The following is a 55451-nucleotide window of genomic DNA, read 5'->3' on the forward strand; positions in this document are numbered from 1 at the left end:
GCCCCACCCCGCCCCGCGAGTCCAGCCTTCCGGCCGCGCGAGTTGAGGTTTCCGGTCGCGTGAGTCGGGGCTTCCGGTCGTGCGAGTGCAGGCTTCCGGTCTGCGGTCGCGGGAGTTGAGGTTTGCGCTCATGCGAGTGCAGGCTTCTCGTCGCGCGGGTTGAGGTTTCCGGTCGTGCGAGTTGAGGCTTGTGGTCGCGTGAGTTGGGGTTTCTGGTCGCGTGAGTCGGGGCTTCCGGCCGCCCGAGACGTCCCGTCCCGCGAGTCCAAGCTTCGCGTCGGCAGAGTCTGGGCTTCCCGGCCTCCGAGTCCAGGTTTCCCGTGGCGCGAGTGCAGACTTCCGGACTTCCGAGACCCAGGTTTCCCAGCGCCCGAATGCATACTTCGCGTCGGCCGAGTCCAGCCTTGCGTCCCGCGAGTCCGGGTTTCTGGTCGTGCGAGTCCAGACTTCCCGGCGCCCCGAGTCCAGGTCGCGCGAGTGCCGGACTTCCCCTCGCGGCGAGTCCAGACTTCGTGGCGCGCGAGTCCGGACTTCGCGGCGCCCAGGGTTCCAGCGCGTCCCGCGAATCCACCCCTCCCGGCGTCCGCCTCGTTACGCCATTAGAGTGGTATTGCGCTGAGTGATGTCCGATGTGGCACAGTGTCAGCTGTGAGTGCGATTCCAGTCGCTGATGACGTGCTCGGCCCCGACGTCGCCGTGCTCTCGCTCGGCGAGGTGAGTAAGGAACTGGGGCTTTCGGCCAACAAGGTGCGGCAGATGCTTCGGGATGGCCAGTTGCTGGCCGTCCGCCGGGACAAGGAGCTGTACGTTCCCGCGGATTTCCTTGCCGGGACAACACTCGTCAAAGGTCTTGCCGGGCTGCTGACGGTGCTCGCCGACGCCGGTTTCGACCGCACCGAGATGTTGCGCTGGCTCTACACCGAGGACGAGTCCCTTCCCGGTGTAACGCCGATCAACGCCCTGCGCACCAACCACGGCACCGAGGTCAAGCGGCGCGCGCAGGCAATGGCCTTCTGACGACACACCCCCCATGCGGGTTATGCACCGTCGTGCCGTGGAGGACCCCGAGAACGATGCGGGATCCCCCACGGCCTCGCTCAGGAGTTCTGGGCGTCGCGCCAGGCGATCCACTTCGACAGCGCCGACAGGTCGTAGTCGGGGCCACCGGTGCCGACGGTGAACGTCGAGACGCCCAGCTCGCGCAGCTTCGGGCCGACCTCGTCCGGCTCGCCCTGCACGCCGACGGACAGCTCGATCTCGGCCGGGTCACGCCCGACGTCGGCGCAGTGCGCGCGCAGGATGCCGATCTTGCGCTCGGCCACCTCGGGGTCGGCGAAACCGTGCCAGATGTCGGCGTGCTTGGCGACCAGCTTCAGCGTCTTCTTCTCGCCGCCGCCGCCGATCAGCACCGGGATCTTGCGCTGCGGCTGCGGGTTGAGCTTGTCCAGCCGCGATTCGATGCGCGGCAGCGCGTCCGCGAGATCGTCCAGGCGTCCGCCCGCCGTGCCGAACTCGTAGCCGTACTCGTCGTAATCCTTCTGGAACCAGCCGGAACCGATGCCGAGGATCAGCCGCCCGCCGCTGATGTTGTCGACCGTGCGCGCCATGTCCGCGAGCAACTCCGGGTTGCGGTAGCTGTTGCACGTGACGAGCGCACCGATCTCCACCCGCGACGTCGACTCGGCCCAGGCGCCCAGCATCGTCCAGCACTCGTAGTGCAGCCCGTCCGGATCGCCGTACAAGGGATAGAAGTGATCCCAGTTGAAGATGATGTCCACGCCGAGGTCCTCGGCTTCGGAGGCGGTGGCGCGGATCTTGGCGTAGTCGGCGTGCTGCGGCTGTAGCTGCAGACCGATCCGGACGGGCCGTGCGGCAGAAGTGGTCATGATCGCAAGCCTAAACCCGCCCCGGCGGCATACGCAGCGGCGGTGATCAGGCGCCGCCCCCTGCCGACGGCGACACGGCGCGCGAGCACGTCGTAGTCGCGCCGGACGATTTCATCCAGAATGCCGCGGTAGAGCACCAGCGCGGTCCGCACGCACGGCCGGGACTCCTTGCGCAGCAACGAAATCCCGGACTCGGCGCGCCGGTAGATCGCGCGCGCGTGCGCCACCAGCGCGGCCATCGCGCGGCGGATCCTCGGATCGCGGCGCCCGTGTGCGCGGCACCACACCAGCAGATCACGGTCCACACCGAACGCCGCGAGTTCGGCGACCGGCAGGTACAGCCTGCCCCGGTCGAGGTCCTCGCCGATGTCGCGCAGGAAGTTCGTGAGCTGGAACGCCTCGCCGAGTGCGGCCGCGCTCGGGGCCGCTTCCCGTTGCGGCACCACGGTTCCCAGTATCGGCAGCATCAGCAGACCGATGACGCTCGCGGAACCGTAGGTGTACTCGGCGAGGTCGTCGAAGGTTTCGTACTCGGCGACGGTCAGGTCCATCCGCATCGACCTGAGGAACGCGTCGAAGAGTTCGCGATCCAGGCCGTAGCGCCGGATCGTGTCGGCGAGCGCGACGAGCACCGGATCGTTCTGCGGATTGCCCGCGAAAAGCTTGTCCAGCCGCTGTTCCAGCTCGGCCAGCCCGATGTCCGGATCGCTGCCCGGCTCCGGATTGTCGACCACCTCGTCGGCGATCCTCGCGAAGCCGTACAGCGCGTGCGTCGCGGGCCGGGCGCCGGCGGGCAGCAGGCGGGTGGCGAGGAAGAACGTCTTGCCGTGCTGGGCGTTGATCCGGCGGCAGTCGCGGTAGGCGTTCTCCAGATCGGTCATCGTCCAGTGATCCTCGCGGCTGCCAGTCGTCCGGATATCAGCACCGGAGGTATACCCACGCCCGGTGTGGTTCCACACCCCGCGAGCACGACGTTGTCGACCCCGCGCACGACGTTGCGCGGCCGGAACGGGCCGGTCTGGGCGAACGTGTGCGCCAGCGAGAACGGGGTGCCCGCCGCGAGCCCGCGTTCGGCCCAGTCCCGCGGCGTGACCACCTCGTGCACGTCGTAGTCCTCGCCGAACCCGCTCAGCCCGCGCGCGGCGAGCGTGCGCACGAGTTCGTCACGGTAGGCGGGACCCACGCGGGCCCAGTCGATCCGGCCGGCCCTCAGGTTCGGCGCCGGGGCCAGTACCGAGATCACCTGGCCGTTCGAGGACAGCGTGGGATCGGTCGCGGTCGGCCGGGTCACCAGCAGCGAAGGATCACTCATTAGCGAGCCGTGGCGGATGATCTCGGCGAACGTGCGTTCCCACGCGTCGCCGAAGAAGATCGTGTGGTGGTCCAGCTCGTCCCAGCTCCGGCGCGCGCGGCCGTGCAGCACGACCGCTGACGGCGAGAACTTCAGCGGCAGCACGCGCCGCGGCCGGATCCCGAGCAGGCGGTAGGACGTGGTGAGTTCGGTGGCCAGCACCACCGCGTCGCATTCGATACGCTCGCCCGCGCGCGTGCGGACGGCGCGCACGCGTGAGGAAACCCTTTCCAGCCAAGCGGCCTCGGTCTTGAAGCGCAGGCTCGCGCCCGCGCCCTCGGCGGCGTCGGCGAGCATCTGCCCGACCCGGCCCATCCCGCCGAGCGGGTAGTACACGCCCGCGACCGTGTCCATGTAGGGAATGACGCCGTAGGCGGCCAAAGCGTTTCGCGGATCCAGTCCGGCGTACAACGCCTGAAAGGAAAAAAGCTTGCGCAGGCGGGGATCGTGCAAGAACCGGCCGATGCGCGGACCGAGCCGCCCGAAACCGCCCAGTGTCAGCAACTTCACCAGTTCCGGCCGGGCGAGATCGAGCGGAGAATCGAAGTTACCGCCGATGAAATGGTCCTTCTCCGCGGCGTACAGCTCGGTGAGCCAGCGCCGCAGCCGCCGGTAGCCGTCGGCCTCGCGCGGACCGGCGAATGCGCGGACCTCCTCTTCCATCGCCTCGCCGTCGGTGCGCACGGCGATCGAGCTGCCGTCGGCGAAGCGCGCCCGGTAGGCCGGATCCAGCCGGATCAGCCGCAGCCTGCTGGTCTCGCCGACCGCCGCGAGCGCCTCGTCCAGCAGCTCCGGCATGGTCAGCACGGTCGCGCCGGTGTCGACGGAGTAGCCGTCGAACTCGCGCTGGCTGACCCGCCCGCCCGGCCGGTCGTCCTGTTCCAGCACCGTCACCTCGCGGCCCGCGCCCAGCAGGTGCAGCGCGGCGGACAGGCCCGCGAGCCCGGCGCCGATCACGACGACGTGCATGTCAGTAGGTCCTCTGCGTCGCTTTGCCCGCGAGGTCGGCCAGATGCGTCGCGGCGGGTTCGGTGAGATGCGCGCGGTCGAGCGCGGCCAGTGCGGTGTAGGTCAGCTCGTCGATCCGCTGTTCGACCGCGGCGACCGCGCCCACCTCGGTGAGCGTCTTGCGCACCACGTCCACGTCGGACTCGGTCAGCGACGGCTCGCCCAGTGCCTCGGTGATGGCCGCGGCCTGCTCGTCGCGGGCCAGCCGCAGGCCGAGCGCGATGAGCAGGGTCCGCTTGCCCTCGCGCAGATCGTCGCCGGCGGGTTTGCCGGTGACCGAGGGATCGCCGAACACGCCGAGCAGATCGTCGCGCAGCTGGAAGGCCACCCCGAGGTCGCGGCCGAACTCGCGCAGGGTCGCGATCTGCGACTGCGCGGCCCCGGCGAGTGCGGCACCGAGGTGCAGCGGGCGTTCCACGGTGTAGGCGGCGGTTTTGAGGCGGTTGACCCGCAGTGCCGCTTCCGGTGTGGTGTCGCCGCTGGCCTGCGTGCGGACGTCGAGGAACTGCCCGGCGAGCACCTCGGTGCGCATCGCCCGCCACGCGGGCCGCGCGCGCTCCAGCGTCGGCGCGGGCAGCGGGGCGGCGGAGAACATGTCGTCGGCCCACGCGAGCGCCAGGTCGCCGATGAGGATCGCGGTGGCCAGCCCGAAGGCGGCCGGGGGGCCGAGCCAGCGTTCCGCGGTGTGCATGTCGGCGAACGCGACGTGCACCGTCGGCCTGCCGCGACGCGAGTCCGACGAGTCGATCAGATCGTCGTGGATCAGCGCGCAGGCCTGCACGAGTTCGAGGCTGGCCACGGCCCGCAGCACGCCGTCGGCGTCCGCGGGCTCGCCTCCGGTGCCGCGCCAGCCCCACCAGGCGAACGTGGGCCGCAGCCGTTTCCCGCCGCGCAGCACGAACTCGGTGAGCGCGTCGACGCCGGAGGAGAAGCCGGGCTCGGTGTGCTGAATCGCGGCACCAGCCTCACGCAGGAAGCGGGTCAGCTCCCGTTCCACGTGGCCCGGCAGGTCGGCGTCATAGTCCATGCCTCTATCGTCGGGGCTACCTCGCGTTCGCGCGATCCCAGGGTGGTCGCGATGTGACGAACAGCCGTAGTGTTGCTCCGTGGCCACACTTGTGACTTTTCATGCCCATCCCGACGACGAGTGCATCACCTGCGGCGGTGTCATGCGCAAGGCCTACGAGGACGGCCATCGCGTCGTCCTGGTGGTGGCGACCCGCGGCGAGCAGGGCGAGGTCCCCGAGGGCTTTCTCGGCGACGGCGAGCAGCTGTGGGAGCGCCGCGTGCGCGAGACCCACGCGGCGGCGGAGATCCTCGGCGCCGAACGCGTCGAATTCCTCGGCTATACCGACTCGGGGATGATGGGCGAGCCGACCAACGACGCGCCCGGTTCGTTCTGGCGCGCTCCGGTGGAGGAGGCGGCCGGGAAACTGGCCGCGATCCTGCGCGAGGAGAACGCGGAAGTCCTGACGTGCTATGACGATTTCGGCGGCTACGGGCATCCGGACCACATCCAGGTGCACCGGGTCGGCATGCGCGCGGCGGAACTGGCCGGCACACCCCGCGTCTACCAGGCGACGCAGAACCGCGACGAGATGATCAAGGGCATGAGCGAGCACGCGGACCGGGCCGCGGAGCTGGGTTTCACGGTGCCCGACGCGGCGGCCATGGCGCAGATCGGCAAACCGGAGTCCGAGATCACCGCGGCGGTGGACGTCACCGCTTACCTCGACTACAAGCGCAAGGCCATGCGCGCGCACGCCAGCCAGATCGCCGAGGACTCGTTTTTCCTTGCCACGCCTGACGAATTCTTCGTGGGCGCGTTCGGCACGGAATGGTTCATCCGGGCAGGCCAGGGGCCGGGGGTCACCGAGACGAATCTGCTGTGAGCGGTTTCGCCTGGTCGAAGATCACGTCGGCCACGGCGGGGGAGCGCAGGTAGGCCCCCGCCGTCTGGAACTCCCAGATTCCCGTCGTGATGGGGATGTCGCGATCCACCCCCGCGATGCGCGTGCCGAGCCCGCCGGCCGGGACCGCCACGATGTCGGCGACGTCGGCGAGGTTCACCCACCGCTTCACGCCCGGCGGCCGTCCGGCGTCGCCGCCGGGCCGTAGCCGGTCGAGCACGCTCGGCATGGCCAGCGGGCTGCCGAGGGTGACGAGCAAGTCCACCTCGTGCTCCTCGTGCGCCCACAGCGTCTCGTAGGCGACGACGCTGCCGAGCGAGTGCGCGACGATGACGTCCGGCCGGTGGGCGGCGACGGCGTCCGCGACGGCCGCGATGCTCGCCTCGCGCCGTTCCGCGGCACCGAGGTAGGTGTGCAGTTCCCTGGCGAAGGCCAGCCCGAACAGCCGCGTGCCCGGGCCGTAGCTCTGCCCGAGCCAGTCGGCCGCGCCCGGCGGGTCGAGGCCGGGACCGAACTGTCCGACCCAGCTCGCGAGCATCTCGCGTTCGCCGGGCAGCAGCTGTGCCGCGTCCTCCTCGAAACCGGAGTACACGTGGTGCCCGTAGTAGGCGACATGCAGGTCCACGGCCGAATCCGGGGGCATCGCCGTGCCGAGGTGACGGAACCAGTCCGTGGCGAGCGCGACGGCCGCGTCTCCCGGGGAACCGGCCTGCCGCAGATAGCGGTACGTGCCGACACCGTGCACACCAAGCACCCGGAGCATCGGTGCCCTCTCTCCTCGCCGGACCGCGGTTCACCGCTGTAGTCGCTCCAGCGCGTTCCGTCGTTACCTCCCCGAGACCGCTACGCTGAAATCCATGTACCGGGAGCGGCCGGGCCGGGGCGTCGTGCACTGCTGGTGGGAGCAGCGCGTGGGCGACGCGGGCCGGATGCAGCGGGTCGTGCCGGACGTGTGCTCGGACATCATCGTCACCGCCGACGGGACCGCGGTCCTGGTCGGCCCGACCACCGAGGTCGCACTGCACGACCTCGCACCGGGCACCGACTTCCGTGGGCTGCGGTTCCGCACCGAGGCGCTGGGCACGACGCTGCGGCTGCGGGCGCACGAACTACGTGACGCGACGCTGCCACTGTCGGCGCTCCTGCCCGACGACGTGGCCCGGCGCGTGGCCGAGGAGGTGTGGCTGGGCCGGTTCCCGGCGGGGCTGCGTCCCGATCCGGTCGAGCCGAGGCTGGCGTACGCGGTGCGGCGGCTGTGGCAGGGAGTGACCGGGGTGGCCGCGGTCGCCGAGGAGGTCAACGTCGCCGAGCGGCATCTGCGGCGGCTGTTTCTCGACCACACCGGGGTCGGCCCGAAGGCGGTCCAGCGCGTCGGCCGCTTCCAGCGGTTCCTGCGCGCCGGGGAGTCGGGCGAGCTGAACCTGGCCGGTCTCGCCGCGCTCGCCGGGTACGCCGACCAGGCGCATCTCACCCGCGAGGTGCGTGCGCTGACCGGGCTGAGCCCGGGCGCCCTGCTGCGGGAGCGCCGGTCCCCGGGCTAGGGTCGCGATCATGCTCAGACTCGGAATTCCGGTCATCGGGGTGACCGACGTCCAGCGTGCCGAGGATTTCTGGTGCGCGGCGCTGAACCTGGTGTCCGGCCAGGAGTGGAAGAGCGAGCGGTGGCGCACCCTGGTGCACGCGGACGGGACGGGCTCCGCGCTCGGGCTCATGTACAGCGAATCCCCGGTCGAGACCAAGCCCCGCATCCATCTCGACCTGTTCGTCGACAGCACCGGCGAGCAACAGGCCGAGATCGAGCGCCTGATCGGCCTCGGCGCCCGCCGCGTCGCGTGGGACTATCCGCCGCGACCGGATTTCGTCGTCCTCGCCGATCCGGACGGCAACGTCTTCTGCGTCGTCGACCTGAGCATCGCGCCCTCGGGCTGAGGTCACGGGGTGCCGTGCAGGCGGCTGGCCTCGGCGCGGATCACATCCGACAGCGCCGCCGTGGGGCCGCGCATGGCCTGGCGGCGGGCGTTGAGGATGAACTCGACCTCGCCGGGATCGGGCAGCCCGTGCTTCGCGGGCAGTTCGGCCAGGCCGGTGGGCACGAGGCTGCGGGCGAACACGGCCACCCCGAGATCGGCCAGCGCCGCGGCGCGCAGCCCGTTCAGGCTGCCGCTCGTGCATGTGACGCGCCACTGATTTCCGTTGCGCTGCAAGGCTTCCAGCGCCCGCGCGCGGGTGATGCTCGGCGGCGGGTAGGCGATCAGCGGCACCAGCTGCTCCGGATCGAGGTCGATGCCCTCGCGGCCGACCCACACCAGCTTGTCCGTCCACAGCAGACCGGTCGCGTCCTGTTCCGGCCGTCGTTTGGCGAGCACCAGGTCGAGTTCACCGGCGCGCAGCTTCTCGTGCAGCACCCCGGACAACGCGACGGTGAGTTCCAGATCGACCCGTGGATGGGAACGGCGGAACTCGCGCAGGATCTCCGGCAGCGGCCCGGCGACGAAGTCCTCGGAAGCCCCGAAACGGACCCGGCCCCGCAGCTCCGTACCCGTGAAGTAGCTCATAGCCCGGTCCATGGTTTCCACCACGCTGCTGGCGAACCCGATCATCGCCTCGCCATCCGACGTGAGCTCGACCGAATGCGTGTCGCGCAGCAGCAGCTGCTGCGTCGCGGCCTGCTCCAGCTTGCGAATGTGCTGGCTGACGGTCGATTGCCGCAGGCCGAGACGCTCCGCCGCGCGCGTGAAACTACGGGTCTCGGTGACCACCAGAAAGGTCTTCAACCACACCGGATCGAGCACAACACCACCGTATATCACGATGTGCGATAGCAGTTATGGAAGTAATCATACTTCACAATTGCGCCGGCCGAACGGAGAATCGAGGCACGAACCGCACGGGGAAGGGACCAGTTCATGCGTGGCGCCGCGCTGCTCGCGAAGACCCGGATCGACCCGTTCATCCTGGGGATCCTCGCCGCCGTAGGCATCGCCGCGCTGCTGCCCGCCCGTGGCTCCGGTGCCCACGTGGCCTCCGCGGTCAGCGCGATCGGCGTCGGCGCACTGTTCTTCCTCTACGGTGCCCGGCTGTCCACGGCGGAAGCGCTCGCCGGGCTCAAGCACTGGCGGCTGCACGTGACGATCCTCGTCTCCACGTTCGTGTTGTTCCCGCTGCTGGGGCTGGCGGCCAAGCTGCTGGTGCCCTGGGTGCTCACCCCGACGCTGGCGGCGGGCGTGATCTTTCTGTGTGCGCTGCCGTCCACGGTGAACTCCTCGATCGCGTTCACCTCGATCGCCCACGGCAACGTCGCGGCCGCCATCTGCGCCGCCACGTTCTCCAGCCTTGTCGGCATCATCATCACGCCGCTGGTCGTGGGGCTGCTGCTCAACACCACCGGCAACGGGTTCTCGCTCGACTCGATCACCTCGATCGTGCTGCAGCTGCTGGTGCCGTTCATCGCCGGCCAGCTCGCGCGGCGCTGGATCGGCGGCTTCATCACCCGGCACAAGAAGGTCCTCGGCCGTGCCGACCGCACGGTCATCCTCATCGTCGTCTACACCGCGTTCAGCGAAGGCGTGGTCGCCGGGATCTGGCACCAGCTGAGCTGGTTCGTCCTCGTCGGGCTGCTCGTGGTGAACCTGCTGCTGTTCTTCGCGGTGCTCGGGGTGCTGCGGCTGCTCACCCCGCGGCTCGGGTTCTCCCGCGAGGACCGGGTGGCGATCATCTTCTGTGGCTCCAAGAAGAGCCTCGCCAGCGGATTGCCGATGGCGACGGTGCTGTTCCCGGCGCACGCCGTGGGGCTCGTCGTGCTGCCGCTGATGTTGTTCCACCAGGCGCAGCTGATGATCTGCGCCTTCCTCGCCCGCCGCTGGGGCGCACAGGCCGCCGCCGAACCGGAGCTCGCTACTGTGAGTTAAGTCTTCCGCGTGGCGGAAGAGCTGTGGATACCATGGTTTTCATGAAAACGGTGATCGAGCGGTTGCGGGGCGACGCCCCGGTGTTCTCGGTGGAGTTCTTCCCGCCCCGCGACGACGCCGACGAAGCGGTGCTGTGGCGCTCGATCCGCGAGCTGGAACCGTACGACCCCGCCTACATGTCGATCACCTACGGCGCCGGCGGGTCGAACAGGGACGGCACGATCCGCAGCATCGCGCGCGTCGCCACCGAGACCACCTTGGTCCCGATGGCGCACCTGACCGCGGTGAACCATTCGGTCGCCGAACTGCGCAACGTCATCGGCTGGTACGCGGCCGTCGGCGTGCGCAACATCCTCGCGCTGCGCGGCGACCCGCCGGGTGACCCGTACGGCGAGTGGGTGCCGCATCCGCAGGGACTCAACTACGCCGAGGAACTCGTCACGCTGGTGCGCTCGCTCGGCGACTTCTGCGTCGGCGTGTCCGTGTTCCCCTACGGCCACCCCCGTTCGGTGGACCTGGACACCGACACCCGCTACGTCGTGCGGAAGTTCAAGGCCGGTGCGGACTTCGGCATCGCGCAGCTGTTCTTCGAGGCCGAGGACTTCCTGCGGCTGCGCGACCGGGTCGCGGCCGCGGGGTGCGACGCCCCGCTGATTCCCGGGATCATGCCGCTGACCACGCCGCGCACGCTGCGCAAGACGATCGAGCTGTCCGGCGCCTCGTGCCCCCGGCGGCTGCTGGACCGGCTCGAGCCGCTGGAAGGCGACGCCAAAGCGTTCCGTGCCGAGGGCCTGGACGTGGTCACCGAACTGTGTGAGCGGCTGCTCGCCGAGGGCGTGCCGGATCTGCACTTCTACACGTTCAACAGGTCCAAGGCCACGCGCGAGGTCGTCGGCAGGCTCGGACTGGTGCCCGCGCGCGCGTAAACCCGGTTGCCCTCCGAGGTAAGTTGCGTCCATGGCTTCCGTGCACGAAATCTGTGACCAGTTCGTCGAGGACTTCGCCGCGTCCCATCCCGTCCTCGCGACCGCGATCGGCATCCCGGGCTACGACGACCAGGTCACCGACTACTCCCCGGAAGGCCACGCCGCGCGCGCCGCGATGCAGAAGCGCGCGCTGGAGGCGGTGCAGGCCGCCGAACCCGCCGACGCGAGCGAGCGGTCGGCCAAGGCGGTGTTCACCGAACGCACCGGTCTCGAGCTGGAGATCCACGAGGCCGGGCTGGACATCGCGTCGCTGAACGTCATCGCGAGCCCGGTGCAGGAGCTGCGCCAGGTGTTCGACCTGATGCCCACCGGCACGCCCGAGCAGTGGGCCACCATCGCCGCCCGGCTCGGCAAGGTCGCGGGCGCCCTCGACGGGGTGCGCGCCTCGCTGCTGGTCGCGGCCGACGCCGGCAACGCGCCCGCGCTGCGCCAGGTCACCAAGGTCGCCGAGCAGGCCGAGACGTGGGCCGGGCTCGGCGGGGACAAGGGATTCTTCGATGCGCTGGTCGAGGGCGCCGAAGGCGTGTCCGACGCGTTGCGCGCCGAGCTGGCGCACGGTGCGCGGTCGGCGCAGGAGGCCTACGCCGAGCTGGCCGGGTTCCTGCGCGCCGAGCTGGCGCCGAAGGCCCGCGCCAAGGACGCGGTCGGCGAGGACGCCTATCGCCTGTGGTCGCGCTACTTCGTCGGCGCGAACCTCGACCCGCGCGAGGCCTACGAATGGGGCTGGGGCGAGTTCTCGCGGCTGGAAGCCGAGATGAAGGAAGTCGCCGCGCGCATCAAGCCGGGCGCGACGCTGGCCGAGACGGCCGCGGCGCTGGACGAGGACCCGCGTTACCGCGTGCGCGGCAAGAAGGCCTTCGAAGAGTGGATGCAGCAGCTGTCCGACACCGCGCTGAACGAGTTGCGCGGCAAGCACTTCGAGATCCCCGACCCGATCATGGCGCTCGACTGCCGGATCGCCCCGCCGGGCGGCGGTGCCGGCGCGTACTACACCGGCCCGAGCGAGGACTTCTCCCGGCCCGGCACGATGTGGTGGTCGCTGCCCTCCGGCCGTGACGAGTTCTCCACGTGGCGTGAGGTCAGCACCGTCTACCACGAGGGCGTTCCCGGGCATCACCTGCAGATCGCGACGGCCGTGTACGAGCGCTCGCTGAACCGCTTCCAGCGGATGTTCGCGTTCACCTCCGGTCACGGCGAGGGCTGGGCGCTCTACGCCGAGCGGCTGATGCAGGACCTCGGCTACCTCTCCGACGACGGCGAGCTGTTCGGGATGCTGTCCGAGCAGCTGTTCCGCGCCGGCCGCGTGCTCGTCGACTTCGGCATGCATCTGGAGCTGGAGATTCCGCGCGGCACCGGATTCCACGAAGGCGAGCGGTGGAGCCCGGACCTGGGCCTGGAGTTCATGCTGACCCGCACCATCACCGACCCGCCGCTCGTGCACGACGAGATCGACCGCTACCTCGGCTGGCCCGGCCAGGCGCCCTCGTACAAGCTGGGCGAGCGGCTGTGGCTCGAGGCGCGTGAGGACGCGCGCCGCAGGCAAGGCGATTCCTTCGACATCAAGGACTTCCACACCCGCGCGCTCCGGCTCGGCGGGATGGGACTGGACACCCTCCGCGAACAACTGGCCGAATTGGACTGAGTTTGACCATGCATCGCCTCTTCTGCATCACCCCACCGCCCCGCGCCTAGCGGGGCGAGCCTTCCTTTCGAAATAACCGCTTCGCCCCCAGTGTCCGTGCGGGACATCCGCACCCGACCGGTCCTCCGCCGCGAACGGCGTGTGGTCCTCGGTCATCTCTCATTTCGACGACGCTGGAGCGATCCTTCATGTCCACATTCGTTGCCGCGCCCGCGCGCGGCCGTTCGGCGACCGCGCTGATCCTCGCCGGTGTCCTGTGGGGCACCGGCGGCCTTTCCGGAAATCTCCTTGCCGCGCAAGGACATCTGCATCCGTTGTCGGTCGCGTGCTACCGGCTGCTGCTGGGTGGCGCGTGCACCGTGCTGTTCGTCTGGGCCACCGGCCGGTTGCGCGAGCTGGTCTGGACCAAGCCCGTGGTGCGGCGCCTGCTGATGTCCGGCGCGCTGCTCGGGCAGTTCCAGGCCTGCTACTTCGTGTCGGTGTCGCTGACCTCGGTGAGCGTCTCGACGATGATCACGATCGGCAGCGTGCCCGTGTTCGCCACGCTGGGCACGGCCGTCCGTGACCGGCGCCTGCCCGCCACCACCACGCTCGGGGCGACCGCCGCCGCGATCGCCGGGCTCGTGCTGCTCACCTGGTCGCCGGTCGCTGGCAGCTGGAAACTCGCCGGCGGCGTGGCGTTCGCGCTGCTCGCCGGGGCCGGTTTCGCGATGCTCACCCTGGCCACCCGCAAACCGGTCGAGGGCCTGGATTCCTTCTGCGCCACGGCATTCGGGTTGCTCCTCGGCGGTGTGGCGCTGACTCCCGTCGCACTGTGGTTCGGGATGGCGCTGCCGCTTCGGCCCGAGGTGCTGGCGATCGCGCTGTATCTGGGCGTCGTGCCGACCGCCATCGCGTACGCGGCGTACTTCCTGGCGTTGCGCACCGCTCATCCGGTGCTGGCGGCGCTGTCGGCGCTGCTGGAACCGCTGACCGCCGTGGTGGCATCGGCGGTCCTGTTCGGCGATCGGCTCGGCGTGACCGGCTGGTGCGGCGCGGCGTTGCTGGTGACCGCGCTGGCGGTGAGCTACACGCGCTGAACCGGTGGTTCGAGGGGAAGCCCGCGGCCGAGGATCGCGAACGGCCGCGGGTCTCCCGCGAAGTGGTAGTTGCGCAGCACGTCCTCGAAACCGACGCGGCGGTACAGCTTCCACGCCCGGCTCGGACCTTCCGGCGTGGACAGCAGCACCTGCCGGTCGGGCACGCCGTCGAGCAGGCGGCGCAACAACGTCTCGCCGATTCCGCCGCCCTGGCTGGTCGGCTTGACGTGGATCTCGGTCAGTTCGAAGTAGTCGGTGAGCCAGCGATCGGCGCTGGCCTCGTCCTGGCTCTTCACCAGCCCGCGCCGCACCTGCTCGTGCCACCACTGGCCGGGACTGCCCTTGTAGCCGTACGCGATCCCGATCATGGTGCCCTCGGCGTCGAACGCCCCGACGCACCGCCAGCCCTCGCGCAGTGCGTGCGTCAGCCACATCGGGGCGCGCTGCTCCGACGTGCCGGGCGGGTAGCGCATGGCCTCGACGTAGATGGCCAGCGCCTCACGCAGCCGCGTACGGAAATCGTCGGGCGAGAGTCGCACGAATTCGGTGGACACCGTGGTCACGCTTCCGCTCCCGCCACATCCGCGGCCCGCCCGCCCGTCAGCGCCAGCAGCCCGGCGTAGGTGGTCGGGAAGACCGACTTCGCGTGCCCGGCGGCGGCCCAGACGACGTCGTAGCGCTCCAGCGCCGTGTCGACCAGCGTCAGCAGCTTGCCGGGATGCCCGACCGGTGCCACTCCACCGATCACCTGGCCGGTGTGTTCCTTGACGAACGCCAGATCGGCCTTCTCGACCGCGGTGGCACCGGCCAGTGCCGCGAGCGTCGCGGTGTTCGCCCGGTGTGCGCCCGAGGTCAGCGAGAGCAGCGGAACGTCCTTGCCGTCCACCACCGCGCGGAAGACGAGGCTGTTCGCGATCGCGCCGACCCCGACGCCGAGCGCTTCGGCGGCCTGCGCCGCGGTGCGTACCTCGGCGGGCAGGATGCGGATGCCCTGTGCCGCGTCGTGCTGACCCGCTTCGGCGAGTGCCGCGGCGACCTTGGCGACGGCCGGGTGGTCGAGGCTGCTCATGCTGATATGAGATCACGGACGGCCCTGATGGGCGACGCCATATCCCCCTTGGGTCAGCTGGAGCGCCGGGCACGGGCCGCGAAAAGCCCACCGATCGCGGCGACCACGACGACGGCGATCACGACCCAGCCCCACACCGGGAATCCGGCGGAGTCTTCGGCGGGCCGGCTCGCCGCCGCGGCCGATGGCGCGGGTGCGGAGGACGGCGCCGCCGAGGTCGTGCTCGGCGCGGTGCCGGTGGTGAGGCTGAAGTGCAGGTTCCCGGTGACCTGATCGCCGTCGTCGGAGACCACCTTGTAGGTGAGCACGTACGCACCCGCCGGACCGCTCGCCCGCACCGGCGCGGTGATCGTGGCACCCGCGATCGTGGCCTGGCCGACCGTCCATTTCGCGCCGTCCGGCCCGGTGATCTGGATCGGATCCGCCGGCAGCGTGACGGCCTCGGCGAACTTGAGCTGCACCTGCGAAGGCGCCGTCGCCAGTGACGCGCCTTCGGACGGGTCGCTGCTTTCCAGTTCGGTGTGGGCGAGCGCGGGCGGCGCCGCGACCAGCATGGCCGCGGCGGCCGGCACGAGCAGAGCGAGCAAACGCCTGAAAGTCATGATCTCCAGGTCGTGCGCGCCGGTGGAAAAGTTCCCGCGTCAGGCCGCGGTCGGTTCGAACAGCTTGTCCAGCACCCCGGTCTTGATGTCGTCGACGAGCACGCGCAGCTGCTCGACGCTCATCTGGATCCGCTGGCCGAAGTCGTCGGTGATGACGACGCGCTTCTCCTCGGGCGCCTCGTGGTCGAGGTAGAGCTCGGGGCAGCCGCAGTTGCAGTTGCCGCAGAACGTGGCGATGTGATGCATGGCGTGCCTTCCTGTTCGGGATCGCTGACGGTGTCCACGTCGCCGTCCGCTCCGGCAAGGTTCCGGTGCTCACTCGAACGTGTGCCCAGTCCGCCGGCCAGCCCCGCGATCACGGCGGCCATGCCCAGCCACACCAGCGGTCCCGGCGCGGTCCCGGTCAGTGCCGTTCCGGTCAGCGCGGCCGAAATCGGCGCGATCCCGGTGAGCAGGCCGACCCGTCCGGCGCCCAGCGACGCGACGGCGGTGTACCAGAGCAGGAACGCGACGGCCGTGACCATGACCGCGAGATAGGCGATCGCACCCCATTCCGCCGCGGTGAGCCCGGCCGCCGCGGTAGGGCCTTCGGTCGCGAAACCCAGCGCCAGCAACACGACGGCGGCGATCCAGACCGAATGCACGGACACGCCCCACGGCCCGTGCCGCTCCAGCACGGGAACGGCCAGCAGCGTGAACCCGGCCTCGCAGGCCAGCGCGAGCACCGCCCAGCCCACGCCCGCCGCGTCGGTGCGGCCGGTGCCCTCGACGAGCACGCCGCCGACGGTGACCACGACGGCGGCCAGCACGATGCGGCCACGCGGCGTGCGGCGCTCCAGTACCGGCCCGAGCACGCCGAGCAGCACCGGCGTGCACGCGACCGCGACCGCGATGACGGCGGGTTCGGCATGTGCGACACCACGCACCACCGCGACGTTGAACAGCACCAGCCCGCTCAGTGCGACCCCGGTCAGCCACAGCCATTCCCGGCCGCGCGGCAGCAGGATCCGCACGCGCGAAAACCTGGCCAGGGCGAGCAGGATGAGAAACGCGGCGGCATAACGCACGCCCTGCGCGGTGAACAGCGGCGCGCCGGTCAGCGCGTGCGAGACGCCGACGCTGCCGCCGACCAGCACCATCCCGCACGCCGCCATCACGATGTTTCGCATGACCCCACCCTCGCGCCACAATGGTCCAATGGGTAGAGCCAAAGGCGCCGCTTCGGAGGGGTCCATAACGGGTGCGGACTTCCTGCAGCTGGACATCGGCGAGGCCCCGCCGGGCGGGCTCGCCGACTGGCTGACCGACCGGCTGCGGCTCGCGATCGCCGACGGCCGCCTGCCCGTCGGCGCCCGGCTTCCGGCGACCCGGGTGCTGGCCGGGAACTGCGTGTCTCGCGTGGGGTGGTCACCGAGGCCTACCGGCGCCTGATCGAGGACGGGCAGGCCGCCGGGCGTGGCCGGGGTGGCACCGTCGTGCTCGCCGCACCGGTTTCCGCGCCGCCGCCCGCCGCGGCCGCCCCATCACCGGTGGGCGCGGTGTTCACCGACGACCCGGGCCCCGGCGTCTTCGACTCGCTGCGCACGATCCCCGCCCGCGTCGATCTCACGCCGGGAGTGCCGGATCTCGCGGCGTTTCCCCGCACCGCGTGGTTGCGTGCCGAGCGCAAGGTGCTCGACCGCCTGTCGCCGACGGCGTTCGGCTACGGCGATCCGCGCGGCGCGCCCGCGTTCCGCGACGCGGTGGCCAACTGGCTCGCGCGCAACCGTGCGATCAGGGTGAGCCCGGACGAGGTGGTCATCGTCGCGGGCGTCGCACAGGCACTCGGACTGCTCGCACAAGTGTTGCGGCACAACGGAATCAGCGAGGTCGCGGTGGAGGACCCCGGTTCGCTCGGGGCGCGGCGGCAACTGCAGGGCTGGGGGATGACCACCCCGCCCGTCCCGGTCGATGGCGGCGGTGTCGTCGTCGACCGCGTGCGCGCGCCCGCCGTGCTGCTCACCCCCGCACATCAGTTTCCCACCGGCGTCGTGCTGGACGGTCGCCGCCGGCGCGAGCTGATGAGCTGGGCCGAGGCGGGCGGGCTGATCGTCGAGGACGACTACGACGCCGAGCACCGCTACGACCAGCCGCCCGTGCCCGCGCTGCGTTCCATGCTGGCGGAACACGTCTGTTACGCGGGAAGCGTGTCGAAGCTGCTCGCGCCCGCGCTGCGCGTCGGCTGGCTCGTGGTGCCACAGCGGTACTTCCACGAGACGGTCGCGGCCAAACGGGAGGCCGATCTCGGCAACGCCGTGCTGCCGCAACTCGTGCTGGCCGAGCTGATGACCTCGGGTGAGCTGGAGCGGCAGCTCCGGTTGCTGCGCCGGCGGCACCGGCGCCGCCGGGACGCGATGATCGCCGCGCTGCGCCGATATCTGCCCGGAGCCACGGTGCACGGCGCGGCGGCGGGCCTGCACCTGATGGTCACGTTCGGGCCCGAGGTGTCCGATGTGGACCTTGCCGCCGCGGCGTTGTCGCGTGGGGTGAAGGTGCAGCCGTTGTCCTGGCACCGGCAGTTGCCGGGGCCGCCGGGACTCGTACTCGGCTACGCGGCGGCGTCGCCGGGCGAGATCGAGACGGGAATCGAGGCGCTGGCGGGGCTCATGCCGTGAGTGCCATGGCCCGCAAGCCCTCGCGCGCACTCGGATAGCCCGGCGCCCAGCCGGTCGCGTCCTTGAAGCGCCCGTTGCTCACCCGCAACGACCGCGTCAGCGACGTGAGCCGGTCCCCGAACAGCAGGCCCGCCCGGCCAGGTACGCGCAGCCACGCGGTTTTTCCGGCCGCGTCGGCGAGCGCGTCGGCGAATTCGCGTTTCGTGAGCGGCTCGTCGTCGACGATGTTGTACGTGCCGGCGGGTGCGGTGAGCGCTCTGGCGACGGCCTCGCCCGCGTCGGCCAAGTGGATCGAGGACACGTACGTGTGCGCCGGTCCCATCATCGCGACGACGTGGCGCCGTGCCAGCGCCAGCAGTTGTTCGCTGTGCGCCGCGCCGGGGCCGTAGAACCAGCCGAAGCGCAAAACCACCGTGTCGTCGCCGAAACCGTTCGCATTCGCCTCGGCGGCGTGGTTTCCCCGCGTGATCGGGTAGTGGTCGACCGGTGCGTTTTCGTCCACCCAGCGCGGGCCGTGGTCGCGGTAGATCATGCTCACCGATTCCTGCACGAACCGGCCGACCCCGGCGGCGCGCGCGGCGTCCGCGACCGTCGCGGAACCCTCGACGCGCACCTTGTTGTTGGCCTGCCACGCTTTCGCGCTCATGAACCTGGCCATCGACGGAAGCGCGCTGGCCAGGTTCACCACCGCGTCCTGTCCCGCGCACACGTCTTTCAGCGCGTCGCGGTCGAACAGCGAAACCTGGACGGGCGAGGCGCCCTGTGCGGTGAGGGTGGCGGCTTTGGCGTCGCTGCGGGCGAGTGCGGTCACGGCATGCCCGGCGCGGACGAGAGCGGGAACCGCGTGACCACCGAGCGCCCCGGTTCCGCCCGTGATGAACACCTTCATGTGGTCACGGTAGTGCCGTTGGCAAGGTCACCGGAGTCTCACCGGATCGAGACTTGAACGAACACGTGTTCGAAGTTAGAGTTGAACTCAGTCGAACAAGAGTTCGACATCCGGGTAGAGCGCTCGGGCCGTGAGGGACCGGTGCCGGGGTGGGGGAAGCGCCTCGGCACCGGATCCCACACCATGATCTGACCAGGGAGGGGCAATGTCCGTTGCCGTCACGTCGCGCGCCGGGGGTGCTCAGCCGGCGCTGCCGCTGCCGGTGCGCGCGCCCGTGGCGCCCGCTGCCGTGAGCCTGCTCAAGGAAGCCCTGCACGGTCTGGCGGAGGCCGGCCATGCGCACGACCCGGTGCCGAGGTTCATCGCCTCGTACCTGGCCGCGTTGCGTGGCGGTGCCGCGATTCTCGCCGCGCGCGGCAGGCCCCATCGCGGGCGCGCCCGTCCGGCCAGCGTGTGGGTACTGCTGGAAACGGCGGCGCCCGAACTGCGGGAGTGGGCCGCGTTCTTCGCGGCGAACTCGGCGGCGCACGCGTCCGCGCAGGCCGGAATCACGCGCCGCATCACCGCCCGCTCCGCCGACGATCTGTACCGCCAGGCCGGTCAGTTCCTCGAACTCGCCGACCGTGTCGTGCACGGACGGCGGGCCAGCGACGGTGCGCCGGTGCGGCAGTGTGCCGCGCCGCTGCGCCAGAAGGTCAAGCGCGGGTCATGGCCGGACAAGCCCTGATCGAACCGGGCCGTTTCCTGGACGCGCTGGGCATCGAGGTGGAGCTGCTGCTGGACGCCGCGCACCGCAACGCGCCGACGGCGCGGGTGGTCACCGCTCCCGGGTTCACGGTGGGCGAGGTCGTGCGGCATCTCGGTGGCACCTACCGGACCGCGCGGTTGTGGATACTCCAGGGCGGCAGTCCCCGGCGGTATCAGCAGTATCCCGAGCCAGGACAGTCCACTGAGGACTATCTACGGACCGGTCTGGCCGAACTACTGACCCTGCTGCGGGCAAATGGTGCGGACAGCGCGGCCGCGACGTGGTGGCCCGCCGACCGCACCATTGGCTTCTGGTGCCGCCGGATGGCCCACGAGACCACGATCCACCGCATCGATCTTCAGGAAACGGCGGCGCTGGCCGGGGAAAGGCCGGTGGCGCCGGAGCCTCGTTCGGGCGAAAGCCCCGCCCCCATCGACGGGCCGATCACGCCGGTGTCCGACGACTACGCCGTGGACGGTGTGGACGAGGTGTTGACCCTGTGGTTCGTCCAGCGCCTGGCGATGCTGGGTGTCTCGGGGACCGCGCCGTGGTCGGTCGGGATCCGGACCGGCGGGCATCACTGGATCGCCCGCGCGGGCCCGGGATTCACGGAAGCATGGCGGTGCTCTCCACAGGAGGCGAGGCGGGCGGACGTCCTGGTCTCGGGCACGCCGATGCGGGTGTACCTGTGGCTGTGGGGCCGTCGCGACCACCGTGCGGTCACGTGGAACGGAAACGCCGACGCCGCCGCCCGGCTCTGGGCACTGATGCGACTGGCCACGAAGTAGTTCAGCACGTGGGGAAGCGATGCTGGACCACTCAGCCGGTCGTCTCCGTGGCAGGGAGATAGGCCGGCAACGGCGGGCTCGTCCCGGCCTGCCAGTGCAGGTCCCGGAGTGTGTCACCTGCGACGGCAGGTCCGGGCGCGACAGGGAGCGGCGGACGACGGCGATCCCGGCCGCCGGACCTCGGGTGTCGGCTGGGGTTGCGGATGACGGCGATCCCGGCCGCCGGACCTGAGGTGGCGGCCGGGGTGGCGGACGAGGGCGATCCCCGCCGCCAGGCCTGGGGTGTCGGCCGGGATCGCGGATCACGAGGATCCGCGCCCGGACCCCGGGCCGGGGCGCTGGGCATGCCGCTGCCGCGCACTGCCATGTTCGGCGCGCGGGATCGTGCCTGCCGAGGTCCTGTGAGTGTCACCTGCGACGGCCGGCCCGCGGTGCGGCCGGGATGGCGGACCACGGCGATCCCGGTCGCCAAGCCTGGGGCCGGGGTGCCGGCCGTGCCGCTGCCGCGCACAGCCATGTTCGGCTCGCCGCTCGCGGGATCGTCGGTGGTCTGTACGAGGGTCTCGATCTGTGTGTGGGGCAGCGATGCCGAATCGCTCAGCCGGCTGCCTCCGGGAGGTAGGCCAGCACGACGGGTTCGTCCTGACCTTCCCAGGTTCCGGTGAGTGTCAGCCGCGACGGCAGATCCGGGGTGCGGCCCGGGTAGCGGACGACGACGGGTCCGGCAGCCGGGTCCGGGGTGCCGGCCGTGCCGCTGCCGCGCACAGTCATGTTCGGCTCGCGGCGCACGGGACCGTCGGGAGTCTGCACGAACATCTCGACCTGCGTGCCCGCTTCGAGGATCACGCGGGTCAGTTCGGCGCGGAACACGGGGTCCGCCGGCCCGTCGTAGACCCACCGTGTGCCGAGCACGGAGTGCTCCATCGTGCCGACCAGCGCGTCCTGGGCGCCCTCCAGGGCAGCGGCGCGGTAGGTCAGCGGAACGTGCACCTGGCGGTCGCCGACCTCGAACAGGTGCGCCTCGATGCCGACCTCGCCCGCGGGGTCGTCGAAGCGGTAGGCGCCGACCGGCCGTGGTTCCGCCGCCGGCCCGTCGTACCAGGGCTGGTCCGGGAGCCACGCCGCGACGAGCTCTGCCTTGGTCGGGGTGATGCTCGCCTGGTGGATGATCGCCATACGAACAACTTAGCCATTCAGGCGCACCGAGCGTCCCGTCGCGAATAGTGTTGCGCCGTGTTCCTCGGTCTGACGGTCGAAGCCCCCGAACCCGCGAAGCTGGCCGCGTTCTGGGCAGCGTTGCTCGGCTGGGAGATGACGGACACGACGGTGCGTGGCCCGGAAGGCCGCCTCGTCTTCGTGCCTGCGTCCGGGCCGAAGACGCGCAAGAACCGGCTGCACCCGGACCTCGCCAGCTACTCGCCCGAGGAGCAGCGCGCGAAAGTCGAGCGCGCCCTCGCGCTGGGTGCCTCGCCATGCGACATCGGCCAGGGTGACGTGCCGTGGGTGGTGCTGGCCGACCCGGCGGGCAACGAGTTCTGTGGGCTGGAGCCACGCCGCGGCTACACGACGACGGAATCGCTCGCGGCGGTTGTCGTGGATTCGCTGGACCCGGCCGCGCAGGCTCGGTTCTGGTCGGAGCTCACGGGCTGGCCGGTCGGCTCGGAGAAGCCGGGTGTGATCGTCGGGTTGCGGGCGCCGGACGGGCGCGGCCCATGGCTGGAGTTCTTGCGGACCGCCGAGCCCAAGCGCCACCCGAACCGTCTCCGCCCGATCGTGAACGCCCGGTCGGGTGATCCGGCGGATCAGGAAGGGAACGAGTTTTCGCAGGTCGACAGCGTTTGAGCGGGGTTGTTTCGGCCGCGTTGCGAGTGCGCGTGAGGCCCTGACATAGGCGAAACACTCGCGTCCTCGGTCGGCAACAACGAGCGGCGATCGTTATTGAATGGAAATTGGTCGCGCCCCGAGAAGTCAGACTGTGGAGATGCCGGACAGCTGGCCGCTGGCCGCCGACGAGGAGGCCACCTCGGCGACGTGGCGGCTGCGGATCCGCATGGACGACCGGCCCGGCATGCTCGCCCGTATCGCGATCCGGATGGCCGACCTGGAGTGCAACATCCTCGGCCTGGCCGTGTTGCCGGTGCCGGGTGGCGTGCTCGACGAAGTGGTGATCCGGCCGGCGTCCGGGCTCACCAAACCACAGTTGATCAAAGCCATCGAGGAGGAGGGCTGCGAGTGTTCCGCCGTCGCCGACGCGGACATTCGAGAGCTGGTGGACGCCTCCGCCGCGAACCTGGCCTCGGCACGCCGCGCGATCGACGACCCGTCCCGCTGCGCGGACGTGCTGCGTGACGTGCTCGCGGCCGACTTGGTGACCGTGGTCCCGCTCGCGGAGGCGAACGTCGCCCGCACCGAAGGCGGCCACCGTGCGGCATTCGCGGTGGATGCCGGAACCGCGCTGGTGGCGCGGCGTCGCTGGGCGCCGTTCGTGCAGCTGGAACTGGCGCGCGCCGAGGCCTTGCTCGGCCTGCTGGACAGCGTGCGGGTGAACGTCGCCGGGCCGGTGGTGGCGACTTCGTCCGATGGCGCCGCGATCGTGCTGCGGCTGGGACAGCCCGGTGACGCCGACGCCGTGTCGGCGCTGCATGACCGTTGTTCCAAGGGCACGCTTTTCCAGCGGTATCAGATGGGGATGAGCACGATGCCGCGCCGCTGGCTGCACCGGTTGCTGATGCCGCCGCGCGGGGAAAGCCTGCTCGCCGTGTGCGGACGCGAGGTGATCGCCGTCGGGCAGTTGGTGTCGAGCAGCGGGCGGCCGGCATCGGGTGGCCGGGGAATCGCCGAAATCTCGCTACTGGTCGAGGACGCGTGGCAGCGCAAGGGGATCGGCACCGCGCTGCTGGCCCGCCTGGCCGCCATCGCCGCGATGCGCGGGCACCGCAAGCTGATGGCCGTCACCCTCCCTGGCCGCGACGCGACGTACCGCACGGCACTACGGGCCGGCCTGGCCGCGGACGCTCCAGAGGAAGAAGGCCTGCTCCGAATCACGATCCCGCCCGTCCTCACACCACGCGAACTGGGGGTGCGCTGATCATCTCTGGCCCATAGCCGTCCGGAGGCCTGGCGCATCGAGGGAGGTCGGCGGCTTCGGTTCCCCGCGTTCGCCCGGTGACATTGCCTTGGCATGCGCGGCTCTGTCGTCCCGGTCGGCGTCTCACCGCGCCGACCGGAGCGCCACCCCGCAACGTCCGTCACGTTCGCCACTGCAGTCAGTTCTCCTGCGGGGCCGTGGGTCCCGCTGCCGTCGTTGTGATCCCGGCACGGCGATCGGCCCTCGGCCGGTCAGCGGCGCCAGAACCAGTCCTTGTGCCGCGCCTGCCGCAATGCCTCGCGTTTGGTGTCCTTGCCCAGGCGGTCGAGGTAGAGGATCCCGTCGAGGTGGTCCGTCTCGTGCTGGAGGCACTGCGCCAGCACGTCAATGCCCTCCACATGAATTGGCTCGTTCTTCAGGTCCACGCCCCGCACCACCGCGCGCTTGGCCCGCACGACGTCGAATCGCAGCTCGGGGACCGACAGGCAGCCCTCGCTGATCGCGTGCGTCTCCTCGGAGAGTTCCGCGATCTCGGGGTTGATCACGTAGCCGGTGAGTCCATCGACGTTGTAGCTGAACACCCGCAGCCCGACCCCGATCTGTGGCGCGGCCAGGCCCGCGCGCCCGGGGAGCTTCACCGAGTCGAGCAGGTCCGTCACCAGCTGCTCGACCGCCTTGTCGAAGGTCGTCACCGGCTCGCACGCGGTCTTGAGCACCGGATCCCCGAAGTACCGCAGTTCCCGAATCGCCATTGGTCGCACGTCCTCCTCTGCCGCGCGGCATTCTAAGCGGCGCTCAGGCGCGCAGTCGCAATCCCTTCGGAGTGGCCCGGAAGCCCGCCTCGCGCAGCACCTCCGCCAGCGCGGACGTCAACGCGTGTTCGCCGTCCGCACGCTGCACCGCCAGCTGGCCCAGCCAGCCCTCCCGCACCGCCCGCGACAGCGCATGCGCCGCCGACTTCAGGGCGTCCTCGGTCTCGGTGAACGACAGCAGCGAACGCCCGCCGCGCTCGACGTACAACGCGGGCACCCCGTCCACGAGCACGACCAGCGCACCCGCCTTACGCGCCGGACGGTGCTTGGTCTCACCGACCGGCGGGGGCCAGGCCAGCGCCGCACCATACGGCTGGGCGGGATCGGTGGCCGCCAGCACGATCGACTCGGCCGTGCGCCGCGCACCGGACGAGTCGGACAGCGCGCGCAGCCGGTCGACGGCACCCCTGGCCGCGAACTGAGCCGCCCCCAAGCCCTCGATGACATATCCGCGGATGACCTGCCCCGAATCTTCCATCCCGCGCAGGACCTTGTAGATCCCGGAGAACCCGCCCGTGACGCGCTCGGTCTCCAGCGCACCTCTGGTCAGCACGCCGTGCCGTTCGAGGAACGCCTCGGTGCGCGCGTACGTGCGGCGGGTCGGGTCGTGCTCGCGTGGTGGCGTGAGCGCCCACCTGCCTGCCACCGTCGGCGGGCCGGTGCGCGAGGGCATCGCCGGCCGGGCCGCCCGCATGCGCGCATACCGTCCGCGGGGCGTGGACCGCCGGGGCTTGTGCGCCGCACCCCGGCCGGAGACCAGCGCACGCAACGGACCCAGCGTGTCGCCGGTGACCTGCCCCGCCCACACGAGGTCCCACAGCGCCGTGACCACGTCGGCATCGTTCGGCGGGGTGTCCACCAGCACGGAGGCGCGATCGACGAGCTGCCGGAAGAACAGCGCGCCACCCTCCAAAGTGGACACGATCGCGTTGTGGAGCGGGCTGCCGGGTGCGTTTTCCTCGACTTCGGGTAGCAGCAGGTCCGCCACGTCGGCCGGGGCCAGCGCGAGCCAGCCGTCCCCGCCCGCGAGCGAACCGCAGCCGGCCCATGTGACCTCGCCCGCTGTGGTCAGCTCGTCCAGCAAAGCCGGGTAGTAGCCGGGCAACCGGCTCGGCAGGATCAGCGACTCGACCGCGCTCGCCGGAAGCGGCGCCCCGGCCAGTTGCTCGATCACGGACAACACGTCGTCCGCCGTCGGCGCCGCCCGCATCCTGGCCCCGATGCCGTGCCAGGACGGCAAAAACCGTCCGAGCGCTGCCGGTTCGACCGGTTCCACCTCGGCCCGGAGCCGCGCCAGCGAAGCACGCCGCAGACGTCGCAGCACCGCGGCGTCGCAGTACTCCACGCCGGCGCCGTGCGAATCGGGATGCCCCACCGGGCTCAGCTCGCCGCGAACGAGCCGCCCTTGCGCGGTGAGCCGGTCCAGCACCCCGGACACCACCGCCGAACCGAGTCCGAAGCGCTCCGCGACCTGCCGCGCCGGGAAAGGACCGTGTGTTCGCGCATAGCGAGCGAGCAGATCGCCGAGTGGATCGTCGACGGGTTCGGTGAACGCCTCCGGGATTCCGATCGGCAGCGCCACCCCGAGCGCGTCCCGGACACGCCCCGCGTCCTCGATCGCGAGATTGCGTTCCTCGCCCGCGATCCGCACCTTGATCACACGGCGTTGCCCGGCCAGATCGTCCAGCCACTCCGGCTCGACACCCCGCGCCGCCGCCTCCTCATCGGACAGGTCACCGAGGAACCGCAACAGGTCCGCCGCGTCCTCGGCGTTCCTGGCCTGCCGATCCGGCTCCAGCCGTTGCAGTGAACGCTCGACCTCCGCGACGACCTCGGGATCGAGCAGTTCACGGATCGCTTCCGTGCCAAGGAGTTCCGCGAGCAGCGCCGAGTCCAGCGACAGCGCCGCGGCACGCCGTTCGGCCAGCGGCGCGTCCGTCTCGTACAGGAACATCCCGACGTAGCCGAACATCAGACTGCGCGCGAACGGTGACGCCGACGGGGTCTCGACATCGACCACCCGCACCCGGCGCGCACGCACGTCGGTCATCAGCTCACGCAGGCCGCCCACGTCGTAGACGTCCTGCAGGCATTCCCGCATCGCTTCCAGCACAACGGGAAACCGTTCGTACTTCGACGCCACGGCGAGCAGTTGCGACGCGCGCTGCCGCTGCTGCCACAGCGGGGTACGCCGTCGGGGATCACGCCGCGGCAACAGCAACGACCTGGCCGCGCATTCGCGGAACCGGGCGGCGAACAGCGCCGAACTGCCCACTTCCGCGACGATCAGCTGCTCGACCTCCTCGGGATCGATCAGCACGTCGTCGGGAGTGATCGTGACGTCGGAGCCGTCGAGGTCGAGCGCGTCCGGCAGGCGGAGCACGATCCCGTCGTCGGAGTGCATGACCTGCGCGTCGACCCCGCGGTTCTCCCGCAGCCGCGCCGCGATCGCCAGCGCCCACGGCGCGTTGACCTGAGCGCCGAACGGCGAGTGCAGCACGATCCGCCAGTCACCGAGTTCGTCGCGGAACCGTTCGAGCAGGATCGTGCGGTCGTTGGGGATGTGCCGGGTCGCCTGCCGCTGTTCTTCGAGATAGGTGAGCAGGTTGTCCCGCGCCCGCTCGTCCAGCCCGGCTCGTTCGGCGCGTGCCCGCGCACCGTCGGCGTCCGATGTGGACAGTTCGCGGACGAACGCGCCCAATGCCCTGCCCAGTTCCAGCGGCCGCCCCGGAGCGTCGCCCTTCCAGAACGGCATACGTGCCGGTTCGCCCGGTGCCGGCACGACGATGACCCGGTCGTGCGTGATGTCGGTGATGCGCCACGACGAGGTACCGAGCAGCACGGTGTCCCCCACGCGGGACTCGTACACCATCTCCTCGTCCAGCTCCCCGACCCTGGACCCGGATTTGCCCTCGTCGCCGGGAGTCATCACGGTGAACAGACCACGGTCGGGAATCGTGCCGCCCGAGGTGACCGCCAGCCGCTGCGATCCCGGTCGTCCGCGCAGCTCGCCGTTGACCCGGTCCCACGTGATGCGTGGCCGCAGCTCGCCGAACTCCTCGCTGGGGTACCGCCCGGCGAGCATGTCCAGCACCGCGTGCAGCGCGTCGTCGGGCAACGCGGCGAACGGCGCCGCCCGCCGCACGGTGGCCCCCAGTTCCTCGACCGACCATGGTTCGAGCGCGACCATCGAGACCACGTGCTGTGCCAGCACGTCGAGCGGATTGCGCGGATAGCGAACGGCCTCGATGGCGCCCGCGGTCATCCGCTCGGAGACCACCGCGCACGAGACCAGATCGCCCCGGAACTTCGGGAACATCACACCGGTGGACACCGCCCCGACGTGGTGCCCCGCGCGCCCGACACGCTGCAACCCCGACGCGACCGTGGGCGGCGCCTCGATCTGCACCACAAGGTCCACCGCGCCCATGTCGATGCCGAGCTCGAGCGAGGACGTGGCGACCACGCACGGCAGTTGCCCGGTCTTCAGTTCTTCTTCGACGCGAGTGCGCTGCTCGCGCGACATCGAACCGTGGTGCGCCTTCGCGATCGTGGGCGCCGCACCCGTGGTGAGGCCCGACTGCCCGATCGCCTCGGCCGGATACTGCTGATCCGGCTGGAGTTCGGTCTGCTCGGCGGCCAGTTCGTTGAGGCGCGCGGTGAGCCGCTCGGTCAGCCGCCGCGAGTTGGCGAACACGATGGTGGAGCGGTGCTGACGGATGAGGTCGAGCACGCGTTCCTCGACCGCGGGCCAGATCGACGGCCGCCGCACCGCCGCGCCCGAGATCTCCTCCTGCGTGCCGATCCCGCCCTCGGAGGGCAAAGGAAGGGACTCCATCGGGGCGGCCGGGCCGTCGAGGTTCGCCATGTCCTCGACCGGCACCTCGACCCGGACCTCGATGGTCTTCAACGGTTTCGGCTGCACCACGCGCACCGGACGCGCGCCGCCGAGGAATGCGCCGACCTCGTCGACGGGACGGACCGTGGCCGACAGCCCGATCCGCTGCGCCGGCCGCGGCAGCAGCGAGTCCAGCCGCTCCAGCGACAACGCCAGGTGCGCGCCGCGTTTGGTGCCGGCCACCGCGTGCACCTCGTCGACGATCACCGTTTCCACCCCGCGCAACGATTCCCGCGCCGAGGACGTGAGGATGAGAAACAGCGACTCCGGCGTGGTGACGAGGATGTCGGGCGGGGTGCGGTTGAAGGTGCGCCGCTCCGAAGCCGGGGTGTCGCCGGTGCGCATCCCGACGGTGATCTCCGGCGCGGGAAGGCCGAGCCTGCGGGACGCCTGCGAGATGCCCGCCAGCGGGGCGCGAAGGTTCTTCTGCACGTCCACCGCCAGCGCCTTGAGCGGGGAGACGTACAGCACGCGGCAGCGCCTGGCCTGCGATTCGGGCGGCGGTCCGACCGCGAGCCGGTCCAGCGCCCAGAGGAACGCCGCGAGCGTCTTGCCCGAGCCGGTGGGCGCGACCACCAGCGCGTGCTCGCCCGCCTGCGCCGCCTGCCAGGCACCGGCCTGTGCCTCGGTGGGCGCGGCGAAGGCCCCCGTGAACCAGTCCCTGGTCGCGGGGGAGAACGAGCCGAGCGCGTCACTCACGCCATCCATCATTACGCCACCCACCGACAATTTTCTGACGGGTCCGGCACGCGGCCGGGCCGCGAGCATGGCAGCATCACGTGCCGACCTGGGTAAATACCTAGAAGGGGGAACCGGTGCGGATCCTGTCCGTGGATCTCGGGACGTCCAACACGGTGGCCGTGCTCTCCGCACACGGCATGCCGCCACGCGTCGTGGAGGTGGACGGATCCGCCACCATGCCCTCGGCGGTCTTCGCGAGCGAGGACGGCACCCTGATGGTCGGCCGCGATGCCGAACGCCGCGCCCGCCTCGACCCGACCCGCTTCGAACCGAACCCGAAGCGCCGCGTCGACGAACAGACCCTCCTGCTGGGCCAGGACATCGTGCCGGTCAACGAGGCGCTGGCCGCGGTGCTGCGCCGCGTGCTCGACGAGACCACCCGTCAGCTCGGCGGGGATCCGCCGGACGAGGTCCGGCTGACCCATCCCGCGCAGTGGGGGCCGGTGCGCCGCAACGTGCTGCTGTCCGCGGCCCGTCTCGCCGGGATCCGCGGCACCATCCACCTGGTTCCCGAACCGGTCGCCGCGGCCGCACACTTCGCGTCGTTCCCCGGGCGCGCACTCGCTCCCGGCCAGGCACTCGCCGTCTACGACCTCGGCGCGGGCACCTTCGACGTCGCGGTCGTCGGCGCGACCCAGAACGGATTCACCGTGCTCGCCGAGGACGGCCTGCCGGACCTGGGCGGGCTCGACGTCGACCAGGCGCTGATGGTGCACGTCGGACGGGAGGTCTCGCACCGCGATCCGCAGCGCTGGCAACGGTTACTGCGCCCCGAGTCCACCGCCGACCGGCGTACCCGCCGCGCGCTGCAGGAAGACGTCAAGGCCGCGAAGGAGGCGTTGTCGCGGCATCCGCAGACCGAGGTCCCGATGCCGGAGCCGTTCACCGACGTACTGGTCACGCGGGGGGAGCTCGAAGCGCTGGTCCGGCCGGCGATGCTACGCAGCGTCGAGCTGCTGTCCAGGACGGTGGCCGCCGCCGGGCTCAGCCCGGACCGGCTCGCGGGCATCTACCTCGTCGGCGGATCGAGCAGGCTGCCGCTGGTCGGGTCGATGATCGCGGAGAAGCTCGGCGTGGTTCCCGCGAGCCTGGACCAGCCGGAGACGGCGGTCGCGCTCGGCGCCCACCACGTGACCGGCGACGGGATCAGCATGCGCACCCAGAACGTCGAGGGGCAGGTCGCGGCCACCGGAGCACCCTCGTATCCGCCGCCGCAGGTCGCGTCCATGCCGGGTCCGTACCACGGCGGCTACCGGCATCCGGCGCCTTCGAATTTTCCCAGCCTCCCGGTGACGCAGCCGAAGAAGAGCAGGAAAGGGCTGGTCATCGGGGTCGCCGCGGCCGTTGTGGTGCTGCTCGTGGCGGGGCTGACCTACCTGCTCTGGCCGTCCAGTTCGTCCGCGAGCACCTTCACCGCGCAGCAATGCCAGCAGCCGGGCCAGGTCGACGGCAAGGGCTTCACCAGCTGCCTGCGCCAGCTCGCCGGAAAGATCGCCGACACCGGCACGTGCGCGGCGGGCGCGGGCAGCGGCGACATCGCACCACCGGCGGGACAGAACATCGGCGTGCTCACCACGTGCTCCGCCCCCGCGCTGGCCGGAGCGCAGATCACCTACGTGCACGGCACGTCGGCGGCCGACGTGAAGGCCTACACCGACCGGCTGCTGGCCTCCGTCGGCGGCGACCAGGTGCAGGCGCAGTGGAAGGGGAACGGGCTGACCGGCAACTATTCCTCGGCCGCCGGGCAGACCTCCGCGGTGCTGGTGTTCACCGTCGCCGACCGGCCGCTCGCCGGCGTGATCTACCAGAAGGCCGGTGGCGGTCAGGCCCCGCTCACGGCGTCGAAGCTCGCGGACTACTTCGAACAGACGGTGCAGCCCGGCACGTGATCACTTGCGGTTGCGCATGTTCCACAGCGCACGCAGGGCCACGACCAGCGCCGAGACGAGAACCGCGACGGAGGCTACGGCCAGCGCGGTCGACCCCCAGGCCGGGACGTCCTGCTGCGCGAACACGCCTTCACAGTAGCTCGTACTGTGCCGTTCGTTACCGATCCCGCCACAGTCCCGGCTATCCTCGCGTAGCGACGGTCGTGTACTGCTGGGGGTCCGCCTGCTTGTGGCCGGATCAGTAACCTGTACTGGATGCGTATCACCATTTTCCGCAGGTTGATGGCCGATGAGTTCGGGTCGCTGCGTGCCGAGACCCTGTCGAAGGATCACGTGCTGAGCTCACTGGGCGGGCGCACCGTCGACGAGGCGCTGGCCGCCGGCGTCCCGGCGAAGGAGATCTGGCACGAGGTCTGCGAGGCGTTCGACGTGCCGGCCGAGCGCCGCTGAGCGTCCGAAGGCAAAAATCCGCGACCCAAGGTGTGTCACTCCTTGCGTCGAACACGTGTTCGGCTATCGTGTTGTCCACACCGGGGTCAACGATCCACAGATTGGCCGTCTCGATCTGGAATTGTCGGCCCCCGCCCGTAGTGTCGGGCCCAACAGCTCAAAACACGTCAAAGCAAGCCCCCACAGGCTCCGACCAGCGAGGTGGAAGTCATGCCCGCAGCAGCACCCGACAAGGACAAGGCGCTCGAGCTCGCGCTGGCGCAGATCGACAAGCAGTACGGCAAGGGATCGGTGATGCGCCTCGGCGACGAGGGCCGCGCACCGATCGAGGTCATCCCCACCGGGGCCATCGCGCTGGACATCGCGCTCGGCATCGGTGGCCTGCCGCGTGGCCGCGTCGTGGAGATCTACGGCCCGGAATCCTCCGGTAAGACCACGGTCGCCCTGCACGCCGTGGCCAACGCGCAGAAGGCGGGCGGCATCGCGGCCTTCATCGACGCCGAGCACGCGCTCGACCCGGAGTACGCCAAGGCGCTCGGCGTCGACACCGACGCGCTGCTGGTGTCCCAGCCCGACACCGGTGAGCAGGCGCTGGAGATCGCGGACATGCTGATCCGCTCCGGCGCGCTCGACATCCTGGTCATCGACTCGGTCGCCGCACTCGTGCCGCGCGCCGAGATCGAGGGCGAGATGGGTGACTCGCACGTGGGTCTGCAGGCGCGGCTGATGAGCCAGGCGCTGCGCAAGATCACCGGTGCGCTGTCCAACTCCGGCACCACCGCGATCTTCATCAACCAGCTGCGCGAGAAGGTCGGCGTCATGTTCGGCTCCCCGGAGACCACCACCGGTGGTAAGGCGCTGAAGTTCTACGCCTCCGTCCGGCTCGACGTGCGCCGTATCGAGACGCTCAAGGACAGCGGTGACGCCGTCGGTAACCGCACCCGCGTCAAGGTCGTGAAGAACAAGGTCGCCCCGCCGTTCAAGCAGGCCGAGTTCGACATCCTCTACGGCCAGGGCGTCTCGCGTGAGGGCTCGCTCATAGACATGGGCGTGGACCAGGGCATCCTGCGCAAGTCCGGTGCCTGGTACACCTACGAGGGCGACCAGCTGGGCCAGGGCAAGGAGAACGCGCGCAAGTTCCTGCGCGAGAACCCCGACATCGCCAACGAGATCGAGAAGCGCATCAAGGAGAAGCTCGGCATCGGACCGCAGCTGGACGCGGAGGACGCCGCTCCCGCACCGGTCGATTTCTGAGTCGGTTCGAGCCTCGGGTGGGGCTCCCTTGGCGGGCGACCTGCGAGTCGGGTGCGTGACCGGCGCGCTCTCCTTGAGTTGTCTCGCCGCGTTCGCCGGTAACTGTCTGGAGGGGTATGGCTCGGGTGGATCCGGCGGAGCTGTCGCCGGAGGAGGCGTGGAAGAAGGCGAAGGAGGCCTGCTTCGACCTCCTGGCGATGCGGGCGCGCTCCAAGGACGAGCTCCGGAAAGCGCTGCGGCGTAAGGGTTTCGACGACGAGCTGAGTGAACGGCTGCTCGGCAAGCTCGACACGTCGGGCCTGATCGATGACGCCGCGTTCGCGGAGCAGTGGGTGCGTGAACGGCACACGCACCAGGGCCTCGCGAGGAGCGCGCTCGTCGCGGAACTCAAACGCAAGGGCGTCGATGGAGCAGTGGCGGCGCAGGCAGCGGGCGAGATCGATCGCGAGTCCGAGGAAGAACGCGCCCGTGTCTTGGTGCGCAAACGCCTCCGCTCGATGACGAGCCTCGACGAGCAGACGGCCACCCGCCGCCTGCTGGGGACGTTGGGGCGCAAAGGCTACCCGCAGGGCCTCGCCTACGAGGTAGTCCGCGACGAGCTGAAGAAAGCCGGCGCCGAGTCGACCCTCCTGGATGACGCCCTGCCCGACTGATTGCCGCAGAGATCGTCGGCTCGCGACGACCAGCACAAGCTTCTCGCGCGGGTGACCGTTTTTCGCCTACGCGGTGTGCCTCCGCGACCTCGGCGGGCGGGAAGGTTGTGCCACAGGGAGAAGCGGCCGGACTCGATCGGTTCGCCAATCTCGCGAGCGCGCAGACCGCGCGACCGGTATCGCCGCTGTTCAACCTCACTCCGTGTTCGCGCGCGCCAACGAAGCCGGCGAGCGTCACGGCGTGCTCCGCGGGTGTAGCAGGCACTTCCGGAAGTGTCGGCTGCACCGACGGCTGCCGCTCCGCCTCCTTCTCCGGCAATGCTGTTTGCCGCCGGCGTGGTGTCGACGGGTTCGGGAGGGGCCGCGCAGGGCTGGTGCCGTGGGTCCGTCTCCGGAGGTGTCGCGCAGGGCTGGTGCTGTGGGTCAGTTTCCGGAAGGTGCCGTGCGCCGCTGGCGTTCTGCCTCCGTCTCCGGAGCAACCGCCCACGGCTCGCGCCTCGTGGGCGCTCGCGGAGGCGCTGTCCGGGCCTGGCGTGCCAACACGACTGGATGCGCTTGAGCCTGGACGGGCTATTCGACGGCGATAGCGGCGCCGTCCGGGCCGAGACGGCCGGTGCGCAGCGCGGGCGCGAGCGGCTCGCGAACCCACCACTCCCCGGTTTCGCGTCGTTCCTCGGGCGTGGTGAAGCGGTACCGGTACAACCGCGCCCGCAGGAAAGTCGGCGGCTTGCCGTGGAAAGGGTCGTGCCGGAGGAGTTTCAGCGTCGCGCGGTCGGCCGCGAGCAGCTTCTCTGCGAGAGGCTGCAACCACGATTCGCTGTAGCTGGACGACAACGCCGCGAACCACATCAGCCAGTCCAGCCTCAAATGATACGGCGCCCACTGCCGGGGACGCCGCCGCGGATCACCGGGTTTGCCCTTGAACTCGTATTCGTGCCACACCGTGTCGGGCGTGAGCTCCGGCTCGTCCGTCGCTTCGATGACCACCTCGTGCCGGACCTTGGTGATCCCCCCGAACGCGCCGTAGGTGTTCACCAAATGCAGCCGGTCGAAGCTGTAATTCATGATCTGCCGCCGGGACACCAAGTTCCACGCCGGCCGGTAGCTCAGCACGAGCAGGCCCGCCGTCACCACCAGCACGATCACGACATACCACGACGGCGGTTCCACAAGCGGCGCAGGGGAAAACGGCAGCCCCCAATTGTCCAAAGCAGACACTGCGACAGCGATGGTCAAGAAGTTGAGCCACGAGAAGTTACCGCTGAGCACGAGCCAGCCCTGCGTGACGATCATGATCAACGCGGCCACACTCGCGGCGGGCTGCGGCGCGAACAACGCGAACGGCACGACCAGCTGCGTGCCGTGACTGGCCAGCACCTCGATCTTGTGCAGCGGCTTCGGCAGATGGTGGAAATGCCAGCTCAACGGCCCCGGCATGGGCTGCGTCTCGTGGTGGTAGTACAAGCACGTCAGATCGCGCCAGCACGAGTCGCCGCGCATCTTGATCATTCCGGCGCCGAACTCGACCCGGAACAACAGCCACAACAGCAGCCACAGAATCGGCACGGGCGGCGCCATATCGGCCGGGCCGAGGAAGATCGCGAGGAACCCGCTCTCCAGCAACAGCGATTCCCAGCCGAACGAGTACCAGATCTGCCCGACGTTGACGATCGACTGATACAGCACCCACGGCACGGCCCACGCGATCATCGATGCCCACACCGGCGCGGAGTCGAACAGCCCCAACACCAGCGTCGCCGACACCACCACCCCGGCCCACGCGACCACCGCGAAGAAACGATCCGAGTAATACAACTGGAAAAGGCTCGGTGCCTTCCGGAACGGCACGCGCCGCACGAAGGCGGGCACCGGCAGCAGACCCCGCGCCCCGATCAGCGCGCGGAACTGGTTGGCCGCGACGAGAAACGCGATGACGTAGATCGCGGCGAGCATGCGCTGAAACGCGAGCCTGGAGGCCCAGTAGTCAGGATCGGTGAACCAGTCCCATCCCACGGCGGTCTCCCTCAAGGGTGGTTTCGCCGAAAGGGTACTGCGCTCCCTGTGTCACGGCAGCGGGCCTCGGTAGCCTCGCCGGATGGACCTGCTGCCGTTCGACGAGTACGTCCGCTCGCTCGACCGCAAACGCATGTCGGCGGGTGTGCTGTTCCGCGACAGCGACGACCGGGTGCTGCTCGTGGAGCCGTCGTACAAGAGCCACTGGGAAATCCCGGGCGGAGCCGTCGACGCGGGGGAGGCGCCCTGGGCCGCCGCCCGGCGCGAGGTCCGCGAGGAACTCGGGTTCGACCGTGCGGTCGGGCGGCCGCTGGTGATCGATCACGTACCCGACGACGGGCACATGCCGGAAGGACTGGCTTTCATCTTCGACGGCGGATTCATCACCGCCGCCGAGGTCGCCGCGCTCGACCTCACCGATCCCGAGATCATTTCGGCCGGACTGTTCCACCTCGAGACCACAGCCGCCAAGCTCAAAACCACGCTGGCCCTGCGGCTCGCCGCCGCGGTCGAGGCATCGCGAACCGGCGGGCTGCTGTTGTGCGACAACGGCAACCCGTCGATCCGCGGCTGACGCTCAGCCCAGCTCGGCCGCCTCCTTGGCCAGCACGGTGATCCGCTCGAAGTCCTTGGCGGCCACCAGGTCCTTCGGGGTCAGCCAGGTCCCGCCGACACAGCCCACAGTGGACAGTGCGAGGTACCGCGGCGCCGATTCGACGGTGATGCCGCCGGTGGGGCAGAACCGCAGCTGCGGCAACGGACCCGCGATCGCCTTGAGGTAGGCCGCGCCGCCGCTGGGCTCGGCCGGGAAGAACTTCATCTCCCGCACCCCGTGCTCGGCCAGCCGCATCGCCTCCGAAACGGTGGCCGCGCCGGGCAGGAACGGCAGGCCGGTGCCCGACACCGCCTCAAGGAGCCGGTCGGTGCACCCGGGCGTCACCAGGAACCGCGCGCCGACGTCCACGGCCTGCCGAGCCTGCGCGGGGCTCGTCACGGTGCCCGCGCCGACCACGATTTCCGGCACCTCCGACGCCACCTTCTCGATCGCGGCCAGTGCGGCCGGCGTACGCAGCGTCAGCTCGATCACCCGGATACCGCCGGCCAGCAACGCCCGCGCGACCGGCACCGCGTCCGCCACGTCGTCCACGACGACGACCGGCATCACCGGCGACACGTCCAACAGCTCACTCACGAAGTTCCTCCTCAAACCCGTGCCGGGGCACCGAAATGTGCCGCCGTCAGCGGCCCGAAAACGCTTGCGCCCTGATCGGCGGGCCCGACGGCACGACGCAGGGCGGCGAACAGCTCCCGGCCGGTGCCCGTCCAGGAGGCCTCGTCGGGCGCGCTGTCCCGCACCGGGCGGGCGGCCAGCTCGGCCTCGTCCACGAGTACCTCCAGCCGTCCCTCGACGGCATCCAGCTCCACCAGGTCGCCGTCCTCGATGCGCGCGAGTGGCCCGCCCGCCGCGGCCTCGGGCGTGAGCTGGATGGCCGCCGGGATCTTGCCCGAGGCCCCCGACATCCGCCCGTCGGTGACCAGCGCGACCTGGTACCCGCGGTCCATCAGCACCCCGAGCGCCGGCGTCAGCCCGTGCAGCTCGGGCATCCCGTTGGCCCGCGGCCCCTGGCCGCGCAGCACCACGACGACATCGCGATTCAGCTCGCCGGCCCGGAAGGCGTCGGAAAACTCCTGCTGTGTCGTGAAGACCCGCGCGGGCGCCCGGACGATCCGGTGCCCGGGCGCCACCGCCGACACCTTGATCACCGAGCGCCCGAGGTTGCCGCTGAGCATCCGTAGCCCGCCGTCGGCGGCGAATGGATCCGACACCGGCCGCAGCACATCCAGGTCCAGGCTCTGCGTCGGCACATCACGCCACACCAGCCCGGATTCGGTCAGCACCGGCTCCTGCCGGTACCGCGACAGCCCGTCCCCGGCGACCGTCCGCACGTCCTCGTGCAGCAGCCCCGCGTCGAGCAGCGTGCCGATCAAGAACTGCACCCCACCCGCGGCGTGGAAGTGGTTGATGTCGGCGCTGCCATTGGGGTACACGTTCGCCAGCAGCGGCACGACCGACGACAGCTCCGCGAAATCGTCCCAGGTCAGCTCTATCCCGGCGGCCGCGGCGATCGACACCAGGTGCATCGTGTGGTTGGTCGATCCGCCGGTCGCGAGCAGCGCGATCACCCCGTTGACGACCGACTTCTCGCTGACCACCTCGGCCAGCGGCGTGTAGTCGCGGGTCAGCTCGACGATGCGCCGGGCAGCCTGCTCGGTGAGCGCGCGCCGCAGCGGCGTGCCGGGATGCACGAACGTCGCGCCGGGCAGATGCAGGCCCATCACCTCGACCACGAGCTGGTTGGAGTTGGCCGTGCCGTAGAACGTGCAGGTGCCCGCCGAGTGGTACGACGCCGACTCGGCTTCGAGCAGATCCTCACGCGTCGCGCGGCCCTCGGCGAACAGCTGCCGGACCCGGGCCTTCTCCTTGTTGGGCAGTCCGGAGGCCATCGGCCCCGCCGGCACCAGGATCGCGGGCAGGTGCCCGAACGCGAGCGCCCCCGCCAGCAGCCCGGGCACGATCTTGTCGCACACGCCGAGCAGCAGAGCGCCATCGAACATCTCGTGGGACAGCGCGATCCCGGTCGCCATCGCGATCACCTCACGGCTGAACAGCGACAACTCCATGCCGGGACGGCCCTGGGTGATCCCGTCGCACATCGCGGGCACGCCACCGGCGAACTGCGCGACACCGCCCGCGGACCGGGCCGCCTCCTTGATCCACGACGGGTACTCGTCCATGGGCTGGTGCGCCGAGAGCAGATCGTTGTAGGCGGAGACGATCGCGATCCCGGGCTTGCGCAGCCCGCGAACGGCGAGCTTGTCGCTGCCGCCGCACGCGGCGAAACCGTGCGCCAGGTTGCTGCAGCCGAGGCCGGCGCGGGTGGGCCCGGTCGCGCGCGCGGAGGCCATGCGCCCGAGGTAGGCCGAGCGGGCTGCGGCGCTGCGCGCGGTGACACGCCGCGTGACTTCCTCGACGACGGGGTGGACGGGGGTCTGCTGCACGGGTACCGCCTCAGATCACGGAGAGTGGTGGTCCGGCGGACGGCGGCGTTGACGTCGCTCGGCTCGTGACAGTGCCCACAGTAAGCGTTCTCGGCCTGGAAACAAAATCGATCAAGATGATCGTTCAAGGTGACTCCGATCACGCTAACAACCTGGTGTGTGCTACTTGTCACATTGCACACAGAGCGGCAGAGTCGCTAGCGACGGCCCAGCCGCCGAACTGACTCGGAGGTACCAACGATGTCCACCACCGAACTCTCGGAGCTCCGCCGCACGATCGGGCAGCTGCGACAGTGCGTAGGCGCGCTGCGCTCGCGGTACGGCGACGCGGCGGCGGTACGACGACTGGCCAACGACGTGGACCGGCTCGACATCGACGCGGGCGACCTCGACTCGCCGATCCCGGCGCAGCCGAAGGCCGTCGACCCGGCCCAGGTCGTGAAGATTCCCGACGCTCCGTACGACCCCTCGCTCTGGCAAGGGGCCGATGACGAGGGTGTCGGCGGCTACCACCGTGATCAGCGGTGACCGCTTCGGCTGAGGGCGTCCGGGCCCCGAAGCGGGCCCGGATCGCCGAACGCACGCTCCGCACGGACCGCTGGTGGCTGCCGCCGCTGGTCACCACGCTCGGACTGGCGACCTTCGTCATCTACGCCACGATCCGCGCGTTCGTGCGCACCGCGTACTACGTCCCCGAATACCACTACCTGACGCCGTTCTACTCGCCGTGCGTCTCGACCTCGTGCGTGCCCGGCTCGAGTCACTTCGGCCACTGGTTCGGCGATCTGCCGTCCTGGCTGCCGCTGGGCGTCCTGGTGCTGCCGTTCCTGCTGGGCTTCCGGCTGACCTGCTACTACTACCGCAAGGCCTACTACCGGTCGGTCTGGTTCTCACCGCCCGCGTGCGCCGTCGCGGAGCCGCACGGCAAGTACACCGGCGAGACGCGGTTGCCGTTGATCATCCAGAACGTGCACCGGTACTTCTTCTACGTCGCGATGGTGGTGTCGCTGGTCAACACCTACGACGCGATCATCGCCTTCCACGGGAAGACCGGCGGCTTCGGCTTCGGGGTCGGCAACATCATCCTGGTCGCCAACGTCGTGCTGCTGTGGGCGTACACGCTGTCCTGCCATTCGTGCCGGCACATCACCGGGGGACGGCTCAAGCACTTCTCGCGGCATCCGGCCCGGTACTGGATGTGGACACAGGTCACCAAGCTCAACAACCGGCACATGCTGCTCGCGTGGATCACGCTGGGCACCCTCGTGCTGACCGACCTCTACGTGATGCTCGTGTCCAGTGGCGCGATCTCCGATCCCCGTTTCGTGAACTGAAGGTGGCTTTTTCGCATGACTGAGGTGGAACGGCTCAACTACGACGTGGTGGTGATCGGCGCGGGTGGCGCCGGTCTGCGGGCCGTCATCGAAGCCAGACAACGCGGGCTCTCCGTCGCGGTGGTCTGCAAATCGCTGTTCGGCAAGGCCCACACGGTCATGGCCGAGGGCGGCTGCGCGGCGTCCATGGGCAACGTCAACTCCAACGACAACTGGCAGGTGCACTTCCGCGACACCATGCGCGGCGGCAAGTTCCTCAACAACTGGCGGATGGCCGAGCTGCACGCGAAGGAAGCGCCGGACCGGGTGTGGGAGCTGGAAACCTACGGCGCCCTGTTCGACCGCACGGCCGACGGCCGGATCAGCCAGCGCAACTTCGGCGGGCACACCTACCCGCGGCTGGCGCACGTCGGCGACCGCACCGGGCTCGAGCTGATCCGCACGATGCAGCAGAAAATCGTTTCGCTGCAACAGGAAGACCTCAAACGCTACGGCGACTACGAGGCCAAGCTGAAGGTCTTCGCCGAATGCACGATCACCGATCTGCTCACCGAGAGCGGGCGGATCGCGGGCGCGTTCGGGTACTGGCGGGAGAGCGGCCGCTTCATCCTGTTCGAGACGCCCGCCGTGGTGCTCGCCACCGGCGGCATCGGCAAGTCGTTCAAGGTCACGTCGAACTCGTGGGAGTACACCGGCGACGGGCACGCGCTCGCGCTTCGCGCCGGGGCGACGCTGATCAACATGGAGTTCGTCCAGTTCCACCCGACCGGCATGGTCTGGCCGCCCAGCGTCAAGGGCATCCTGGTGACCGAGGGCGTGCGCGGCGACGGCGGGGTGCTGAAGAACTCCGAGGGCAAGCGGTTCATGTTCGAATACGTGCCGGACGTGTTCAAGGGCCAGTACGCCGAAAGCGAGGAAGAGGCCGACCGCTGGTACACCGACCAGGAGAACAACCGCCGCACGCCCGATCTGCTGCCACGCGACGAGGTGGCGCGCGCGATCAACGCCGAGGTCAAGGCGGGCCGCGGTTCGCCGCACGGCGGGGTGTACCTCGACATCGCGAGCAGGCTCACCGCGGAGGAGATCAAGCGGCGGCTTCCCTCGATGTACCACCAGTTCAAGGAACTGGCCGATGTGGACATCACGGCCGAGCCGATGGAGGTCGGCCCCACCTGCCACTACGTGATGGGCGGGATCGAGGTCGACCCCGACACCGCGTCCTCCAGCGTGCCCGGGTTGTTCGCGGCAGGGGAGTGCTCCGGCGGGATGCACGGATCCAACCGGCTCGGCGGCAACTCGCTGTCGGACCTGCTGGTGTTCGGCCGCCGCGCCGGGCTCGGTGCCGCATCCTATGTGGAATCCCTCGAGGAGCGGCCGGCGATCTCGCAGTCCGATGTGGACAAGGCGGCGAAGACGGCGCTGTCGCCGTTCGACCCGCCAGGTTCCGGAACGGAGGAGAACCCGTACACGCTGCACAACGAGCTGCAGCAGTCGATGAACGACCTGGTCGGCATCATCCGCAAGGCGGAAGAGATCAAGCAGGCGCTGGCGAAGCTGGACGAGATCAAGTCGCGGATCGGCAACCTGACCGTCGAGGGGCACCGGCAGTTCAACCCCGGCTGGCACCTCGCGCTGGATCTGCGGAACATGCTGGTGGTCAGCGAATGCGTCGCGCGGGCGGCGCTGCTGCGCACGGAAAGCCGTGGCGGGCACACGCGTGACGACCATCCGCAGATGGATTCGCACTGGCGCAACAGACTGCTGGTGTGCTCGGCGTCCGGGCAGGATCCGATGGCGCCGACGGTCACCGTGACGCCGAAGGACCAGGAGCCGATGCGGCCGGACCTGCTGGAGCTGTTCGAGCTGCCGGAACTGGAGAAGTACTACACCGAGGACGAACTCGTCGATCACCCGGGGAGGAAGGCGTGAGTTACAAGGCGAACTTCCGGGTGTGGCGCGGAGACGCCGATTCCGGGCAGCTGCAGGACTTCACCGTCGAGGTCAACGAGGGCGAGGTCGTGCTCGACATCATCCACCGGCTGCAGGCCACCCAGGCCTCGGATCTCGCGGTGCGGTGGAACTGCAAGGCGGGCAAGTGCGGTTCGTGTTCGGCGGAGGTCAACGGGCGGCCGAAACTGCTGTGCATGACCCGCATGTCGACCTTCGCCGAGGACGAGGTCATCACGGTCACGCCGATGCGCACGTTCCCGGTGATCCGCGATCTCGTGACCGACGTGTCGTACAACTACACCAAGGCACGGGAGATCCCTTCGTTCACGCCGCCCGAGAACCTGAAGCCGGGCGAGTACCGGATGAAGCAGGTCGACGTCGAGCGGTCGCAGGAGTTCCGCAAGTGCATCGAGTGCTACCTGTGCCAGAACACCTGCCACGTGGTGCGTGACCACGAGGACAACAAGAAGGACTACGCGGGCCCCCGGTATCTGATGCGGATCGCGGAGCTGGAGATGCACCCGCTCGACGTGGCCGACCGGCGCGAGTCCGCGCAGTCCGAGCACGGGCTCGGGTACTGCAACATCACCAAATGTTGCACCGAGGTGTGCCCGGAAGGCATTCACATCACCGACAACGCGCTGATCCCGATGAAGGAGCGCGTGGCCGACCGCAAGTACGACCCGCTGGTCTGGCTGGGCACGAACCTGTTCCGCCGCAAGAAGAACTAGTCTTTCCTCCCCGGCACGGCTCACGCGAACCAGAACGTGTGAGCCGTGCCGCTTTGCCGGTCGGCTACGGCTGCGCCACGAGCGCGTCCACGGCCGCCGGCGAGAGCATCTCGTCCGCGACCAGGCCCGCCACTCCGGCCAGGGTCGTGTTCGAGCCGAGCACGCACGCCTCGACGCTGAGCCCCTCCAGCGCGCTCGTGTGCGCGTTCTCCAGCACCGTCGAGCGCAACGCGTCCAGAAAAGGCGGCAGCACGCCGATCGCGCCCCCGACGCGGACATACCGCGGGTTGACGATGGTCACGACGGTCGCCAGCACGGTGCCGACCTGCCGCCCGGCCGCCGCGACCACGCGCCCGGCCTCGGGATTACCCGCCCGCACGCGCCGCACCACGTCCTCGGCGCTGCGCACACCGGTCGGCCGCAGCTCACGGATCACCGCCTGCCCGCTCGCGATCGCCGACACGCAGCCCCGCCTGCCGCAGTCGCATCGCTGGTCCCTGCCCTCGATGCGGATGTGCCCGATTTCGCCCGCCGAGGACGTCTCGCCCCGGTGCGTGCGCCCCGAGATCACCAGGCCGGCGCCGATGCCGGTGCCCACCTTGACCCCGACCAGCGCCGCCTCCGGCCGTCCCAGATCGCAGTACGCGCCGAAGGCCAGCGCGTTCGCGTCGTTCTCCAGCAATACCGGCACCGACAGCTCGTCGCTGAACGCCTCGCGCAGCCGGACGTCCTTCCACTCCGCCATCGTGGGCGGCGCGATCGTCGTGCCCCGCTCGTGGTCGATCTGGCCCGGCACGCTCAACCCGAACGCGCACAGGCTGTCCACCCGCCCGGTCTCGGCCAGCAGCTCGCGCCCGGTGCCGAGCAGGAACGACAGCGTCTCGTGCGGCCGGTGCCCGACCGGCAGCGGCCGGTGCACCTGCGCGAACACGGTGCCCGCCAGATCGACCACCGCGATCGTCGCGTGCCGCTGCCCGACGTCGGCGACCAGCGCCGTGCGTCCCACGTCGTTGGCCGCGAGCATCTCGGCCGGACGGCCGCCGCTGGAGGCGCGGTGACCCGTCTGCCGGAGCAGCCCCAGCCGCTGCAACGTGTCGAGCCGTTCGACCATCGTCACCCGGGACAGGCCGGTGCGGTCCTGCAGCTCCTGCCGCGTGAGGGGTCCCTCGGCACGCAGCGCCGCGAGGATGTGACCGGCGGAGGTCGGCGGAGGCGTTCGCATGTTGACAGGGTCTCTCCCGGGGACTTATGTTCAATAGTCTGACAGAAGTCTCAACAAGAACGAAACCGGAGTGACTCGGATGCGCACGGCGCGACTGCCCCGCAGCGGCCCATCCCGGCGCCTGTTCGGCAGCTCGCACAGTGACCTTGCGCCGCTGGCGGGCGAGGACTTCGAGGACGTCTCCGCACTGCTGACCTCGCTCGGCGACACGGGCTTTCGCGGTCACCTTGCTGCGCACGACGGCGCCGACGCCGGGGAAACGGGGCTGCGCTGCGCGGTCGAGGTGTTCGAACCGCTGGAGGCGAGAGAATGACGGTGGACGTCACGAGTTCGGCGGAGGCCTCGGGCGACAGACCGCCGGTGCGCTACAGCGAGCCGACGCTGGCCGCGCGGGCGGCCAGGGTGCTGCGGGACAACGACACGGGCGCCGTCATCACGGCCGCGCCGAAACTCTACCCCCACATGTGGAGCTGGGACGCCGCGTTCATCTCGATCGGGCTCGCCCGGCTCGACGTGCGCCGCGCGATCACCGAGCTGGAGACCCTGTTCCGCGCCCAGTGGCGCAACGGCATGGTGCCGCACATCGTGTTCACCGAAGCGGACGCGTACTTCCCGGGCCCGGACCGGTGGGGCACCGAGAACGCCCAGGACGGGCCGAGCAACGTGCGGACGTCGGGTATCTGCCAGCCGCCGGTGCACGCCATCGCGGTGCAGCGGGTGCTGGAGATCGCCCGCCGGTCCTCGCCGAACGAGCGCGCCGATGCCGAACGGTTCGTGCGCGGGATCTGGCCGAAGCTCTACGCGTGGCACCGCTGGCTGGTGGAGTACCGCACGCCGGGTTCGGCCGGGCTGGTCGCGATCGTGCACGGCTGGGAGTCCGGAATGGACAATTCGCCGCGCTGGGACGTGCCCTACGACGCGGTGCATCCGGGTGCGGGCCTGCCGCCCTATGTGCGCAAGGACGTCCGTGTCGTCGGCGATCCGAGCGAGCGGCCCACCGACCGCGAGTACGACCGGTACCTGTGGCTGATCGAGGAGATGCGCCGCGCCGGTTACGACCAGCGCACGATCGTGGAGAACTCCAGCTTCCTGGTCGGCGACGTGTTCATCACCGCGTTGTTCGCGGTGTCCTGCGACGTTCTGGTCGAACTCGGCAAGGAGTTCGGGCAGTCCGGGGAGCAGCTGCGTGATCTGGCCGAGTGGGCGGCGAACGCGCGGCAGGCCGTGGCCGGAAGCTGCCACAGCGTGTCCGGGATGGCGCGTGACCGCGATCTGCGGGCCAGCCGCTGGCTCGACACGCAGACCATCGCTGGGTTCTCGCCGCTGCTGTGCGGCGGAGCGCCCGACGACGTGCAGCTGCAGCTGTTGTCGCTTTTGGACAGCGACCGCTGGTGCGGGCACCCGGACCTGCTGGCCCCGGTGCCGCCGTCGGTTTCGCCGATGCGGCCGGGTTTCAACCCGAGACAGTACTGGCGGGGTCCACAGTGGCCGGTGGTGGTCTGGCTGTTCGGCTGGGCTTTCGAACGCCGCGGCTGGCATGAACGGGCCCGCCGGATGCGCGACGGCGGGATCCGGCTGACCGACGACGGCTCGTTCGGCGAGTACTACCAGCCCTTCACGGGTGAGCCGCTGGGCAGCACCGAGCAGTCCTGGACCGCGGCCGTCGTGCTGGACTGGCTCTGCTCGGGCTGAAGCTGCACGGCGAAGCGCCCGGCCACCTTCGCGAGGTGACCGGGCGCTTCGCCGTTCGATGCCTTACAGGACCGGTTCGAGGGCTGCCTCGTCGGCCTTGGCGCCGGCCGGGGGCAGATGCTTCTTGCTGCGCCGCTGCCGACGTTCCAGGAACGTCGCCAGTGCCGTCAGCAACAGGCACAGCGCGATGTAGATGACGGCGACGACCATCGTCGAGGGCACGCTCGGCAGGCCGAACGTGGTCTGGGTGGACACCGACCGCGCGTAGTACAGCAGTTCCTGATAGGTCACCAGGAAGCCGAGCGCGCTGTCCTTCAGCAGCACCACCAGCTGGCTGATGATCGTCGGCAGCATGGCGCGGATCGCCTGCGGGATCAGGACGAGGAACATCACCTGCGTCTTGCGCATACCCAGCGCGTACGCGGCCTCGCTCTGGCCCTTGGGCAGCGCCTGGATGCCGGCGCGGAACACCTCCGCCAGGACCGAGCCGTTGTACAGCGTCAGGCCGAGGACCACGGCGAGATACGGAGTCATCTTCACGCCCAGCGCGGGAAGGCCGTAGTAGAACAGGAACATCAGGACCAGCAACGGGATCGCGCGGAAGAACTCGACGACCGCCACCGAGACCCCGCGCACCCACGCGTGGTCGGACAGCCGCCCCGCCGCGAACACCGCGCCGAAGATCAGCGCCAGCAGCGCACCGAGCGCGAACGCCTTCAGCGTGCTGAGCACCGCGTTGGCGAGGTCCTGCTGAACCTGCTTGTACTGCAGCCACTCCCACTTGCGGGCGCTGAACTGCCCGCTGTCGTAGAACCGCCAGACGATGTAGGCGAGGATCGCGACGACGATCAGGGCACCGAGCACCGCCAGCCCGCGGTAGCGCATGCGGGCCTTGGGGCCCGGCACATCGAAGAGGACATTGCTCATCGCGCCACGCTCCAGCGCTTCTCGAGGGCTCGCTGCAGCACCGACAGGATCGCGACCAGGATGATGAAGCCGAGCGCGACCCACAGCAGGCCGATCAGCTGGTTCTCACCGCGTTCGGACAGGTACTGGCGGATCGCGCCGGCCTCGGCGACCGAGAACCCGGCGGCGATCGTGGTGTTCTTCAGCAACGCGATGAGCGTGCTCACCAGCGGCGGCACCACCGAGCGCACCGCCTGCGGCAACACGACCTGGCCGAGCACCTGGTTGAAGCTCAGCCCCAGCGCGCGGGCCGCCTCGGCCTGGCCCACCGGCACCGTGTTGATGCCGGAGCGGACCACCTCACAGATGAACGCCGAGGTGTAGACCGTCAGCGCGATCACCGCGTAGGTGAAGTACTCGAAGGTCTTGATCTGCAGGTAGGGGTAGGCGAACACGAAGAACACGAACACCAGCGTCAGCGGCGTGTTGCGGACCACGGTCACGTAGACGGTTCCGACCGCGCGGAACACCGGGACCGGGCTCACCCGCAGCATGGCCAGGAAGGTGCCGAAGACGAGGCTGGCCGCGCCGGAGATCAGGAACAGCTTGATCGTGGTCAGAAAGAACGGACCGTAGAGGTCCAGATTGTCGAGCAGGACGTCCATCGGGCCTTCCCGAATGCCGGATGCTGTGTCGAAGTAGGGAGCCGGTGGGCGCGACGAGCGCACCCACCGGCTTCAGGTGAGGAACTCAGTACCGCTGGATGGCGGGCGGAGTCGCGGCCGAGCCGGACTTGCCCAGGGTGGAGTCGTAGATCTTCTGCCAGGTGCCGTTGTCGATCGCGGCCTGCAGCAGATCGTCGATCTTGCCGCGTAGCGCCGAGTCGTCCTTGTTCAGGCCGACGCCGTAGGGCTCCTGCGAGAACGGCTTGCCGACGACCTTCAGCGTGTCCGGGTCCTGCGCGGCGAAGCCCTTGAGGATCGCGTCGTCGGTGGTGACGGCGTCCACCTCCTTGGTGCCCAGCTTCTCCACGCACTGCGAGTACTTCTGGAACTCGACGATGTTCTGCGGCTCGGTCAGGCCCTGGTCGCGCACACGCTGGATCGGGGTCGAACCGGTGACCGAGCAGACCTTCTTGCCCTTCAGGCTCTGCGGGCCGGTGATCGAGTTGTCGTCCTTGCGCACCAGCAGGTCCTGGCCGGCCTGGAAGTACGGGCCCGCGAACGAAACCTGCTGCTTGCGCTTGTCGGTGATCGTGTAGGTGCCGACGTAGTAGTCGACGTCGCCGTTGGCGATCGCGGCCTCGCGGGCGCTGGAGTCGACGGTCTTGTAGGTGATCTTGCTTTCGTCGAAGCCGAGACCCGCGGCGACCATCTTGGCGATCTCGATGTCGAAGCCCGAGTACTTGCCGGTGGTCAGGTCCTTGAGGCCGAGACCCGGCTGGTCGTCCTTCACCCCGATGGTGAGGCCGCCCTTGCTCTTGATCTTGGCGAAGGTCGGCGAGCCCGCCACGTCCACATTGGACGCCACCGTGTAGGTCGGGGGCTGCGCGCCGCCCGAGGCTCCGGTGCCCCCGGAGGGCGACCCTTCCTTACCGCATGCGGTCAGCGCGAGCGCGCCGACCAGCAGCCCTGCCGCCAGGGTGCGGATCTTCATTCGAACTCCCCTGCTTCCTGGGTGAGGCGGCGCCCGCGCGCCGCGTATTACTAGTGAGTGAGGATCTTGCCGAGGAAGTCCTTCGCGCGGTCGGACTTCGGCTTCGTGAAGAAGTCGTCCGGCGTGGCGTCCTCGACGATCTCCCCGTCCGACATGAACACCACGCGGTGCGCGGCGCGGCGGGCGAAGCCCATCTCGTGGGTCACCACGAGCATGGTCATGCCGTCGGCCGCGAGGCCGGTCATGGTGTCGAGCACTTCCTGCACCATTTCGGGGTCCAGCGCCGAGGTCGGCTCGTCGAACAGCATCACCTTCGGTTTCATCGCCAGCGCACGCGCGATCGCCGCCCGCTGCTGCTGGCCACCGGAAAGCTGGGCCGGGTACTTCTGCGCCTGGTTGGCGATGCCGACGCGGTCCAGCAGCTCCATCGCGTTCTTGCGTGCCTCGGCGGAGGAGAGCTTGCGGACCTTGACCGGCGCGAGCATCACGTTCTCGACGATGCTCTTGTGCGCGAAGAGGTTGAACGACTGGAAAACCATCCCGACGTCGGCGCGCAGTGCCGCGAGCGCCTTACCCTCCGCCGGAAGCGGTTTGCCGTCCACCGCGATCTCGCCGGAGTTGATCGGCTCCAGCCGGTTGATCGCGCGGCACAGCGTGGACTTGCCCGAACCCGAGGGCCCCAGCACCACGACGACCTGGCCGCGCGGCACCTCGATGTTGATGTCCTTCAGCACGTGCAGGTCGCCGAAGAACTTGTTCACGCCCGCCGCCCGGATCATCGGTGGCGCCGGCGTCGCTGTGCTCATAGGTCCTCCATAGCCTGGCTCACCCCGCGATCTAACACCGAGGAGTCGGCAGGTGCCCGTCAATCTGAACAAAAGGCAACCTAAGCGTCATCTACGACACCAGGTCGCGCTCACTGTAGCCATCAGCATCGAGCTCAGCAGGGTGGCATCGAAGTAGCACCGGGGGTAGCATCATTGGTATGAAACTGAGTGTGAGCCTGGGTGAGGAGGACGTGGCCTTCCTCGACGAGTACGCGGCCCGTACCAGCGCCGGCTCGCGGTCGGCGGTGCTGCACCAGGCGATCGACCTGTTGCGCGCCTCCCAGCTCGAGGACGCCTACCAGGCGGCGTGGGAGGAATGGGCCGGCGACGAGGAACAGGCGTGGGACGCCGTCGTCGCTGACGGGGTGGCGGCCGGCTGATGCGGCGTGGCGAGATCCGCATGGTCAGTCTCGACCCGGTGCGCGGGGCGGAATCCAACAAGACGAGGCCGGCGGTGATCGTCAGCAACGACGGGGCGAACGCGGTGGCCACGAGGCTCGGCCGCGGCGTGGTCACAGTCGTGCCGGTCACGTCGAACGTCGCGCGCGTCTACCCGTTCCAGGTGCGGCTGCAGGCCGCCGACTGCGGGCTGAAGACCGATTCGAAGGCGCAGGCCGAGCAGGTGCGGTCGGTGTCGGTGGAGCGGATCGGGCGCAAGGTGGGGCAGCTGCCCGCGATGATCATGGACAAGCTCGACCAGGCGCTGCGCGTGCATCTGGGCTTGTAAACCGGCCGCGATCGCCCAGGTTTACCCTGGTAGCCGATGAACACGGCAGATGTCGAGAGAACTTACCAAATCCGCACGTTCGGGTGTCAAATGAACGTGCACGACTCCGAGCGCCTCGCCGGGCAGCTGGAGCAGGCGGGCTACGTGCCCGCGCCCGAGGGCGGTGCGCCCGATCTCGTCGTGTTCAACACCTGCGCGGTCCGCGAGAACGCCGACAACAAGCTGTACGGCACGCTCGGCCACCTGCGCCCCGCCAAGGATGCGAATCCCGGCATGCAGATCGCCGTCGGCGGCTGCCTCGCGCAGAAGGACCGCGGCGAGATCGTCAAGCGTGCGCCGTGGGTCGACGTCGTGTTCGGCACCCACAACCTCGGCTCGCTGCCGGTTCTGCTCGAGCGCGCCCGGCACAACGCCGAGGCCGAGGTCGAGATCCTCGAATCGCTGGAGACCTTTCCCTCCACGCTGCCCGCCCGCCGCGACTCGGCCTACTCGGGCTGGGTGTCGATCTCGGTGGGCTGCAACAACACCTGCACGTTCTGCATCGTCCCGGCGCTGCGCGGCAAGGAACGTGACCGCAGGCCCGGCGAGATCCTGGCGGAGGTCGAGGCGCTGGTCGCCGAGGGCGTGCTCGAGGTGACCCTGCTGGGCCAGAACGTCAACTCCTACGGCGTCGAGTTCGGCGACCGGCTCGCGTTCGGCAAGCTGCTGCGGGCCTGCGGATCGGTCGACGGGCTGGAGCGCGTGCGGTTCACCTCGCCGCATCCGGCCGCGTTCACCGAGGACGTCATCGACGCGATGGCCGAAACGCCGAACGTGTGCCACCAGCTGCACATGCCGCTGCAGTCCGGTTCCGACCGCGTGCTCAAGGAAATGCGGCGCTCCTACCGGTCGAGCCGCTATCTGTCCATTTTGGACAAGGTGCGGGCGGCGATGCCGGACGCGGCCATCACCACAGACATCATCGTCGGCTTCCCCGGCGAGACCGAGGAGGACTTCCAGGCGACGCTGGACGTGGTGCGCGAGGCGCGGTTCTCCAGCGCGTTCACGTTCCAGTACTCCAAGAGGCCCGGCACTCCGGCCGCCGGAATGGACGGCCAGCTGCCCAAGCAGGTCGTGCAGGAACGCTACGACCGGCTCGTCGAGCTGCAGAACGACATCGCCTGGCAGGAGAACAGGAAACTCGTCGGACGCAAGGTCGAGCTGCTGGTCGCCACCGGCGAGGGCCGCAAGGACGCCGAGACGCGGCGGATGAGCGGCCGCGCCCGCGACGGGCGGCTGGTGCACTTCACGCCGGCCGGCCCGGCCGTCGACCGCGGCATCCGGCCCGGCGACATCGTGGAAACCGTCGTCACCTACGGCGCCCCGCACCACCTCGTGGCGGACGGGGACGTCGTCGCGCACCGGCGCACGCGCGCCGGCGACAACGTGGAGGCCGGGCTGCGGCCGAAGACCGACGGCGTCAGCCTCGGGCTGCCGTCCTTCGGTAAACCCGCCGGGAGGAACTCATGAACGACGTGCCCAACGGCAACGGAACCGACCTCGACCGGCTGGCCGAGGACGTCGACACCGTCGTCACCAAGGCCTCGCGCACCGTGGAGCTGGGGCGCCGGGGATTCGTGCTCTCGATCCTGGTGTTCGTGCTGATCGTCGGGCAGATCCTGCCGTGGGTCGGCGATCACGTCGGCTGGCAGGTGCTGTTCGGCCAGGGCGGCCCGATCCCGCAGTTGTTCGCGGCCACCTCCACCCTGATCGGCGTGCTGTGCTCGGTGCTCGCGCTGACCACCCGCCGCTGGTGGATGACGTGGGTCTGCGCGATCGGCGGCTGGTTCTCCTCGGTGGACGGCCTGCTTGCGATCTGGTCGCAGCAGTCCGGCGGCGGTAACAACGTCGCCGGCGCGGGGCCGGGCATCGGGATGATCGTCGCGCTGGCGGCGATGGTGCTGCTGGCGGGCAACTGGATGCGCACCGCCTTCTCGCGCACCTGACCCGTTGTTACGGCCGGTCGGGGAAATGGGCGGCCAGCGTGGTCGCCAGCTTGCGGAAGAGCCGTACGGACGGGCTCGTGTCGTCGGCGCGGGTGGCCAGCACGCTGTGCTCCCACGGCGCGTCCACCACGGGCACGCACACCGTTCCCGGCCAGTGGTAGTAGCGCTCGAAGGACTTCAGCGCCGACCCCGCGCCGCGGCCCGCCGACACGCTGGTGAGCACCTCGTGCGGGGTCACGGCGTGATCCGGGCCGCGCCTGGGCGGCTCCCCGCCGCGTGCCTCGGTGAAGTACAGGTAGTCGGTGAACGGCCGCGGCGTGTACGGCGGCACGGTCACGAACGGCAGTTCCAGCACGTCGGCGACCTCGAGCGCGGTGGCCTGGCCCAGCTCCGAACGCGCCGGCACCACGACGATCCGCTGTTCTCGCGTGAGCACGTCGACGGCGATGCGCTCGTCGGACACGGCGGGCCGCACGAACGCCACGTCCACCCGGCAGGCCAGCAGCGCGCTGGTGTGCTCGGTGAAGGTCAGTGGTTCGAGCACCAGCCGCGTCTCCGGGCTGGCCTGGCGGAACGCGTTGATGACGGCCGGGGTCAGCTCCGCCGAGCCGTGGCCCATCACGCCGATCCGCAGGGTGTCGGTGACGGGTTCGTTCGCGACGTCGTCGAGCGCGGTGTTCACCGCGTCGAGCAGTGCGCGGGCGTGCCGCGCGAACCGTTCCCCGGCGGGGGTCAGCGAGACGGGGTTACGGTTGAACAGCTCCGCGCCGACCTCGCGTTCGAGGCGCTGGATGTGCGCGGTCAGCGCCGACGGCGACAGGAACAGCCGGGCGGCCGCGCGGCCGAAGTGTCGTTCCTCGGCCACCGCGAGAAACGACGAAAGCCGACGGAGGTCCACGGTTGTCGACGGTACGACGCGGGGGCAAGCGCAGGCCAATCTCGTTCGGGAAACGTGAACGGGCGTACCGCCAGGGTCGTGGCGTGGCCTCTAATGGCGACATGCTCGTAGCACAGGGGCAGCAGGTGGAGACGAGGCTCGGCTGGCTGCGCGCGGCGCTGCTGATGGCGGCCGCGGGATGGGGCGCCAACCAGTTCTCGCCGTTGCTCGGCGCGTACCGGGCGGAGCTCGCCCTGTCGGCGACGACCGTGACCGGGCTGTTCGCGATCTATGTCGCGGGCATGATTCCCGGGCTGCTGCTGGGCGGGCCGGGCGCGGACGCGTTCGGACGGCGCCCGGCGATGCTCGGGGCGGTCGGGGTGTCGCTGTTGTCGACGGTGGCCCTGATGGGGGACCAGACCGTGCTGCTGGGCGTGGGCCGGTTCGGCTCGGGCGTGGCGACCGGTGCCGTGCTCGCCGCGGGCAGTACGTGGGTCAAGGAGCTGTCGCAGCCGCCCTACGATCCGCACGCGCTGCCGGGTGCGGGCGCGCGGCGGGCGAGCCTGCTGCTGTCGGCAGGATTCGGCGTCGGCGGCCTGGTCGCGGCGGTGCTGGCGCAGTGGATCAGCCTGGCCGCCGCGTACGTGCCGCATCTCGTGCTGTCCGTGGTGGCGATCGCCTTCGCGTGGGCATTGCCGGAGACGCGGTCGGGGAAGCCTGCGCGGCGCGGCCCGATCGGTCTGCGGGATCCGCGGTTCCGGCGGCTGGTCGTGCCGGTCGCGTTGTGGGTGTTCGCCGCGCCCAGTACCGGGTTCGCGGTGTTGCCGAGCCTGGTGGAGCGCGGCCTCGCCGGTTACGAGACCGCGTTCGCCGGGCTGGCCATCGCGGCCGTGCTCGGCGCCGGGTTGCTGATTCAGCCGGTGGGGCGGCGGCTCGCCGAGCGCGGCGTGCTGGTGGTCGCGGTGACCGGGCTGGGGTCGGTGGCCGCGGGCATGCTCGTCGGCGCGCTGGCGGCATGGTCGGGGCAGCCGCTGGTCGCGCTCGTCGCGGACCTGTTGCTCGGCGTCGGATACGGGCTGTGCGTGACGTTCGGGCTGACCGAGATCGGCAAGATCGCGCCGCCGTCCGGACTGGCCAGGCTCTCGTCGATCTACTGGGCGCTGACCTACGTCGGGTTCTGCGCGCCGTACGTGTTCTCGTTGCTCAGCCACGTGGCCCTGCCGCCGGTGATTCTCGGTGTGGCGGGCGGGCTGGCCGCTCTTACCGGTGTGTACGTGCTGGTTCGCGGATCGGCTTATCGCTATACCTGATGGTGATCTGACAGCGACATTGCCGTTATCCGCGGTCTTCAGGTGCGGCCGAGAAGGGTGTCGGCGACGTGCTGGAGGTGCCGGCGCATCGCGTCCCCGGCGCCTTCGGGATCGCGGTCGCGGAGCGCGTCGACGATGTCGGTGTGTTCACGGTGGTAGCAGGCCCGCAGTTCCGGTGTCGAGGTGCGGCGTTTGAGATTGCCCCACACCGGAAGTGAGCGGGCGGTGTTCATGAGCTCGAACATGTTCATGAGCAGCCCGTTGTGTGCCGCGGTGGCGATCGCGCGGTGCAGGGTGGCGTCCCAGCGTTCGAAGCCCTCGAAGTCCCCGGCCGCGCCACCGCCGCCGAGGGCGGCGGTGATGCGGTCCAGGTCGGCCTGTGTCGCGACGCGGGCGGCGAGCGTGGCGACCTGCGGTTCGAGCAGTTGCCGGACCTGCATGATCTCGGCCGGGCTGGTGTTGGCGGGGGCGCCCTCGACCTGGGAAATGACGGCGTCGGTGAGGAACGTTCCGCGACCGACGTGACGCTCCACGAGGCCGTCACGTTCGAGGGCTTCCAGTGCGCGACGGACGGCGCTGCGCGGCGCGGCGAGCCGCTCGACCAGGTCCCGTTCGGTGGGCAGCTTCGCGCCGGGGCTGAGCGTGCCGTCGCGAGTGCCCGCGGAGACCAGGGCGCGCAGGGATCGCTCGACCGTCGTCATGCGCCGATCATACCCCACGCGAGATGACCAATTAAGACCAATAAAGCCAGATCGAACCAGATGTTTCCCTGCTCTCGACACGTGATCCTCGAGAGCGTACGGTCATCCTGGTCAGACTTGGTAGAAATTGGTCAGGATTGGTTCGGGATGAAGCTGGTGACCTTCTCCGCGGGAGCGGGGGACCGGATCGGCGTCGCCGACGCCGGGAGCGGTGTGGTGCGCGACGTGAGTGAGCTGCTTCCGGCCGGGGCAGGTGTGCTCGACGTCGTGGCGGGATGGGACGAGCTGGGGCCCGTGCTGACGCAACAGAGCGCCGCGCTGCCGGCCGTCCCGTTGACGTCGGTGCGATTGCGGGCCCCGATCCCGGTGCCGCGGCGCAACGTCTTCTGCGTGGGCAAGAACTATCGCGAGCACGTGGCGGAGTTCGGGCGCAGCGGCTACGACACGCCGAGTCGATCCGAGGACCTGCCGGACAAGCCGATCGTGTTCTCCAAGGCGACCACATCGGTGACCGGCCCGTTCGACGATGTCTTGCCGCATCACGGCGTGACGAGCGAACTGGACTACGAGGGCGAACTCGCGGTGATCATCGGCCGAGGGGGCAGGGCGATCAGCAGGGAGGACGCGTTCGCGCACGTGTGGGGCTACACGATCGTCAACGACGTGACCGCGCGCGACCTGCAGCGCGACCACAAGCAGTGGCTGCTGGGCAAGTCGCTGGACACGCACTGCCCGATGGGCCCGTACGCGGTGACCGCCGACGAGATCCCCGACGTGGCCGGGCTGGAGCTGGAAACCACCGTCAACGGGCAGACCCGGCAACTGGCACCGGTCAAGGACCTGATCTTCGACATCCCGGAGCTGATCGCGACGTTGTCGGCGGGGATCACGCTGCTGCCCGGCGACATCATCGCGACCGGCACGCCCGCCGGAGTCGGCATCGGCTTCGAGCCGCCGCAGTTCCTGCGCAGCGGCGACGTCGTCGAGGTCTCGATCACCGGGCTCGGCCGGCTCCGCAACCGGATCGCCTGACAGGAAAGGAGAATGCGCGTGAAGATCAACGGCACCGAACTGGGGGTCGAGACCGACGGGGACGGCCCGGCCGTGCTGATGGTGCACGGGCTCGGTGGCACGTCGAACTTCTACCAGGTGCAG

55 protein-coding genes and 1 pseudogene (1 of these 56 running past the window's edge) are annotated in these 55451 nt (G+C 70.0%); 31 read left to right on the top strand and 25 right to left on the bottom strand.

Annotated features, from left to right (window positions below; translation table 11 throughout):
- Positions 1-648 precede the first annotated feature (648 nt).
- Entirely contained in the window at positions 649-1017 is a 369-nt protein-coding gene (locus HFP15_RS08365; protein ID WP_168513282.1) for an Rv2175c family DNA-binding protein, read from the top strand.
- Positions 1018-1097: 80 nt separating this feature from the next.
- Here HFP15_RS08365 and HFP15_RS08370 read toward each other — a convergent pair whose 3' ends face one another.
- From HFP15_RS08370 to HFP15_RS08385, 4 genes are read right to left on the bottom strand one after another with little or no spacing between them, the layout of a single operon-like run.
- A complete protein-coding gene (locus tag HFP15_RS08370; protein WP_168513284.1) occupies positions 1098-1886 on the bottom strand; it encodes an LLM class F420-dependent oxidoreductase in 789 nt (262 codons plus the stop codon).
- Entirely contained in the window at positions 1883-2767 is an 885-nt protein-coding gene (locus tag HFP15_RS08375; protein ID WP_168513286.1) for a phytoene/squalene synthase family protein, read from the bottom strand. Before HFP15_RS08375 ends, HFP15_RS08370 begins: the two co-directional genes overlap by 4 nt.
- Complete coding sequence (crtI, locus tag HFP15_RS08380) at positions 2764-4206, bottom strand: phytoene desaturase family protein (protein WP_168513288.1); 1443 nt, start codon at positions 4204-4206, stop codon at positions 2764-2766. The genes HFP15_RS08375 and crtI overlap by 4 nt, the downstream gene beginning before the upstream one ends.
- Before the next feature lies 1 nt (position 4207).
- Entirely contained in the window at positions 4208-5272 is a 1065-nt protein-coding gene (locus HFP15_RS08385) for a polyprenyl synthetase family protein (protein ID WP_168513290.1), read from the bottom strand.
- Between the two features lie 79 nt (positions 5273-5351).
- On the opposite strand from HFP15_RS08385, the gene HFP15_RS08390 reads away from it, so the two are divergent.
- The gene (locus tag HFP15_RS08390) at positions 5352-6137 is read left to right on the top strand and encodes a PIG-L family deacetylase (RefSeq protein WP_168513292.1); all 786 of its coding nucleotides are present in this window, start codon (positions 5352-5354) and stop codon (positions 6135-6137) included.
- On the opposite strand, the gene HFP15_RS08395 is transcribed toward HFP15_RS08390, so the two are convergent.
- Positions 6115-6918 (bottom strand): serine peptidase, encoded by an 804-nt coding sequence (locus HFP15_RS08395; RefSeq protein ID WP_168513294.1) that lies wholly within the window; start codon positions 6916-6918, stop codon positions 6115-6117. The genes HFP15_RS08390 and HFP15_RS08395 overlap by 23 nt on opposite strands.
- Positions 6919-7012: 94 nt before the next feature.
- Between HFP15_RS08395 and HFP15_RS08400 the strand changes: the two genes are divergently transcribed.
- Complete coding sequence (locus HFP15_RS08400; protein ID WP_168513296.1) at positions 7013-7696, top strand: helix-turn-helix domain-containing protein; 684 nt, start codon at positions 7013-7015, stop codon at positions 7694-7696.
- A gap of 10 nt (positions 7697-7706) precedes the next feature.
- Positions 7707-8084, top strand: a complete 378-nt coding sequence (locus HFP15_RS08405) for a VOC family protein (RefSeq protein WP_168513298.1) — start codon at positions 7707-7709, stop codon at positions 8082-8084.
- A gap of 2 nt (positions 8085-8086) precedes the next feature.
- Here the strand turns inward: HFP15_RS08405 and HFP15_RS08410 are convergent, their stop codons facing one another.
- On the bottom strand, positions 8087-8947 hold the full coding sequence (locus tag HFP15_RS08410; RefSeq protein WP_168513300.1) for a LysR family transcriptional regulator: 861 nt from the start codon (positions 8945-8947) through the stop codon (positions 8087-8089).
- Between the two features lie 114 nt (positions 8948-9061).
- On the opposite strand from HFP15_RS08410, the gene HFP15_RS08415 reads away from it, so the two are divergent.
- The 4 genes from HFP15_RS08415 to HFP15_RS08430 all read left to right on the top strand — a co-directional run bounded on the left by HFP15_RS08415 (position 9062) and on the right by HFP15_RS08430 (position 13770).
- A complete protein-coding gene (locus HFP15_RS08415; RefSeq protein ID WP_168513302.1) occupies positions 9062-10063 on the top strand; it encodes a bile acid:sodium symporter family protein in 1002 nt (333 codons plus the stop codon).
- A 41-nt stretch (positions 10064-10104) separates the two neighbouring features.
- Positions 10105-10989 (top strand): methylenetetrahydrofolate reductase, encoded by an 885-nt coding sequence (locus HFP15_RS08420; protein ID WP_168513304.1) that lies wholly within the window; start codon positions 10105-10107, stop codon positions 10987-10989.
- A gap of 31 nt (positions 10990-11020) precedes the next feature.
- Entirely contained in the window at positions 11021-12691 is a 1671-nt protein-coding gene (locus HFP15_RS08425; protein ID WP_168513306.1) for a DUF885 domain-containing protein, read from the top strand.
- Between the two features lie 188 nt (positions 12692-12879).
- Positions 12880-13770 (top strand): DMT family transporter, encoded by an 891-nt coding sequence (locus HFP15_RS08430; RefSeq protein ID WP_168513308.1) that lies wholly within the window; start codon positions 12880-12882, stop codon positions 13768-13770.
- Here HFP15_RS08430 and HFP15_RS08435 read toward each other — a convergent pair.
- The 4 genes from HFP15_RS08435 to HFP15_RS08455 all read right to left on the bottom strand — a co-directional run bounded on the left by HFP15_RS08435 (position 13758) and on the right by HFP15_RS08455 (position 16610).
- On the bottom strand, positions 13758-14333 hold the full coding sequence (locus HFP15_RS08435; RefSeq protein ID WP_168513310.1) for a GNAT family N-acetyltransferase: 576 nt from the start codon (positions 14331-14333) through the stop codon (positions 13758-13760). The genes HFP15_RS08430 and HFP15_RS08435 overlap by 13 nt on opposite strands.
- Positions 14330-14839, bottom strand: coding sequence for a YbaK/EbsC family protein (locus tag HFP15_RS08440; RefSeq protein WP_168513312.1), 510 nt, complete (start codon positions 14837-14839; stop codon positions 14330-14332). The genes HFP15_RS08435 and HFP15_RS08440 overlap by 4 nt, the downstream gene beginning before the upstream one ends.
- A gap of 53 nt (positions 14840-14892) precedes the next feature.
- Positions 14893-15441 carry a copper resistance CopC family protein gene (locus HFP15_RS08445; protein ID WP_168513314.1) on the bottom strand — a complete coding sequence of 183 codons (549 nt, stop codon included), beginning with the start codon at positions 15439-15441 and terminating at the stop codon, positions 14893-14895.
- A gap of 119 nt (positions 15442-15560) precedes the next feature.
- Positions 15561-16610, bottom strand: coding sequence for a DMT family transporter (locus tag HFP15_RS08455; protein ID WP_210716950.1), 1050 nt, complete (start codon positions 16608-16610; stop codon positions 15561-15563).
- Positions 16611-16638: 28 nt separating this feature from the next.
- Here HFP15_RS08455 and pdxR point away from each other — a divergent pair.
- Positions 16639-18095, top strand: a pseudogene (pdxR, locus tag HFP15_RS08460) (MocR-like pyridoxine biosynthesis transcription factor PdxR).
- Here pdxR and HFP15_RS08465 read toward each other — a convergent pair.
- Positions 18085-18984 (bottom strand): NAD-dependent epimerase/dehydratase family protein, encoded by a 900-nt coding sequence (locus tag HFP15_RS08465; RefSeq protein ID WP_168513318.1) that lies wholly within the window; start codon positions 18982-18984, stop codon positions 18085-18087. The pseudogene pdxR and the gene HFP15_RS08465 overlap by 11 nt on opposite strands.
- A gap of 205 nt (positions 18985-19189) precedes the next feature.
- Here HFP15_RS08465 and HFP15_RS08470 point away from each other — a divergent pair, with 205 nt between their 5' ends.
- Positions 19190-19711 carry an SAV_6107 family HEPN domain-containing protein gene (locus HFP15_RS08470; RefSeq protein WP_168513320.1) on the top strand — a complete coding sequence of 174 codons (522 nt, stop codon included), beginning with the start codon at positions 19190-19192 and terminating at the stop codon, positions 19709-19711.
- On the top strand, positions 19693-20520 hold the full coding sequence (locus tag HFP15_RS08475) for a maleylpyruvate isomerase N-terminal domain-containing protein (protein ID WP_168513322.1): 828 nt from the start codon (positions 19693-19695) through the stop codon (positions 20518-20520). Before HFP15_RS08470 ends, HFP15_RS08475 begins: the two co-directional genes overlap by 19 nt.
- 597 nt (positions 20521-21117) lie before the next feature.
- Here the strand turns inward: HFP15_RS08475 and HFP15_RS08480 are convergent.
- On the bottom strand, positions 21118-21696 hold the full coding sequence (locus HFP15_RS08480; protein ID WP_168513324.1) for a CG0192-related protein: 579 nt from the start codon (positions 21694-21696) through the stop codon (positions 21118-21120).
- Between the two features lie 57 nt (positions 21697-21753).
- Between HFP15_RS08480 and HFP15_RS08485 the strand changes: the two genes are divergently transcribed.
- A complete protein-coding gene (locus tag HFP15_RS08485) occupies positions 21754-22362 on the top strand; it encodes a VOC family protein (protein WP_312871514.1) in 609 nt (202 codons plus the stop codon).
- Between the two features lie 139 nt (positions 22363-22501).
- On the top strand, positions 22502-23608 hold the full coding sequence (locus HFP15_RS08490) for a GNAT family N-acetyltransferase (protein ID WP_246271537.1): 1107 nt from the start codon (positions 22502-22504) through the stop codon (positions 23606-23608).
- Between the two features lie 251 nt (positions 23609-23859).
- On the opposite strand, the gene def is transcribed toward HFP15_RS08490, so the two are convergent.
- Positions 23860-24360, bottom strand: coding sequence for a peptide deformylase (gene def, locus HFP15_RS08495; protein ID WP_168513328.1), 501 nt, complete (start codon positions 24358-24360; stop codon positions 23860-23862).
- Positions 24361-24403: 43 nt separating this feature from the next.
- The gene (locus tag HFP15_RS08500; RefSeq protein ID WP_210716951.1) at positions 24404-29029 is read right to left on the bottom strand and encodes an ATP-dependent helicase; all 4626 of its coding nucleotides are present in this window, start codon (positions 29027-29029) and stop codon (positions 24404-24406) included.
- Between the two features lie 104 nt (positions 29030-29133).
- On the opposite strand from HFP15_RS08500, the gene HFP15_RS08505 reads away from it, so the two are divergent.
- The gene (locus tag HFP15_RS08505) at positions 29134-30948 is read left to right on the top strand and encodes an Hsp70 family protein (RefSeq protein WP_168513332.1); all 1815 of its coding nucleotides are present in this window, start codon (positions 29134-29136) and stop codon (positions 30946-30948) included.
- Here HFP15_RS08505 and HFP15_RS43435 read toward each other — a convergent pair whose 3' ends face one another.
- The gene (locus tag HFP15_RS43435; protein ID WP_281355527.1) at positions 30949-31074 is read right to left on the bottom strand and encodes a hypothetical protein; all 126 of its coding nucleotides are present in this window, start codon (positions 31072-31074) and stop codon (positions 30949-30951) included.
- 129 nt (positions 31075-31203) lie between these two features.
- Here HFP15_RS43435 and HFP15_RS08510 point away from each other — a divergent pair, with 129 nt between their 5' ends.
- From HFP15_RS08510 to HFP15_RS08520, 3 genes are all read left to right on the top strand, one after another.
- Positions 31204-31398: a DUF3046 domain-containing protein gene (locus tag HFP15_RS08510; RefSeq protein WP_168513334.1), complete on the top strand. Its 195-nt coding sequence runs from the start codon at positions 31204-31206 to the stop codon at positions 31396-31398.
- Between the two features lie 210 nt (positions 31399-31608).
- Positions 31609-32652, top strand: a complete 1044-nt coding sequence (gene recA, locus HFP15_RS08515; RefSeq protein WP_168513336.1) for a recombinase RecA — start codon at positions 31609-31611, stop codon at positions 32650-32652.
- Between the two features lie 125 nt (positions 32653-32777).
- Positions 32778-33305 (top strand): regulatory protein RecX, encoded by a 528-nt coding sequence (locus HFP15_RS08520; protein ID WP_312871515.1) that lies wholly within the window; start codon positions 32778-32780, stop codon positions 33303-33305.
- A 570-nt stretch (positions 33306-33875) separates the two neighbouring features.
- Here the strand turns inward: HFP15_RS08520 and HFP15_RS08525 are convergent.
- On the bottom strand, positions 33876-35318 hold the full coding sequence (locus HFP15_RS08525) for a lipase maturation factor family protein (RefSeq protein ID WP_168513340.1): 1443 nt from the start codon (positions 35316-35318) through the stop codon (positions 33876-33878).
- A gap of 82 nt (positions 35319-35400) precedes the next feature.
- Between HFP15_RS08525 and HFP15_RS08530 the strand changes: the two genes are divergently transcribed.
- Entirely contained in the window at positions 35401-35892 is a 492-nt protein-coding gene (locus HFP15_RS08530; protein ID WP_168513342.1) for an NUDIX domain-containing protein, read from the top strand.
- Between the two features lie 3 nt (positions 35893-35895).
- Here the strand turns inward: HFP15_RS08530 and eda are convergent, their stop codons facing one another.
- Together eda and edd are read right to left on the bottom strand one after the other, a co-directional pair.
- Complete coding sequence (gene eda, locus HFP15_RS08535) at positions 35896-36501, bottom strand: bifunctional 4-hydroxy-2-oxoglutarate aldolase/2-dehydro-3-deoxy-phosphogluconate aldolase (protein ID WP_168513940.1); 606 nt, start codon at positions 36499-36501, stop codon at positions 35896-35898.
- A 20-nt stretch (positions 36502-36521) separates the two neighbouring features.
- Complete coding sequence (edd, locus tag HFP15_RS08540; protein WP_168513344.1) at positions 36522-38378, bottom strand: phosphogluconate dehydratase; 1857 nt, start codon at positions 38376-38378, stop codon at positions 36522-36524.
- A gap of 240 nt (positions 38379-38618) precedes the next feature.
- Between edd and HFP15_RS08545 the strand changes: the two genes are divergently transcribed.
- From HFP15_RS08545 to HFP15_RS08560, 4 genes are read left to right on the top strand one after another with little or no spacing between them, the layout of a single operon-like run.
- Positions 38619-38906, top strand: coding sequence for an Rv0250c family protein (locus HFP15_RS08545; protein WP_168513346.1), 288 nt, complete (start codon positions 38619-38621; stop codon positions 38904-38906).
- Complete coding sequence (gene sdhC, locus HFP15_RS08550; protein ID WP_168513348.1) at positions 38903-39712, top strand: succinate dehydrogenase subunit SdhC; 810 nt, start codon at positions 38903-38905, stop codon at positions 39710-39712. Before HFP15_RS08545 ends, sdhC begins: the two co-directional genes overlap by 4 nt.
- A gap of 15 nt (positions 39713-39727) precedes the next feature.
- Positions 39728-41641, top strand: coding sequence for a fumarate reductase/succinate dehydrogenase flavoprotein subunit (locus HFP15_RS08555; protein ID WP_168513350.1), 1914 nt, complete (start codon positions 39728-39730; stop codon positions 41639-41641).
- Entirely contained in the window at positions 41638-42393 is a 756-nt protein-coding gene (locus HFP15_RS08560) for a succinate dehydrogenase/fumarate reductase iron-sulfur subunit (protein WP_168513352.1), read from the top strand. Before HFP15_RS08555 ends, HFP15_RS08560 begins: the two co-directional genes overlap by 4 nt.
- 64 nt (positions 42394-42457) lie before the next feature.
- Here HFP15_RS08560 and HFP15_RS08565 read toward each other — a convergent pair whose 3' ends face one another.
- Complete coding sequence (locus HFP15_RS08565) at positions 42458-43615, bottom strand: ROK family transcriptional regulator (protein ID WP_168513354.1); 1158 nt, start codon at positions 43613-43615, stop codon at positions 42458-42460.
- 79 nt (positions 43616-43694) lie between these two features.
- On the opposite strand from HFP15_RS08565, the gene HFP15_RS08570 reads away from it, so the two are divergent.
- Both HFP15_RS08570 and ggh read left to right on the top strand, forming a co-directional pair.
- Positions 43695-43928 (top strand): hypothetical protein, encoded by a 234-nt coding sequence (locus tag HFP15_RS08570; protein ID WP_168513356.1) that lies wholly within the window; start codon positions 43695-43697, stop codon positions 43926-43928.
- Positions 43925-45307 carry a glucosylglycerate hydrolase gene (ggh, locus tag HFP15_RS08575; protein WP_168513358.1) on the top strand — a complete coding sequence of 461 codons (1383 nt, stop codon included), beginning with the start codon at positions 43925-43927 and terminating at the stop codon, positions 45305-45307. The genes HFP15_RS08570 and ggh overlap by 4 nt, the downstream gene beginning before the upstream one ends.
- Positions 45308-45370: 63 nt before the next feature.
- Here the strand turns inward: ggh and HFP15_RS08580 are convergent, their stop codons facing one another.
- The 4 genes from HFP15_RS08580 to HFP15_RS08595 all read right to left on the bottom strand — a co-directional run bounded on the left by HFP15_RS08580 (position 45371) and on the right by HFP15_RS08595 (position 48648).
- Positions 45371-46234 (bottom strand): amino acid ABC transporter permease, encoded by an 864-nt coding sequence (locus HFP15_RS08580; protein ID WP_168513360.1) that lies wholly within the window; start codon positions 46232-46234, stop codon positions 45371-45373.
- Positions 46231-46878, bottom strand: a complete 648-nt coding sequence (locus HFP15_RS08585; RefSeq protein WP_168513362.1) for an amino acid ABC transporter permease — start codon at positions 46876-46878, stop codon at positions 46231-46233. The genes HFP15_RS08580 and HFP15_RS08585 overlap by 4 nt, the downstream gene beginning before the upstream one ends.
- Before the next feature lie 85 nt (positions 46879-46963).
- Complete coding sequence (locus tag HFP15_RS08590) at positions 46964-47869, bottom strand: glutamate ABC transporter substrate-binding protein (RefSeq protein ID WP_168513364.1); 906 nt, start codon at positions 47867-47869, stop codon at positions 46964-46966.
- 50 nt (positions 47870-47919) lie between these two features.
- Positions 47920-48648, bottom strand: a complete 729-nt coding sequence (locus HFP15_RS08595; protein WP_210716975.1) for an amino acid ABC transporter ATP-binding protein — start codon at positions 48646-48648, stop codon at positions 47920-47922.
- Between the two features lie 206 nt (positions 48649-48854).
- On the opposite strand from HFP15_RS08595, the gene HFP15_RS08600 reads away from it, so the two are divergent.
- Genes HFP15_RS08600 through HFP15_RS08615 form a run of 4 tightly spaced genes read left to right on the top strand, consistent with a single transcriptional unit; the run spans position 48855 to position 51408 of the window.
- Positions 48855-49076 (top strand): DUF8778 family protein, encoded by a 222-nt coding sequence (locus tag HFP15_RS08600; protein WP_168513368.1) that lies wholly within the window; start codon positions 48855-48857, stop codon positions 49074-49076.
- Positions 49076-49423 carry a type II toxin-antitoxin system PemK/MazF family toxin gene (locus tag HFP15_RS08605; RefSeq protein ID WP_168513370.1) on the top strand — a complete coding sequence of 116 codons (348 nt, stop codon included), beginning with the start codon at positions 49076-49078 and terminating at the stop codon, positions 49421-49423. Before HFP15_RS08600 ends, HFP15_RS08605 begins: the two co-directional genes overlap by 1 nt.
- 36 nt (positions 49424-49459) lie before the next feature.
- On the top strand, positions 49460-50932 hold the full coding sequence (miaB, locus tag HFP15_RS08610) for a tRNA (N6-isopentenyl adenosine(37)-C2)-methylthiotransferase MiaB (RefSeq protein ID WP_168513372.1): 1473 nt from the start codon (positions 49460-49462) through the stop codon (positions 50930-50932).
- Complete coding sequence (locus HFP15_RS08615; protein ID WP_168513374.1) at positions 50929-51408, top strand: Rv2732c family membrane protein; 480 nt, start codon at positions 50929-50931, stop codon at positions 51406-51408. Before miaB ends, HFP15_RS08615 begins: the two co-directional genes overlap by 4 nt.
- A 7-nt stretch (positions 51409-51415) precedes the next feature.
- Here HFP15_RS08615 and HFP15_RS08620 read toward each other — a convergent pair whose 3' ends face one another.
- Positions 51416-52306: a LysR family transcriptional regulator gene (locus HFP15_RS08620; RefSeq protein ID WP_168513376.1), complete on the bottom strand. Its 891-nt coding sequence runs from the start codon at positions 52304-52306 to the stop codon at positions 51416-51418.
- A 101-nt stretch (positions 52307-52407) separates the two neighbouring features.
- Here HFP15_RS08620 and HFP15_RS08625 point away from each other — a divergent pair, with 101 nt between their 5' ends.
- A complete protein-coding gene (locus HFP15_RS08625; RefSeq protein ID WP_168513378.1) occupies positions 52408-53595 on the top strand; it encodes an MFS transporter in 1188 nt (395 codons plus the stop codon).
- Between the two features lie 38 nt (positions 53596-53633).
- Here the strand turns inward: HFP15_RS08625 and HFP15_RS08630 are convergent, their stop codons facing one another.
- Positions 53634-54296, bottom strand: a complete 663-nt coding sequence (locus HFP15_RS08630) for a FadR/GntR family transcriptional regulator (RefSeq protein WP_168513380.1) — start codon at positions 54294-54296, stop codon at positions 53634-53636.
- Positions 54297-54443: 147 nt separating this feature from the next.
- Between HFP15_RS08630 and HFP15_RS08635 the strand changes: the two genes are divergently transcribed.
- Positions 54444-55328 carry a fumarylacetoacetate hydrolase family protein gene (locus HFP15_RS08635; protein ID WP_168513382.1) on the top strand — a complete coding sequence of 295 codons (885 nt, stop codon included), beginning with the start codon at positions 54444-54446 and terminating at the stop codon, positions 55326-55328.
- An 18-nt stretch (positions 55329-55346) separates the two neighbouring features.
- Positions 55347-55451, top strand: partial view of an alpha/beta fold hydrolase gene (locus HFP15_RS08640; protein ID WP_210716953.1) — the start only. The gene runs 657 nt beyond the window's last position; 105 of the gene's 762 nt are visible here — the first part of the coding sequence; it begins with the start codon at positions 55347-55349; its stop codon lies off the right edge, out of view.

The organism is Amycolatopsis acididurans (assembly GCF_012328925.1).
GTDB classification, from domain to species: domain Bacteria; phylum Actinomycetota; class Actinomycetes; order Mycobacteriales; family Pseudonocardiaceae; genus Amycolatopsis_E; species Amycolatopsis_E acididurans.

Excerpts from the sequence above, each read along its gene's own strand:
- HFP15_RS08600 (WP_168513368.1), top strand. The coding sequence starts at position 48,855 with ATGAAACTGAGTGTGAGCCTGGGTGAGGAGGACGTGGCCTTCCTCGAC.
- HFP15_RS08500 (WP_210716951.1), bottom strand. The coding sequence starts at position 29,029 with ATGATGGATGGCGTGAGTGACGCGCTCGGCTCGTTCTCCCCCGCGACC.
- HFP15_RS08585 (WP_168513362.1), bottom strand. The coding sequence starts at position 46,878 with ATGGACGTCCTGCTCGACAATCTGGACCTCTACGGTCCGTTCTTTCTG.
- HFP15_RS08475 (WP_168513322.1), top strand. The coding sequence starts at position 19,693 with ATGGCCGGACAAGCCCTGATCGAACCGGGCCGTTTCCTGGACGCGCTG.
- HFP15_RS08440 (WP_168513312.1), bottom strand. The coding sequence starts at position 14,839 with ATGAGCAGCCTCGACCACCCGGCCGTCGCCAAGGTCGCCGCGGCACTC.
- HFP15_RS08565 (WP_168513354.1), bottom strand. The coding sequence starts at position 43,615 with ATGCGAACGCCTCCGCCGACCTCCGCCGGTCACATCCTCGCGGCGCTG.
- HFP15_RS08400 (WP_168513296.1), top strand. The coding sequence starts at position 7,013 with ATGTACCGGGAGCGGCCGGGCCGGGGCGTCGTGCACTGCTGGTGGGAG.
- miaB (WP_168513372.1), top strand. The coding sequence starts at position 49,460 with ATGAACACGGCAGATGTCGAGAGAACTTACCAAATCCGCACGTTCGGG.
- def (WP_168513328.1), bottom strand. The coding sequence starts at position 24,360 with ATGGCGATTCGGGAACTGCGGTACTTCGGGGATCCGGTGCTCAAGACC.
- HFP15_RS08395 (WP_168513294.1), bottom strand. The coding sequence starts at position 6,918 with ATGCTCCGGGTGCTTGGTGTGCACGGTGTCGGCACGTACCGCTATCTG.
- HFP15_RS08465 (WP_168513318.1), bottom strand. The coding sequence starts at position 18,984 with ATGAAGGTGTTCATCACGGGCGGAACCGGGGCGCTCGGTGGTCACGCG.
- HFP15_RS08430 (WP_168513308.1), top strand. The coding sequence starts at position 12,880 with ATGTCCACATTCGTTGCCGCGCCCGCGCGCGGCCGTTCGGCGACCGCG.
- HFP15_RS08370 (WP_168513284.1), bottom strand. The coding sequence starts at position 1,886 with ATGACCACTTCTGCCGCACGGCCCGTCCGGATCGGTCTGCAGCTACAG.
- HFP15_RS08625 (WP_168513378.1), top strand. The coding sequence starts at position 52,408 with ATGCTCGTAGCACAGGGGCAGCAGGTGGAGACGAGGCTCGGCTGGCTG.
- HFP15_RS08635 (WP_168513382.1), top strand. The coding sequence starts at position 54,444 with ATGAAGCTGGTGACCTTCTCCGCGGGAGCGGGGGACCGGATCGGCGTC.
- crtI (WP_168513288.1), bottom strand. The coding sequence starts at position 4,206 with ATGCACGTCGTCGTGATCGGCGCCGGGCTCGCGGGCCTGTCCGCCGCG.
- HFP15_RS08480 (WP_168513324.1), bottom strand. The coding sequence starts at position 21,696 with ATGGCGATCATCCACCAGGCGAGCATCACCCCGACCAAGGCAGAGCTC.
- HFP15_RS08510 (WP_168513334.1), top strand. The coding sequence starts at position 31,204 with ATGCGTATCACCATTTTCCGCAGGTTGATGGCCGATGAGTTCGGGTCG.
- HFP15_RS08580 (WP_168513360.1), bottom strand. The coding sequence starts at position 46,234 with ATGAGCAATGTCCTCTTCGATGTGCCGGGCCCCAAGGCCCGCATGCGC.
- HFP15_RS08530 (WP_168513342.1), top strand. The coding sequence starts at position 35,401 with ATGGACCTGCTGCCGTTCGACGAGTACGTCCGCTCGCTCGACCGCAAA.
- HFP15_RS08630 (WP_168513380.1), bottom strand. The coding sequence starts at position 54,296 with ATGACGACGGTCGAGCGATCCCTGCGCGCCCTGGTCTCCGCGGGCACT.
- HFP15_RS08555 (WP_168513350.1), top strand. The coding sequence starts at position 39,728 with ATGACTGAGGTGGAACGGCTCAACTACGACGTGGTGGTGATCGGCGCG.
- recA (WP_168513336.1), top strand. The coding sequence starts at position 31,609 with ATGCCCGCAGCAGCACCCGACAAGGACAAGGCGCTCGAGCTCGCGCTG.
- HFP15_RS08455 (WP_210716950.1), bottom strand. The coding sequence starts at position 16,610 with ATGCGAAACATCGTGATGGCGGCGTGCGGGATGGTGCTGGTCGGCGGC.
- HFP15_RS08590 (WP_168513364.1), bottom strand. The coding sequence starts at position 47,869 with ATGAAGATCCGCACCCTGGCGGCAGGGCTGCTGGTCGGCGCGCTCGCG.
- HFP15_RS08445 (WP_168513314.1), bottom strand. The coding sequence starts at position 15,441 with ATGACTTTCAGGCGTTTGCTCGCTCTGCTCGTGCCGGCCGCCGCGGCC.
- HFP15_RS08425 (WP_168513306.1), top strand. The coding sequence starts at position 11,021 with ATGGCTTCCGTGCACGAAATCTGTGACCAGTTCGTCGAGGACTTCGCC.
- HFP15_RS08490 (WP_246271537.1), top strand. The coding sequence starts at position 22,502 with ATGCCGGACAGCTGGCCGCTGGCCGCCGACGAGGAGGCCACCTCGGCG.
- HFP15_RS08615 (WP_168513374.1), top strand. The coding sequence starts at position 50,929 with ATGAACGACGTGCCCAACGGCAACGGAACCGACCTCGACCGGCTGGCC.
- HFP15_RS08420 (WP_168513304.1), top strand. The coding sequence starts at position 10,105 with ATGAAAACGGTGATCGAGCGGTTGCGGGGCGACGCCCCGGTGTTCTCG.
- HFP15_RS08605 (WP_168513370.1), top strand. The coding sequence starts at position 49,076 with ATGCGGCGTGGCGAGATCCGCATGGTCAGTCTCGACCCGGTGCGCGGG.
- HFP15_RS08385 (WP_168513290.1), bottom strand. The coding sequence starts at position 5,272 with ATGGACTATGACGCCGACCTGCCGGGCCACGTGGAACGGGAGCTGACC.
- HFP15_RS08415 (WP_168513302.1), top strand. The coding sequence starts at position 9,062 with ATGCGTGGCGCCGCGCTGCTCGCGAAGACCCGGATCGACCCGTTCATC.
- HFP15_RS08470 (WP_168513320.1), top strand. The coding sequence starts at position 19,190 with ATGTCCGTTGCCGTCACGTCGCGCGCCGGGGGTGCTCAGCCGGCGCTG.
- HFP15_RS08595 (WP_210716975.1), bottom strand. The coding sequence starts at position 48,648 with ATGATCCGGGCGGCGGGCGTGAACAAGTTCTTCGGCGACCTGCACGTG.
- HFP15_RS08405 (WP_168513298.1), top strand. The coding sequence starts at position 7,707 with ATGCTCAGACTCGGAATTCCGGTCATCGGGGTGACCGACGTCCAGCGT.
- HFP15_RS08545 (WP_168513346.1), top strand. The coding sequence starts at position 38,619 with ATGTCCACCACCGAACTCTCGGAGCTCCGCCGCACGATCGGGCAGCTG.
- ggh (WP_168513358.1), top strand. The coding sequence starts at position 43,925 with ATGACGGTGGACGTCACGAGTTCGGCGGAGGCCTCGGGCGACAGACCG.
- HFP15_RS08375 (WP_168513286.1), bottom strand. The coding sequence starts at position 2,767 with ATGACCGATCTGGAGAACGCCTACCGCGACTGCCGCCGGATCAACGCC.
- HFP15_RS08570 (WP_168513356.1), top strand. The coding sequence starts at position 43,695 with ATGCGCACGGCGCGACTGCCCCGCAGCGGCCCATCCCGGCGCCTGTTC.